The sequence below is a fragment of the Paraburkholderia sp. NPDC080076 genome (genome assembly GCF_050281145.1).
Lineage (GTDB): Bacteria > Pseudomonadota > Gammaproteobacteria > Burkholderiales > Burkholderiaceae > Paraburkholderia.
Map to the genome: position 1 here is coordinate 285,113 of NZ_JBNNWQ010000003.1, position 56,921 is coordinate 342,033.

Below are 56,921 nucleotides of genomic sequence, written 5' to 3' on the forward strand. Positions count from 1 at the left end.
AGGTCGGGACGTTCGATCACATCACCGCTTTCTACCGACTCCTTCAGCGTTGCAATCGCGTTCTTCATGCCCTGAATGGCCGCCGCCGTCAGCAAGCGCGGATAGACCACCACGGCCACGCCCAACTCCTGCAATCGTCGCGCGGAAATCAAGGGCGTGGTGGAGCGCTGGCGAATGCCGAATCCCATGTTGACGCAAACCGGCTTGGAGACATTCTTGACGACCGTCGTAATATGATCCGTGGCCAGCAGCGCGTCGGCGAACAGCAGGTCCGCGCCGGCTTCGGCGTACATATTCAACCGCTTGATGACTTCGTCGATGCCATGCGTGGCGAGCGAGTCGGTCCGCGACATGATGAGGAGCTCCGGATCGAGCCGCGCTTCCGCTGCGGCGCGGATTTTTTCCGCGCCTTCCTCGGCGGAGATCACCTGCTTGCCTTTCATGTGGCCGCAGCGTTTCGGCCAGACCTGATCTTCGATCATCACGCCGGCGAGGCCCGCGCCGTCGAATGCGCGAACCGTGAAATGCACGTTGACCGCGTTGCCGTAGCCGGTGTCGGCGTCGGCAATCAGCGGCTGCTCGCAACAGGAGGCGAGCGCGCGCGTGACGCGCAGGTTTTCCTCGAGTCCCATGATGCCCTGATCGGCCCAGCCAAGACTGGCTTCACTCACGCCGGCGCCGGTCACAAAGCCCGCGGCGAATCCGGATGCGCCGAGCAGTCTCGTGCTGTAACCATCGAACACGCCCGGCATCACCAGGATTTCAGGGGCGGCAATCAATTCACGCAGCTTGCTTCTCTTGCTCATCGTTTCCTCCAGGCAATACGAACCGGCAATGGCTGCTCACGCTGCGCGTCACTTCGTAATGAAAAGCTCTTTGCGCCAGCGGTCCTTGTGAATACCGATCACATCTATCTGATCGACGTAGTACAGAATCTTGCCTTCGAGCGTGGCGGGGAATTTCGGCGCCTGAGGCGAATGCGTCAGCAGCACGTGCACGATTTCATCGGGAATGCCGTTGCGCAAGGCCAGATGCGCGGCCCAGAAGGCGTGCGGATACTGTTTGCCGATATCGGTGGCGACGACCTTGCCTTCCGCGTCCGGTGCGAATTCGACCACTTTGCTCGCGTCCTGCAGCACGGCCGCCGCGATCAGATAATCGCGATTCACCTTGATGCCGTGGTGGCGTTCGAACAGATCGGCGACCGACATCGCCATCTCCAGCACGCACTGGTTATGGGGCAGAGTCGGATAAGGAATTTCAGTCGATGTCGGAACCTCCGCGATCCGCTTCCAGGGGCTCATCTCCCACAGCGTCTCCCATGTGGCAATGACGGCCTTGCGCAGCGTCGCGTCGCTAATGTCGGCGACCTGGGGAAACATCGCCACGACATCGATCGGTTCTTTCGATTGACTCATTGTGTGCTCCATTGCGTCCTCTTCTGTTTGACACCTATCTGCCGTACGATACGGCGCCTCGGCTTGCTCGAGCAGGAACCGTGCTATCGGAATTGCCTCGCGCTGCGCAGCAGCATGCGTGACCGATGCACTGGGTGAACGCGGGGTCGGTCGCGGCATGATTGACCGGGCGTTGCGAGAGACGCTGCAGTTCTTGCCGGCGCGATGAAGTGACTGTCACGCAATGCCGATGTAAGGCTGTGGCGCGCGTGACGTGCGAGGGGTCTCCGTTTAGTGGTTCGCCGTCTTGCGTCTGAGGCGGCTGCGTTGTGTTGCAACCAATATAGAGCAAGCGCCCGCAACGCGGAAATACCAAAACGATGACACGGACATAGCCCAATCCTATGGTTCGCTCACGCTACTGCGGCAGCGAGAGACCATATTGATCGTGCTGCTCGATAAGCTTTGTAAACAGTGCTTTGATCGCCAGTTCCACAATGCGGATGCCGTGTGTGACCGGGCGATGAACCGCGGTCGCGAGCACGAGCCGCGTGTGCAATTGCGGCCTCGCGAGCGCCCGCGCGTGCAGCGTGGCCGCAGCCAGTTCACCGAGCACGGCGGGTTTCGCGAGTACCGTGCAGGCGAGGCCGGCGACCACCATTTCCTTGAGCAGTTCGAGCGTGTCGACTTCGTACTGCACGTCGAGCGTCACGCCTTCCTTGCCGGCCGCGTATTCGAGCGTGCGGCGCAGACCGTGGTTGCGCGTCGGCAAAACCAGCGGTATTTGCGCAACGCCCGCGAGCGTCGTCTCGTCGGGTATCGCGAAGTTCGTGGCGGCAGCCGGCGTGACGAGGAACAACTCCGCGGCCGCCAAAGGATCGACCGCGACGGTGGACGAGCGGCGGGCGTCGTGCAGAATCGCCATGTCGAGGCGGCCGTCGATCAGCCACTCGTGCACATAGCCGCTATAGCCCGATACCACGTTCACCTGCAGGTTGCGATGCGTTTTGCGCAAACCAGCGATCAAGCGCATGCCGATCAGATTGCACACGGTCGGCGTCAAGCCGACGGTAACGAGTCCATGCGGCGAGTCGCGTTCCGACTGGAGATCCGCTGGAATCGCAGCCAACTGGCGCACGAGCGGACTCGCGCGTTCGATCAGTGCGAGGCCCTCCGGCGTCAGCGAAATGCCGCGGCCGTGGCGGTAGAGTAGACGCAGTCCGCATTCCTCTTCGAGCTTCTGGATCTGCCGGCCCAACGCAGGTTGCGCGATGCCCAGCACAGTGGCGGCTTTCGAAAAACTGCCGAATGCGGACACCTGCATCAGCAATTCGAGTCGTCTCAGATCCATTCTGACGCTCCTGCTTTTTTGCGGCATAGCTGCTATGCCCGATAAACCGATTGTGAGGCGCGCACAAAGTTTTGATAATAGGCCACTACCCGGGCATTCGGCGGCATTGCCCGCGAGCATGTCGCAGTGCACTGCCGTGTCAGGAACACACAGAAGGAGTCGCACGATGAGTTCAAGCAGATCATCCCCCATTCCCGCGACATTGATACCGGGCGACGGCATCGGCCCGGAAATCACCGCTGCCACAGTCAAGGTACTCGACGCATTAGGCGCGCCCTTTGCGTGGGACATTCAGCACGCGGGCATGGCCGCAATTGAACGTGGCGGCGAACCATTGCCGGAGACGACGCTCGACAGCATTCGCCGCACGAGGCTCGCGTTGAAAGGGCCGTTGACCACACCCGTAGGCGGAGGATTTCGCTCCGTCAATGTGCGGCTGCGCGAGGCGTTTTCGCTCTACGCCAATCTCCGGCCGGTGCGCACCATCGTGCCGGGGCGCTATGACGATATCGATATCGTGTTGGTGCGCGAGAACATCGGGGGGCTTTATGTGGCGCACGAACATTTCATTCCGATAGGTGACGATCCGCATGGCGTCGCCGTTCTGACGGGAATGAACACGCGCGAAGGTTGCCGGCGCATCGCGCAATACGCGTTCGATTACGCGGTCGAGCATGGACGCAAAAAAATCACCGTGGTTCACAAGGCGAACGTGCTGAAGGCGCTGACCGGTCTTTTCCTCGAGACGGCGCGAGAGGTTGCGCGCGATTACGAGGGCAGGGTGGCCGTCGACGATCGCATCGTCGACGCCTGTGCGATGCAGCTCGTGTTGAATCCGTGGCAGTTCGACATGCTGCTGTGCACGAATCTGTTCGGCGATATTCTCTCGGACGAACTCGCGGGACTAGTCGGCGGACTCGGCCTCGCGCCCGGCGCGAATATCGGCGCCGACGCCGCCATTTTCGAAGCCGTGCACGGCTCGGCGCCGGATATCGCCGGGCGCGGCATTGCCAATCCTGTCTCGCAGATGCTGGCCGCGGGCCTGATGCTCGAACACGTCGGCGCGGGCAATCTCGCGCAGCGCCTCAATCAGGCGATCAGACAGACGCTCAACGACGACAACGTGCGCACGCCCGATCTGGGCGGGCATGCATCGACGGCGGTATTCACGGACGCACTGATTGCACGGCTCGGCTGAGTGGGCCGCGAGGATATCGCTGCCGCTTCCATTGCGAAGGGCGTTGCCGCCCGGCGCAGGAACCGGCAGCGATCGGCGCGTCAATGCTTCACTTCGAGATCTTCCAGACTGATGTTGGTCGTATCCACGGCGACGATCGCGGCAACGAGCGCACAGGCAAACCACGCCGCGGCGCCGATGCCGATCAACCAGCTATGCCCCGCACCGATCCCCAGCAGGAACGACGCGACGAGCGGCGCAAAAAAACCGCCCAACCGGCTGAGCGCGAAGCTGATGCCGGCGCCGCGCGCCCGGATGCCCGTCGGATAGATTTCAGCCTCATACGTATGCAGCAACGGGCCGTTGATGAAGATCATGGCCTCGGTGAGAAAGCCGAACAGCACGATCATGTAGGTCGAGTCGGCCAGCAGAAAACACAGGCCGAAGATCATATTCAGCACATACGCGAACGCCATGCCCCATTTGCGCTGGATCTTGTCCGTAATGTAGACGGAGACCAGACAGCCGACCGGGTACGCGATCTGGATGACGGCGGTGTAGGTCAGCGCGTGCACGATCGAATAGCCGCGCGAGTAAAGGAAGAACGGCACGAACGTGGCAAAGCCGTACGCACCGAATCCCTGCAGCAGTTCGATTCCCCACGCACTCATGGTTCTGCGGAGATAGGCGCGCGACAGCAGCAGGCTGATCGGCGATACGCCGCTCTCGATTTCGTATTCCGTTTTCGGCGGGGGCGGCAGCATCACGAGGTTCTTTTCGCGCATGACGCGGCGCTCGATTTTATCCATCACGTCGTCGGCTTCGTTGCGCCGGCCCATGCGTTCCAGCCAGCGCGGCGACTCGGGCAAGCCCATGCGCAGCAGAAGCGATGAAAAGCCGCCGAGCGCCGCGAGCAGCAATGCGATGCGAAATCCTGGTAGCGGCAAGTCATTCAGCGGCACGAGCAGCATCGAGGCGAAACCGCCCACCGTGCCGCCGAGAAAGCCGATCGTCAGCGCGAAGCTCGACATTTTGCCGCGCGCTCGCGCGGGCGACAGTTCCTGCACGTAGGTCGTCGACAACGGCAATTCCGCGCCGGTGCCGATGCCCGCAATAAACAGCGCGATCAGCAATACCGTGGCATTCGGTGAGAACGCGGCGAGCAGCGCGCCGGTCGCGAGAATGCAGAGATCGAGCGTGAAGGCGCCGCGCCGGCCGATCTTGTCGGCCACCGTGCTCAAGCCGACCGCGCCCACGAACGTGCCGAAAAAAAGCGCCAGCGGCAATTCGGTGGCGAGATGCGGTTGCCCGAGGTAAGCGAAGAAATGCGCGGAAATGGGCCCAACTGAAAATAGCATGTACGAATCCCAGAACGTGCCAAGCGAAATCAGTAGAATCGATAAGCGCAGGTAGTTCGATTCGGGAAGGCGCTCGATTCGCGCGGCGATGGGAATGCGCAGGTTGGTTGTCATGGTGCATCCTTGTGTCCGTTGGGACTGCGCACGTTCATTGCGCGCGGGCGTCACGCGCAAACGTGGGAGAAAGCGGCTGGGGTCGGCGGCTCGGATCGCGTGCGGAGTGAGTTTCATCAGAACTTGTGGCGAAAGCCGAGCGACACGACGGTCTGGTTATTGCTGTTCGACGCGGTGACCTGATTGATCGCCGCGACCGCCGGCTTGCCGGTCGAGTCTACCCCTGAGGCGTGCTGATAAACGCCGACCAGATACACATCGGTTCGCTTCGAAAGAAAGTAGTCCACGCCGAGCGTGCCCTGGTGGTACTTGGCCGCATCTGCACCGTTCACCGAACTGCCGCGCGTGTAGTCGTATTCGAGCCCGACCAGCAGACTGGCCAGCACCTGGTACTTGAAACTGAGTTCGACGTTATTGAATGTCACTTCACCGCCGAGGTGGCGTGGATTCGGGCCGCTTTGCGCGGTATTGCCGAGGCCCATGAATTTGGTGTTCGAATAGGTCGCGCCGAGCGTGGCGGCGCCGATCGTGTAATTGCCGCCGGCGCCGATCACCTGATAGGTATTCGCCGACGCGTAACCGCTGTACACAGGGCTCGTGATCGCATTGGCCGCCGGCGTGGCCGTGCCCGTCGTGCTGTTGCCGAAGAAACTGACGTTCGGATTTCGCACGTTGAGATACGCGGCGCCGAGCGCGAGCGGTCCGTTCGTATAGCCGGCGCCGAGCGACCACACCTGATTCTGCGTGACGTTGCCCGCCACGCCGCCCAGACTGTACAAACCGCCGAACGTGATGCCGTCGTAGTTCGCGCTCGCGTATTTGACCGAGTTGTTGGTGCGCTGGCTATTGTCGAAGTTATCGAGGTCGCCGGGGTGCGAACCGATCGTGCCGCCCCACTGGTCGCCCACCGTCAGCGGTCCGATATAGTCGACCACCGAATCATATTGACGTCCCAGCGTGACGGAGCCGAAGCGCGTGGACGCCAACCCGACGTAGGCCTGCCGGCCGAACATCAGGCCGCCCTGGCCCAGTTTGCCGGTGCCGAGATCGAAGCCGTTCTCCAACCTGAAGATGGCGCTCAGGCCGCCGCCGAGATCTTCCGAGCCACGAAACCCCCAACGGCTGCCACCCTGCGCGGCCGTGGTCAGGTTGTACAGGTGCTTGCCTCCTGCGTTGCTGTTGAATTCGGGCCCTTCGTCGATCATTCCGTACAGCGTGAGGCTCGACTGGGCGAAAGCGGATGGCGCGGTTGCGGCAATGATTGCCAGCAGTCCCGCCGTGGACATCATCTTCATGTTGTCTCCTTGCGTGTCTCTAGTTGTAGGGTGATAACCGCAATCAGGGCTCCTGGTTGAGCGCCATCGACGGCACGCTCGAAAGTGGCTGAACGGATTCGATGCTCGACATGACTTCGATGAAATAGGGCCGCTGTGCCGCGAGGCCGCATTTGACGGCTGCGTCGATTTCGTCTGAAGCCGTGACGCGCTCGGCGTCGATGCCGAACGCGCCGGCAATCAGGGTGAAATCCGGATTGGTCAGCGTCGTGCCGATATGCCGTCCCGGATAAGTGCGATCCTGGTGAACGCGGATAGATCCGTAGCAATTGTTGTTGGAGAGAATGAAGAGGATCGGCAAGCGGCGCGCCACTGCGGCAATCATCTCGTTGCCGGTCATGGCGAAGCCGCCGTCGCCGACGAGGCAGATCGTTTTTTGCGCCGGCAAGCGGAGCTGCGTCGCAATGGCGGCCGGCGTGCCGTAACCCATTGCGCCGGACAGCGGTGACATCAGGCGTTGCGGATAGCGAAAAGGAAAATGGCGGTACACGGGCGCGGCGAACGTGCCGGCATCGACGCAGATCACGGCATCCACGGGGGCATGCTCCGCCAGTGAGCGAACGACGTCGACGAATCGCACGCCAGCGCCAGTGTCGCCGTTGCTGTCGCCGGGTTCGACGGTGCGGTGCGGCCATTCGGCGATGCCCGTGGCGATGCCTCGCAAGCGCATAGACCATCGTTGCGAACGCGCTGGTGAACGATGCACACCAACGAGCGCATCGGCAAGCGCCACGGGATCGCACACGATACCGATATCCGGCGCCACATGCAGGCCGACGGCGTGGCCGTCCGCGTGGCAATGCACGAATGTCTGCGCCGCGCGCGGCGGCTTCGGGAAGCGATAACCCTGTGTCGTGATATCGCCGAGCCGCGTGCCGAGTGCGAGCACGAAGTCGCTCGACTCGAAGGCTTCGATCTGCTCCGCCGGATTGGCCAATCCCAGATCGCCCGCATACAGCGGATGCCGGTTGGGGAAAATGTCCTGGCGCCGAAACGACACCGCGACGGGAACGTCGTACGTTTGCGCGAACCTCAGCAGCGACTCGCGCCCGCGCGGCGCCTCGAACGCGCCACCGGCGATGATGAGCGGCCGCTGCGCCTGTTCGAGCAGACGGGCGATACGTTCGAGCGTTGCGTCGGAGGGGATTGTCGCTACGGCAGGCGGCACCTGCCATGCATCCGACTCGACCTGCTGCTGTTGAATATCTTCGGGTACGACCAACACGACGGCGCCGGGCGTGTCGGCCATTGCAATACGCAGCGCCTTGAACGCGGCGGCCGCCAATTGTTCGGGCTCGGTGACTTCCACGACCCATTTGGCGATCGACCCGTACATCCTTTGATAGTCGATCTCCTGAAATGCTTCCTTGCGCAAATCCGCTTTGGGGATCTGTCCGACGATCAACAGCAGAGGAATGCCGTCCTGTTGCGCGGTATGCAAGGCAATCGACGCGTTGCTCGCGCCGGGTCCACGGCTGACCATGACGACGCCGGGACGGCGCGTCAGGCGTCCGTCCGCGCATGCCATGAAACCGGCGCCCGCTTCGTGGCGGCATGTCACCACGTCGATCTGCGGAAAGTCCGCGAGCGCATCGAGAATCCCCAGATAACTTTCACCGGGCACGAGAAAAACGCGATCGATTCCGTTTGCGGCGAGCACGGAAAGCAGGGCGTGGGATGAAGTCGTTGCGGTTGCAGGATTCATGAGCCGTAAATAGAAGTGGGCGAAAGGGGAGTCGACGGGTCCATTGTTGTTTTGATCGCCGTGCAGCATCAATCGGATCGCCGGCATATCAGCTATGCCGCTATCGATGCTTTCTCTCTCGCGAAGAACGGTCTGCATTTCCTGTCGGGCGCCAGCGTGTCGGCGCGCTTGTGTGATGCCAATTGAAAGACTGTAGAAGAAGTGCGGTTTGCGTGGAAATACCAATTGAATGAGTCCATCATAGGCATAACCTCTGACCGTTAAACTCAGGATCACGAATCATGGATACCCGTCAGCTTCGGTACTTCGTTGCGATCGTCGATTGCGGCAGCATGGGCAAGGCCGCCGAGAAGCTGTATGTCGCGCAGCCTTCGCTGAGCCAGCAGATGAGCCGCCTCGAGGAGGAACTCGAAACGAAGCTGTTGATCAGAAGCCGGCAAGGCGTGGCGCCGACCGCCGCGGGCCAGTCGCTCTATCGTCATAGCCGGCTGGTATTGCGGCAAATGGAAGAACTCAAGCAGGAAGTGCGGGAAGGCGGAAATGCCGAGAGCGGTACCGTCGCCGTGGGTTTTCCGACCACCATGGCGTCGATTCTCGCCATGCCGCTATTCGCGCGCATTCAGGAGCGCTTTCCTCGCATCCGTTTGCAGTTCTTTGAAAGCATGAGTGGCTTTATCAGCGAACTACTCGCGAACGAACGCATCGATCTGGCCATTCTGTTTCGCGATGCGGACACGCTGGGCGTGACCGCGCTGCCGGTTCTCGAAGAACAGCTGTACGTATTCGGCGAGCCGGGCGGAGCAGTGGGCGCGCTTGCACAAACCTGCACCCTCGCGCAACTCAGCGGCGTGAAACTCGTCGCGCCCGGCATCTCGAACGGTTTGCGCCTGTTGCTCGAACGGGTGTTCGCGCGCGAGAACGTCGAGCTGAATATCGTCGCCGATATCGACTCGCTTCCCACGCTCATCTCCGTTGCGCAATCGGGCGCAGCGTGCACGATCCTGCCGGTGTCGGCATTGGCGCAACGCGATCCGGCAAGGCGCCCGCGCGTGCGCAGAATTGTCGACCCCGCGTTGAAGCGTCCGGCGAGCGTCTGCTGGTCCAGCGCGACGCCGATGAACTCCGCGACTTCCGTGGTGTGTCAGACCATCGTCGATCTGATTCACGAACTGTCCGCGCAGGGCGAGTGGTCCGGCATCACGCTGCTCGACCCCGCCATGAATCATGCACGCGTCACCTCGCATCGCAGCGAAGAGGCGAATGTGTTTCGCCGGTTCGCTCATATGCGGTGAACGCCTCGCGCGACGGCCTTCCATGAAGCCGCGCGTGCAAACTCCTATCACTTATCTTCAGGACGCCGGCGACTTCGCGTGCTTATGATCCGCGCTCAAGTCCACGCCCGCGAGAATTTCCCGCTCGACATCTTCGAGCGTTTTGCGGCGTGTTTCCGGACCGACCGCGAGCACCAGCAGGCACAACAGCAGCAGCACGCTTGCCAGCATCACGAACACGGCGAACGAGCCAAAGCCATTCAGCACGAACAACACGAAATACGGCATGATCGCGGCCGACACTCGTCCAACTGCGGTGGACGCGCCAAAGCCCGTGCCACGGATATCGGTCGGAAAGAGTTCGGGCAGGTAGACTGCGAGCACCGTATTCGCGGTGATCTGCACGAATAGCACTTCGAGAAAGCCAGTGGTGACGAGCAGCCAGGCCGGCGCATCGAGTGCGAACGCATAGCCGATGCCGACCGCGGCGGCCAGAAACGACGCCGTCGCCACCACGGTCCGGCGCCCCAGCCGGTCGACGAGAAAAATCGGAATCAGCATGCCGATCGGCGCGCCCATTGCCATCACCGCGGAGTAGGTGAGCGAGTGCACGATCGACTGGCCACGATGCAGCAGCAGCGTCGGCACCCAGCCGATGAAACCGTACTGGCTCGCGAGGATCAGCGACACGATCGCAAAACAGAACAGCGTGCGCCCGAGCCGATGGCGGCCGAACAGCGCGGTCCACGGCAACTCGTTGCGCTCCGGCAGGAAGCTCGCCGGCGCGACGCGCGGCGCGTGCGCGTCGCCGGTATTTTCGAGCCACAGGGCGTCGAGCACCTCATGCATTTCCGCGGTGCGGCCCTGACGTTCGAGCCAGCGCGGCGATTCCGGCAGCGCCCGGCGCAGATACCAGACGATCAGTGCCGGCACCGCGCCCACCACGAACATTGCGCGCCAGCCGACAGCCGGCAGAAACCATGCGCCGACGAATGCCGACAGTGGCTGCGCGCAATTCACCAGCAGCCCGAGCGTCACGCCCCAGCGTCCGCGGCAATGCGCGGGCGTCATCTCGGCCATGATCGCGTAGCCCACCACCAACTCGCCGCCCAGTCCGATCCCGGCGATGAAGCGCAGGATCACGACCAGCGTGAACGAGGGCGCCGCCGCGGTCGCGAGCGTCGCGAGGCTGAACAGCAGCAGATTGAACTGGTAGAGCGATTTGCGTCCGAAGCGATCGGCGAGCGTGCCGCTCATGACCGAGCCGATCGCGAGCCCGAAGAAGGTGGCGAAGATGAATTGCGCGACGCCGCCGGTGCCGGTGAAGTTCGTGTGCACCATCGAAGCCACCACGCCCGATTGCATGAACAACTCGAACGCATCAATCAGCATGCCCGCGCCGAGCAGCCAGAACATCCGGCGGTGCGCCGCGCCGACAGGCATCCGTTCGATAGTTGCCTCTGCGATCGACATGGTGTCTTCCTCCAGAATTACGCGTCTCGTTCCCGAGTGTTTGAGGCTCCTCGCGGACCTACACTGGCCGGGTGCCGCGCAACTGGACGCGATGCATCAGGCGCCGCTGGCCGGGATAATCGTCGAGCGCGAGATGCTGGCAACAGCGGTTGTCCCAGAACGCAATCGAACCGGGAGCCCAGCGGAAGCGGCAGGTGAATTCGGGTCGCGTCGAGTGTTCGAACAGGAAACGCAGCAACGGTGCGCTTTCGGCCACCGTCATATCCTCAAAACGTTCCGTATGCAGCGAATTGACGAACAGCGCTTTCTTGCCGGTCTCGGGGTGCGTCCTGATGACCGGATGCACCGCGGACAGCGTCGTATGGCTGCCGTAACCCTGGCCCTGCGCGAGTACGTCTTCGGCTTCGAGCGACGCGAGAATGTGGCCGTTCGCATGCACGGCGCGCAGACCGGCCAGCATGGTCTTCATGCCGTCGGAGAGGGTGTCGTACGCCATGTACTGATTGGCGAACAACGTGTCGCCGCCAACTGGTGGCAGGATCCGCGCGGCAAGCACCGAACCGAGCGGCGGAATCTCCAGGTGCGTGGTGTCGGAATGCCATTCCCAGCCGAACACGAGCGCGTCTTCCGGCTTCTTGTCGATGATCAGCAGTTCGGGCAGCGAGCCCGGATGCTGCCGGTGTGGCGGCAATACCGCAAGCTCACCGAAATAACGGGCAAAGTGAGCAAGATCGTTATCCGATGCATCTTGCTCGCGGAAAAAAATCACGAGGTACTCATGAAACGCGCGCCGGATCTGTGCGACAGTTGAAGGATCCAGTTCGCCGGACAGATTGACGCCGAACACTTCGGCGCCCAGGGAACCGGCCAGCGGTCTGACGATGATACTCGATGCCATGCGAGTCTCCTCCGCGATACACGTGACGAGCGCCTGTCAGCACGGCCGAGGCGCAGTCTCCCACGCCCGGCGCCGCCCGTTCAGAAAATTTCTTGCGTTCATATATGTCAACGTCTATGCTTATCCATGAACTCAGAATAGGCGATGTGCAAACGCTGCGCAAGCGCGTTTGCCTTCCGTCCATGCGTGAATTCGGGTTTTCCTTAGGCTTTTTCGGGGGCGCAATGACGGTCGCGAACGATTCGGATGTCAAAAGCGCACGGCGCGTAGTCGAGATTTTTCAATTGTTCGCGGAGCTCAAGCAGGCGGTGCCGCTCGCGTTGATCAGCAAGCGTCTGGAGTTCCCCAAGTCGAGCTGCCTCGCGCTGCTCAAGACGCTCGAATCGAACGGCTACCTGTATCGCGTGCACGATTCGGCGGACTACTATCCCACGCGCCGTATCTTCGACGAGGCGCGCGTCATCATCGACAACGATCCGCTGCTCTCGCACGTGCGGCCGGTATTGCAGGAGCTCTGCAACGAAACCGGCGAGACGGTGTTCCTCGCCACGCGAACCGGCCATCAGTCGCACTACCTCGAAGTCGTGCAGTCGGGTCAAACGCTGCGCTACGCGGCAACGGTCGGAGAAAAGCGGCCGCTGCATATCGGCGCCGCCGGGCAGGCGCTGCTCGGCGCGATGAACGACGACGCGCGCAACGCGTTGATCGAGGAACTCGAGTTCGAGCAATACGCGCCGAATACCGTGACCAGCAAGACGCGCTACAAGCGTCTGATCGAGCAGGGCAAGGAGCGCGGCTGGTTCGTGTCGATCGGCGGATATCAGTCGGAGATCGCCTCGATCGGGCATTACGTGTGGATCAATGGCGAGGCGTATGCGATCGTCGTCGGCGCGCCGACGCAGCGGGTCAAGGGCAACGAGATATCCATCGGCCGGGCGGTCGCCAAGTACTGCAAGAAGATTTCGAGCCGGACGTAGCGGCCTGCAAGATCCGTCGAGCGCGCGGTAGGGGCACTTGCGGCGCAGGGTTCAGCCTCCGCGAAGCACGGCCCACAGGTCGCTGCTTTGCAGTTCATCGAGCGCGAGCACCGCATCGCGAACCTGTTCGGCGCGCGCGTGACTGACGGCCCAACACGCGTTCTCGAAGTACTTTGCGACGATCGCCTCATTGGAGAGCGCGCGCTCGCCGGCGCCTTTGTTGATGCGGTAATAGCGGCGATGTTGCCGGCCGTCGTCCGTATCGACGATCATGCCGCCCGAGTAGTAGGCGGGGAACGCGCTATCGGGGTCCGCGACGCATTCCACTCGCGCGGACAGCGCGAGGATGCGCTCATCGGCGAGCGTATCGGGTTCCAGTTCAGCCAGTCCGAAGCGTCCACGCACGAGCGAAGCCGCCGCCACATACTGCGCGCTGAACTTCGCTTCATAGTTCGTGGTGGGCCGCCTTTTCGCCTCGAGCGGCTCGGTAACGATCGGCATGACTGGTTCGGGCAGCAGGGCCCGGATGCGGCTGATCCGGCTCAAATCGATCTCGCCGCTGTGCGCCAGATCGGCGCCGGCCTCCGCGATCGAATGCAGAAAATGGCATACAGGGTAGGGTTTGATCGCCATTTGCTCCGTTTCCCAGATTTCGCCGAGACCCGCGCTCGCCATGACGTAATCGACTTCGCCCGCGTGTTGCTGCAGGTGCGAATCGAAAAGCCCGTAACGCCCTTCATACGGGCGCGACGGCGCAACAAAACCGGCCTGTGCAAGCCGTGCCGCCGTGATGCCGCCAACGCAGCCCCAGCCCGGATGCAAGCGCTTGGACCACGTGCCTTCTTCGAGAAACACTTGCACGCCCGAAGCGGTGCTCGCGGCAATGCCTTGCGCCGCGGCCAGTTGCGCGGTATCCAGTCCATAGAGGCGGCCGGCGATCAACGCGGCCGAGAAGTGCGACAGCACACCGGTCGGGTGATAGCCGGCATGATGAAAGCCGCCTTTCGCCGCCGCGCCCAGACGCGTGGCGACTTCCATACCCACCAGATACGCGGCGAGCGCAGCGCGCCCGCTGGCGCCGGTTTCGTTGCCGACACACAGCGCCGCCGGCGCGCAGAAGGCGGTTGCATGCACGATGCCTTTCATATGCGTGTCGTCGTAATCGAGTCCATGCATCAGCGCCGCGTTGAGCAGCACCGCATTGCGCACGGTATGCGTTTCGCTGCTGCCGATCACCGGACTGACTCCGCTTTCGCCGAGCGCCCTGATGCCGCGCAGCATCACGTCGGCGAATTCGTTGCGATGGGACGCGAACGCAATGCCGAGCGCGTCGAGGATCAGATGCTTGGCGCGCGTGCGTACGTGGCGCGGCACTTCGTCGAGGTTTAGCGAGTGAGCAAACGCTGCGAACGTTTGCGAAAGCGTGCGGTTGCCGGCGGGTGTGCTTGCCATCGTGAGCTCCATCGCATGTCGAAATTCGAGGCCTGAAATCGCGGGCCAACAGGATTCACGTTATAGATCGACCTGCGTGACAAGCAAGCTGTTTCGCGAAAAAACACCGTGCACATCCGCGATAACCCGGATCTTCGTCCACGCTTAAATCGACGTTCAGCATATCGAAATTCCGTATGCGGCGATTATCGGCGATGCTCGGTAAAGCCCGCGACGCAGCGCGTCCGTGAGCGGCACGGGAAATACCATAAGACGATTGGAGACACACATGCTACGAGCCCCGCTGCGAACCTGGATCGGCGTCTTGGCGGTGCTGCTTGCACTCTTGCCAATGGTCTCGCGCACGGCCTTCGCGAGCGATCCCGCGCTGATCGAGCAGGCGAAGAAAGAGGGCGGCCTCGTGGTCTACGGATGCGACCCGCCGCAAACGCCGGTGTATCTCGACGCATTCAAGAAGCGCTATCCGGAGATCAAGGTCAGTTCTTACGTCGCGGGCTGCTGGCAGATTTACAACCGCCATATCGCCGAGCGCAATGCGGGCAAGCAGGCCGCGGACGCGTTTTTCTCGCTGGAAGACGTCTTCACGCGGATGCAGAACGAGCAACTGCTCGACCCGTATCACTCGCCGGAGTTGAAGAACTTTCCCGCCGATGCCGTGCCCGCCGGAAAGGACTTCGAACGTGTGAAGACGTTGATCCTCGGCGTCGGTGCAAACAAACAGTATCTGAACGGCATGCAACCGCCGCAAGACTGGATGGATTTCGCCAACCCGAAGAAGGAGTGGCAAAACCAGATCACGTTTTACGACCCGCGTACGTCGTCGGCGGCTTTCTCGTTGCTTGCGACGCTGTACCAGAACTTCGGCGAACAGCGCACCGTGGCGATCTACCAGGGGCTCATCAAGTCTGGGGCTGAACTGACACCGACCACGCCTGCCGGCTTGTCGAAGATGCTGTCCGGCGAAAAGCCGCTGATGTTCTACGTGGTCAACAACCACTATAGCGGTGCGGTCGCCAAGGGCGCGCCGCTCGAATTCATCGTGCCGAAATCCGGCACCGTGTCGACGCCGTTTTCGGTCGCGGCGCTCAAGGGCGCGCCGCATCCCGCGGCGGCGAAGCTGTTCGTCGACTTCATGATGAGCGACGCGCAGACGATCATCCAGAAAGCGAACGAGTACGCATTGCGCAACGGCTCGGCGCCGCCGCAGGGCATGCCGAAGCTCGCGACGGTGAAGGTGCTGCCGCTCGACATCGACGCCGCGCTCAGGCAGCAGGCGCAGTTGATCGAGCTCTGGCAGAAAGCAACCGGAATCAGGTGAGGCCACGCATGTCGATCATCATTCGCCGCCTGCAAAAATCCTATGGCGCGCAACCGGTGCTGAAGTCGGTCAGCGAGAGTTTCGCCGAGGCGCAGATTTCGGTGCTGCTCGGCGCGAGCGGTTGCGGCAAGACCACGACGTTGCGCTGTATCGCGGGACTGGAGCGGCCTTCGGATGGCGAAATCGTGATCGCCGGACGTACCGTGTATCAGGCTACGCCCGCGCTCTGGGTGCCGCCCGAACGCCGTCATGTGTCGATGGTATTCCAGTCGTACGCAATCTGGCCGCATATGAGCGTAATCGAAAACGTCGGCCTGCCGCTGCGGGCGGCAGGAGTGAGCGGCGCCAAGGCACGCGACGCGGTGATGGCGACGCTGCGGCTCGTCGGCCTCGACACGTTCGCCGAGCGCAGCGCGACGCAGTTATCAGGCGGTCAGCAGCAGCGCGTGGCGCTCGCGCGCGCCATCGTGTCCGAGGCGCCCGTCATTCTGATGGACGAGCCGCTCAGCAATCTCGACGCGAAACTGCGCGTGGAGATGCGCATCGAAATCCGTGAATTGCAGCGGCGTCTCGGTCGCACCATTCTGTTCGTCACGCATGATCAGGAAGAAGCGATGTCGATAGCGGACACCGTCTACCTGTATCACGCCGGCACGGTGATCCAGAAGGGCGCGCCGAAGGATCTCTACGATCGTCCCGCCACGCGTCATGCAGCGGAGTTTCTGGGGCGGGCGAACATCATCGCGGACTACGAATGGCAAATGGGCGCGAACGGCGCGGTGTTCGCGATGCCGGGCGGCCTGACGTTGCCCGCCGCGCTCGCGCAACCGCCGCGGCCCGGCGAGCTGTTGTGCATTCGTCCGGAGAAATGGCGCGTGCGTCAGGCTGGCACACCCGGCTCGATCGCCGGGCGCGTCGCCGAGGCGAGTTTCGTCGGCAATCGCACCGAGTACCGGATCGATACCGCGTTCGGCCAGATGAGCGTCGTGCAGCTCGACGCCGGTCCACGCCGGCCGGGCGACGCGGTCAGTATCGAAGTGGCGGCGGACGATATACGCGTGATAGGAGCGTGACCTTGGCCGACCTGCCTCTTTCGGAGCGTCACGCCGTGCAGCGTCACCGGTTCATGCAGCAGTTGCCGGCGATCATGGCGATCGTGCTGATCTGCTGCGCCGTCGCCGTCCTCGTGATCGCGCCGCTGTGCGCCGTGCTATATCGCGCCGTATTCGACGCGGACGCGGGCACGCCGTCGGTGACGGGCCGTTACTTCGCCGAAGTGCTGGGCAAGCGGATTTACTGGGACGCGTTGGGCAACACGCTGTTCGTGTCGGGCGGCGCTGCGATGATCGCCACGCTGCTCGGCGTATCGTTCGCGTGGATTTTCGAGCGCACCGATACGTGGATGCGTGGCGTATTGCAATGGATCAGCCAGTTGCCGATCTTCATTCCGCCGTTCGTCGGCGCGGTCGCGTGGGCGCTGCTCGCCGCGCCCCGCAGCGGCATCATGAACCGGCTCCTCGCGGTGCTCGGTTTGCCGGGCGTGCTGGACGTCTACAGCCGCTGGGGCATGCTGATCGTGATCGGCCTGTATCTCGCGCCGTACGTGATGATGATCGTCGCGGCGGCACTGCGCAGCATGGACCCGAGCCTCGAGGAAGCGGCGCAGGTGTGCGGCCTCACGCCCTTGCAGACCATGCGCCGCATCACCATTCCGCTACTCACGCCGGCCGTGCTGTCCGGCGCTGTCCTTGCATTCACGATAGCGATCGGCCTGTTCGGCACGCCGGTGGTACTCGGCTGGTCGCGACAGATTCTCATGCTGACCTCGCGCATCTGGATCGGCTCGCAGGAAGTGCCGCCCAACTATGGCGTGATGGCCGTCCTGTCGATCTATCTGCTTGCGTTGTCGAGCTTCACGACGTGGCTGCAACGCGTGCTGATCGGCAAGCGGGTCTATACGACCATCAGCGGCAAGGGGTTCCGGCCGCGGCTCGTCGAACTCGGCGCATGGCGCTGGGCCACCGGCGCGCTTGCGGCGCTCTATGTCGTGTCCACGATCCTCGCACCGATCGCAATCCTGATCGCCGCGGCGCTGTCGCGCTACACCTGGTCCGGCGAGTACTCGTTCACCACGGCGATCGGCTATCTGCAATCGGACGACGTGTGGTTCACGCTGCAAAACAGCGTGCTCATCTCGGTGGTTTCCGCGACCACGGCGACGCTCGCGGGCATCGTGATCGCGTGGATCGTCGTGCGCACCCGGCTGCGCGGCAAGGGCCTGCTCGAATACGTGATCCTGCTGCCCATTTCGATGCCGGGCATCGCGTTCGGCGTCGGCATGCTGCTGTTCTGGATCAACGTGCCGCTCTCTGTCTACGGCACCACGCTGATCATCGTCTTTGCGTTCGTCGGCCGGTTTACCGCCTATGCGGTGCGGTCGGTGTCGGCCAGCCTGATCCAGGTGCATCCCGAGCTCGAAGAGAGCGCACGCGTGTGCGGCTACGGACCGTTGCGCACGTTCACGCACATCACGTTGCCGCTCATTCGCGCCAGCGTGATCGCAGCGTGGCTGCTGCTCTTCAGCTTCTTCATGACCGAGCTCTCGATGGTCGTGATTCTCTACACCGCGGCGGACCGCACGTTCTCCGTGCTCGCATTCGAAGCGTGGAATGTCGGCGATTTCTCGCGGCTCGCGAGTTACTCGCTGTTGCAGATGGCGGTCGGGATCGTCTTCATGGCGATTTTGAAGACCTGCTTTCGCAGCTGGAGCGCGCCGCGTTCCATGCAACCGGTCACACCGAACTGAAGCAGACGGCCGTCTGCGTAATCTGCCCGTTGCCGGGCGTCTGGAGGAGCAGGGTATGAAACCGAAGAACATGCTGATGGACACGATGAAGTCGGGCCGCACCGCACTCGGCGTGTGGGCGAACGATCCCGAAACCGCGGAACTGTGCGCGCATCTCGGCTTCGACTGGATCATGATCGACATGATGTTTACCGGCATGGACTTCCATGACGTGCAGAACATGATCCGCACCTGCGAGGCGGCCGGCATTACGCCGGTCGTGCGCATGCAGACGAATCCGTGGCATGGCTACGATGCGCGCATTGGCGTCGATCTGTCGCGCTTGCAAGGCCTCGGCGCGGAATACGTGCTGATCTCGCATTCGGGCCTGCAGGAAATCGACGAAGCGCTCGAAATTGCGCGCGACTGGCACCGGCGCGCGCTCTGGATTCATCCGTTCAATAATCGCGAATGGGAGCAGCGCACCGACGAGATGGCGCAGGCCACGTACATCATTCCGCACGTGGAGAGCCAGGGCGGCATCGACGACTTCGACAAGGTACTCGATCATCCCGATCTGAAGATGTTCTTCTTCGCGATGACCGATCTGTCGAAAGTGCTGGGCGGCAATGCGAAGAAACCGGACTTCAATAGCCCGGATCTGTGGAAGCTGGTGGACCGCGGTGTGAAGAAAGCGCAACAGCGCGGCATCATGGTCGGCGCTAATACGAGCTACGCCTATACGTTGGAGGAAATGCGCCAGCGGGTCAAACGGCTGCACGACGCCGGTATGAACTTCATCATGATTCAGGGCGCGCAGTTTCTGTTTCAGGTCGCGATGATGGAGTTTTTGCCGAACGTGCGCAAAGACCTGGGCTTGGTCTGAATGCGCGGTTGCGAACATCGCCATGATGATGCGGCACGCCGGAGGAGGTAACATAAGCCACGCGCGAGGTCACGTGCGAAGCGTGACACCCGTGCCCCGGTTTGCCGCTGAGGAGACAATCCACGTTATGGCGACGCATTTCGATCTGACCGACATGCAGTTGATGGTGAACATCGGCGAATCATTGAGTCTCACGCGGGCGGCCGAGAAATCGCACCTGTCTGCGCCCGCGGCCAGCATGCGGATCAAGAACCTCGAAGACTATTTCCGCACACCTTTGCTGTACCGCACCAATCAGGGCGTGACGCTCACGCGTTCCGGCGAGGAACTGATGCGGCATGCGCGCATTCTGATCGCGCAGGTCGAACAGTTGCACGGCGACATGCAGGAATTCGCGCGAGGCGTCAAAGGGCGGCTGCGCGTGCTCGGCAATACCACGGCGATGATGGAGGTGATGCCGAACATCCTGAGCCGTTTTCTCGCCTCGCATCCGGATGTCGACCTCGAACTGCGCGAGAGCGGCAGTCAGGCGATTGCAAGGGCGGTCGCCGACGGCGCCGCCGATCTCGGCATTGTCGCGGGCTGTCCGCCTGCGGAAAACCTGCGCTATCTGCCTTGCCGCGACGACCGTCTGGTGCTGATCGTGCCGAGCGGTCACGTGCTCGAGGGACGTGACGCGGTGGCGTTCGCCGAGACGCTCGCGTTCGATTACGTCGGTTTGTCGGAATGGAGTGCGATTCACGCGTTCCTCGTGCGGGCGGCTGCCGAGGCCGGGCGGCCGTTCCGCTTTCGCGCGGAGATGGGCAATTTCGATGCGGTGTGCCGGATGATCGAGGCGACCGTCGGCATCGGCGTGATTCCCGACTCCGTTGCGCGCAGGCTCGTGCCGACCATGCGCATCACCGCGATCGCGTTGACCGATAGTTGGGCGTTGCGCCGGCTGCATGTCTGCGTGCGCGACTTCGACGCGCTGCCGCTGTTCGCCCGTGAACTGGTCGATATGTTCGCGGCCGAGGCGCATACCGGAAAAGATCACGCGCTGACGGCCGGCACGGCGACGCCTTAGCGAACCTCGAAGATAGCCTCCACCTCCACGGACGCCGCGGCGGGCAGAGTGGCGACGCCGACCGCCGTCCGTGCATGCCGGCCGCGCTCGCCGAACACCTCGAAGAAAAGATCGGACGCCCCGTTGATCACTTTCGGCACGTCCGGATAACCCGGCGTCGCGTACACGAAGCCACCGACGCGGTGGCAACAGAGCACGCGGTCCAGGTCGCCGTCCAGCGCGAGCTGCAACGCCGCCAACAGGTTCAGCGCGCAGATCTGCGCGGCTTGCTGTCCGGCTTGAAGGTCATGGACCTCGCCGACCGGACCACTGAATCGCACTTCGCCTTCCCATTCGCAGATTTGTCCGGAGAGGAAGATCAACTGGCCCGAGCGTGAAAACGGTTTGAACGCGCCGCGCGGCGCGGGCACGTTCGGCAAGGCGAGGCCAAGGGCGTTCAGACGGGCGAGGGCCGTACCAGGGGAAGCATTCGATGTGGGCGTGGTCATGGCGGTGTTGAAGGTTTCCATTGAGGTGAAAGCCGGCGGGCGTTCGGAGCTAGTCAGGCGTTGGTCGATGCGAAGCGATCCGGTAGGCAAATCATGACACGACCGGGCGCTGGTGAGAAACGTGTGAAGCATGCTCGACGCTTCCATGCGAGCTAACGGCAACGATATACACCCGCGCGGGCGTATGATTTCGCAACCTCTGCCAAACAGGAGCCGCGCCATGCAACCGCGTGTCCATCTTCTCTTCATTACCATATTGGCCGGTGCATTGAGTGCCTGCGCGCAGACCGGCCCCGTCGAATTCTCCGCCTCGGGCGCCGACGCGCCGATGCTCAATCAGGCAAGCGATATGGACTTCGGTCCGATGGACAGGACGATCGCGCAATGCAAAATGGTGTCGCGCAACGCGGGCCCGGGTCAATGCACGAAGGTTCGCGCTTACGAATCGTGCATGAAGAGCAAAGGCTACATTACCGTGCTCGGGCCGGAAAACCCGCAAGGCTGCGGCGACCCGGAATGGGAGAAGGATGTGCGGAAGTGGCTTCAGTGAGGAGTTCATTGCGCAAGCCCTGTCAGCACGCATGAAATCCCGGCGTGAGAGAACGACATGAGTCGCCAGCGCCGCCGCTTTTCTGGCGAGCGACGACTCGGCCTTCATGTCGGGCGCGAATCTGGTCGTTGACGGAGGATGGACGGCGCGTTGAATCACACGGGTGATCGAAATGGCGCGACCGGCCAACCGGAGCGTGTGCGGATCAGCAACGATCTGGGCCCCGAAGCAGATGCCGAAGCGCACACGCGCCAAGGCTAACTAACTCGCGCAAAGCGCCACGATCTCCGCCGCCGACGCCTCCTCACGCGCCAGGGTTCGCCGGTCCATCCACTCGAAGGGGCCCGACGCGAGTGCTTTGCCGCTGACCACCACGCGCTGCCGGCATGCGATCAACTCGGCGTCGGCGAGCTTTTTTCCGGCTTGTGCCAGCCGATCGTCGACCAGCACGCTCAATCCTTTTGCTTGCAGTTCGCGTTGCAGCGCCTGGGCGGCCTCCTGCCGTTCCTGACGCTCCCAGTCGATGACGGTGAGCACGACGTCGAAGGTGTTGAACGACTCGCTGCCCCAAAAGCCGCGCTCGTCGCGCTGCCGGCTGAGCAGCAGCATGGCGAGGCGCGAGACGCCCACGCCGAAGCAGCCCATTCTGACGAATTCGCCTTTGGCGTTCACCAGTCCCATAGCCTTGGAGTAACGGTCGCCCAGGTCGAAAATGTGCGCACATTCGAGTGATTTCTTGCCGTCGGTCTCGTCCTCGCCGAGTTCGCTGAGGACATGAAACTCCTCCGAGCTTTGGCCGCCGATTTCCCCGTTATCGCTGGACTTGACGATGGCGGCGAGCCCCAGTCGCCTGAAGATGCGCTGGTAGGCTTCGCGAACAGCCTCATATGCTGCGCGCGCACCGTCTTCCGTGGCATTGAAGGCGTAGCCGTCTTTCATGATGAACTCCTTGGCGCGTGCGAGGCCGCCGCGCGTCCTCAGTTCGTCGCGGTATTTGTTGCCGAACTGATAGAGGCCCAGACTCATGTCCGTCCTGTTGTAGTGCGTCTTGACCATGTTGGTGGCCAATTCCTCGCATGTGGCGCCGAGGCAAAAGAGCCGGCCGGAGCGGCTCGTGAGCCGCATCAGCTCGTCGCCATACACGTCCAGTCGCCCGGTTTGCCGCCACAGATCGGCGTCCTGCAACAGGCTCATCTGAATTTCGCAAAAGCCGGCGCGCTCCATCTCCTCGCGCACGACGCTCTCGACGCGCCGCTGCGCTCTCAGGCCGAGCGACATCCAGGAGTAAAGTCCCGCGGCGTCCTGATGGACGAGGCATGCCTTGCGGGCGAGATCGGTCAGTTCCAGCCGGGTGTTGTCCTGCTCGAAGAAACTGTTGGCGAAAAATTGCTGTGAGAATTTCATGATGTGCTCCGGATTCAGAATTCAGCGTAAAAACAGGCCTGAAATGAAAAAACGCCCGCAAGGGGCGTCCGGATCATCGATTCTCACGCGAGGCGCAGGCGCTTAGCCTCCCTGTCGCGCATATTGAGTTCTCGAGCAGACTCCGGCCGCCATAGCGGGCACCGGAGGTCGTTGCGGGAGAATGCTCAAAAAGTCCATGATGTTTTGCTGCTCGTGCTGTACTCGTTTCTATTCAATAGCGGGGGATGCTGCGCCGACATGATCGAGACGGATCGCGGGTTCGCTTCCTCGTCTTTCATTAGTTGCTACTCTGCACGAAACGCGGCGTGGCTGCAACCCCGCCTCGCCATTGTCCGGGGCATAGGGGCACTGCGTGTACTGTTACTCAGGTTCGCCAAGTGTGCGTCTCAATGCCGTGAAGAACAGTTCCGACTGCGCCCGCTCGCTTTGCACCTGATTTGCCACGCGAGCCGCAAGGGCAGGGTTCACCGGCTTCAGGGCCCGCCCCGTGGAAAGCGCCAACACCTGGCTTTGGCAAGCCCGCTCCAGATAGTAAAGATCATCGTACGCGTAGTCGATGCGCTCGCCGCACACCACCACGCCGTGGTTGCCGAGGAATACGATGTCGCTGCCATTCATTGCATGCGCGATCCGTTCGCCTTCTCCGGCGTCCAGTGCCAGGCCGTTGTACTCGCGGTCCAGCGCGATGCGGCCGTGAAAGCGCATTGCGTTTTGCGACAGTGTGGTATCGAGGCCGCAGTCCTCGGTCAGCGTCAACGCCGTCGCGTAGGGCATATGCGTATGCAGCACGCAATGCTTGCCCGCGATGTTATGGACCGCCGCGTGGATGAACATGGCGGTGGGCTCGACCTCGTGCCGGCCGGCGACGCGATTGCCGAGACCGTCCACGATGACGATGTCGTCCGCCGTGATTTCGCTCCACATCAGGCCGCGCGGATTCAGCAGGAAGAGGCCGCGGTTGCCCGGCAGTGCGATACTGAAGTGATTGCATATCCCTTCGCCGAGACCGTGATGCGCGGCGGCACGGAGTGCCAGCGCAAGATTCTGCCGCAGGGCGACGACTTCCGGGGCGTGAAAGATGGCGTCTTCAACAACCGGGGTAGCTTTCATGGCGGTGTCCGCGTTCGTAATGATGTGGAGGAGGCGGCCCTTATCGCCCGACTCTCGACAAACATTGACGAGCTTATCAGCGGCTTCAGGCGAGAGGTAGTGCGAGCCTCGCTATTTCCGCGAAGTATCGCGCACCGGTTAGCAAAATATCATCATTGAAGTCATAGGTTGAATTATGCAACGGCACGCCGCCCGTCTTGCCCGTATCCCCGTTGCCGATGAAAGCAAAGTTGCCCGGCACGACCTGCAGGAAGGCGCCGAAGTCCTCGGAGATCATCATGGGCTGCACGTTGGCTTCGACGTTTTCAGCGCCGACGATATGACGGGCCGCCGAGACCGCAAGCTCCACATAATCCCCCGAGTTCACGGTCGGTGCAAATTCGTGCGTGTATTCGAACGAGCACTGCGCCCCGTGCGCGTGGCAGATCCCTTCGCTGATTTCTCGCATGCGGGTGGCGAGCATGTGCTGCACCTCCGGCGCGTAGCTGCGCGTGTCGCCTTTGATCGTCACATTCGACGGGATGACGTTGCGAATGCCGTCCGTGATGAACTCGGTGCAGGAAATCACCGCCTGTAAGCCCGGATCCAGGTTGCGCGAAACGATGGTCTGAAGCGCCAGCACGATTTGCGACGCGATCACGATGGGATCCACGCCCATGTGCGGCCGCGCCGCGTGCGTGCCGCGCGCCTTGATATGGATGACGAAGTTATCCTCGCTCGCCATGATTCCGCCAGCTCGGGTCGCGAATGTGCCGGCCCGCTGGCCCGGCATATTGTGCGCACCGAAAATTGCGTCGACAGGGAAGCGCTCGAAGAGTCCGTCGCTCATCATCGCTTTTGCGCCGCGGCCGTGTTCCTCCGCCGGCTGGAAGATAAACCGCACCGTACCGTTGAAGTCTCGCCGCTCGCAAAGCAGGCGCGCCGCGCCGAGGATCATGGACATATGGCCGTCGTGACCGCACGCGTGCATCTTGCCGTGCGTACACGACGCGTGCGAACGGTCAGGCGCGTTTTCGAGGATATTGAGCGCATCCATATCGGCACGCAGTCCGATCACGCCTTTTCCCGGCCCAACGGTGAGATTGGCGACGAGTCCGGTACCGCCGATTCCACGGTGAACCTCGAGGCCGAGCGTTTGCAGAATGTTCGCCACGTAATCGGCGGTCGCGACTTCCTCGAAGCCGGTTTCCGGATGCTGGTGCAGATGCTGACGCCAGCTTTTCAACTGCGATTGCAGGGACGTTTCCATGGTTTCAGATCCTGTTCGAATTCAATGCATGCCGACGCGTCATGCCATATCCGCCGATGAGTGAGCGAGATGGCCGAGCCAATCGGCCTGGCGCTCCAGCACCGACGCAGCGGTTTCGCCCACGCATTGCGCGTAGACGGAGGGCGCGGTCGCACCTTCCGTGCTGATGACGAGCACGCGCGAATCCGCATTCAGTCCGACTGTTCGCGCCAGGTTCGCGTCGCTCATTAAAGCGGTCAGGCCTGCGAAACCCGCAGCGCCCGACTCGCCAACCACTAGCGGCACATCGCGCGCGGAGCCGGCGGCCAATGCGCGCATGGCAGTGATCGCGTCGTCGTCCTGGATGGTCATGAAGTGATCGATGCAAGGCTGCAGGATTTTCCACGCGAGCGGCGATGTCTCGCCGCAAGCCAGCCCGGCCATAACAGAATCGATCGCTCCGCTAGCTCTCGTCGCGCGGCCCTCGAGCGCGCTTTGATACAGGCAATCGGCCTGTTGCGGCTCGACCACCACGAAGTGCGGCCGATCCGCGCCATAGGTCTCCCACAGAAAGCTCGCGATACCCGCGGCAAGGCCGCCCACGCCGCCTTGCAGAAAGACGTGGGTGAATGCCGGGACGTGCTGATCGCTGGCGCTTTGCTCGATGATTTCGGCGACCACGGTTCCGTATCCCTGCATCACGTCGCGAGGAATGTCCTCATAGCCTTCGTACGAGGTATCCGACACGACATGCCAGCCGTTTGCAGCAGCAAGGCGGGCTGCCTCTTCGACCGACTCGTCGTAGTTGCCCGCGATGCGGATGATCTTCGCGCCGTACGCGGCGATCGCCTGCTCGCGTTCGACGCTCACATTGGCATGCAGCACGATCACGCATTCACAGCCGACCGTTTGCGCGGCCGCCGCCAACGCCTTGCCGTGGTTACCGTCTGTTGCGCTGATCACCGTCAGATGGGTGAGCATGTCCTTGCAGCGTCCCTCGATCACGGCAACTGCGTCGAGGTCGTGCATCGGCCAAAGGCGCAGGATCAGCCGGACCAGTGCGATGGGTGCGCCCAGCGCCTTGAAGCTGCCGAGTGGGGAACGCACGGACTCGTCTTTCACGCACAGCTTCGCGACGCCGAGTCGCGCCGCGGCATCGGGTAAATCCCGGAGCGGCGTTGCCTTTGGATTGAGGTGATCCCAATGTGACAGCCATGCACGGCTTTGCTGGGCCGCCGCAACGTTCAGGATCTGCGTCAGGTCATTGGGGTAGCAGGTACGCGACGCATGCTTGTTGGCGATGAGCATTGCAATTCCACTCCGGAAAGACGGTTGTACAAAGTGATTTCAGTCAGGAAAAGGGCGGGACGCCGTCCTCGACATGTCACCTTCCACCAGAATAATATTGCTTGACTCGCATCGATATGACGCAAAATGCAGGCTGTTTATGAAAAAAAATCTCATTTAACCGGGTTGAAGCACGACTATGGCCACGACTCTCGATACCTTCGACAGAAAGCTGCTGCGCGAAGTACAGGAAGACGCGCAGATCCCGCAGAACGAGCTTGGGTCACGCGTCAGTCTGTCCACTGCCGCCGTGAACCGGCGCCTGCGCCGTCTTGCCGACGAGGGTGTGATCGAACGGTATGCCGCAATCGTTTCGCCGGAGAAGGTAGGTTCGCCTCTCACGATCATCACGTCCATCGAGGTCGAGAGCGAACAGATCGACCTGTTGGACGCGATGAAGCGGACGTTCTCACAGTGTCCGCAAGTTCAGCAGTGCTATTACGTCGCTGGCGAGTGGGACTTCGTGCTCGTCATGACGGTGCGGCATATGGAGCAATACAACGAGTTGACCCGGCAACTCTTCTTCGCGAATAACAACGTCAAGCGCTTCAAGACGCTGGTCAGCATGAGCCGCGTCAAGGTCGGCTTGACGGTGCCGGTCGATCTCGACGAATAGCCCGCTCGCTATCTGACGACGCTGCGATCGTGCCAGTCGCCTTGCCCGAACTGGCGAACGGTGATCGCGCCATTGCGGATGTCGCCATTCGCATCGAACTGGATGGGGCCGGTCACGCCATCTATTTTCAAAGTCTGGAGCCTGGCGAGGTAGACCTTCGGGTCGGTGGAGTCGGCTGCCTGCATCGCGCCCGCCATGGCCATCACGGCGTCGTATGCATACGGCGCGTAGAGCTGCACAGGCGTGCCGAAGCGCTGCTGGAAGCGTTTGAAGAAGGCGTCGCCCTGCGGCATCTTCGCAGGCGGCACGCCTGCGAGCGTGCAGTACATGTTGTCCGTCATGGCCGATCCGGCCAGCTTGATGAACTGCGGCGTGCACGCTTCATCGCCTGCAACCAGTTTCGCCTTCAGGCCGAGTTTCTGCGCCTGTTGCGCGAACGAGGCTGCCTGCGTATCGCCACCCGTGAACACGATGCCGGTCGGAACATGACTCTTGATCGTGGTCAGCACGGCCATCCAGTTGGTCGTTTTGTCCGTTCCGTATTCTCGAACCACGACGGTGCCACCCGCCGCCTTGACGGCCTTTTCGACCTCGTCGGCGAGGCCCTGGCCGTATGCCGTGCGGTCATCGACGATGGCGACCCTGGACGCCTTCAGATCCTTGACGAGGTAGGTGCCGATAACCGTTCCCTGTCTGACGTCATTGGCAACCATGCGAAACACCGACTTGTAGCCTTGCGCCGTCAGCTTCGGGTTGGTCGCGGACTCCGTGATCATCGGAATACCGGCGTCGGAATAGATCCTGGATGCGGGAATGGACGTGCCGGAATTCGCATGTCCCACGACGCCCGCCACCTTGTCATCGATGAGTTTTTGCGCCACGGTCACTGCCGTCTTGGGATCGGCGGCGTCATCCTGGGAGTCGAGCGCGAACGTCACGGTCTGTCCGCCGATACGCAGTTTCTTGCTGTTCAGATCCTCGATTGCGAGCCTGACGCCGTTCTCGTCATCTTTGCCGATGTGCGAGAGTTCGCCGGTCAGCGGCGACACCTGGCCGATTTTCACGGTGACGTCCGCGCGAGCCGACAACGGCGACGTCGCTAGTGCCAGAGCAAACATGGCGGTGGTGCACTTCAGTGTTTTCACGATCGGATACTCGCAGAAATGGAGACGGGGCTGATGCATCGGAGGCACGACTCGGGGCCTTTTGCTTGTCGCGCAGGCTGATGGAAATCGTACGGTGCCCGCGTGGTAGCCAAAATCGCGTGAGGTGCCGCTCGTGAAATTGCTGATCGAAAACAGCCTGCGGATCGATAATTTTTCTCGGCGGTGTTGGCACACCGGCGAAGCGTCGGGTCGACGTGACAACGGCCGTTCGCTATTTCCGACGAAAGGAGCGCTTCCGCTTAAGCCACTCAATAGGTGTAAGAGGCGATCACGCGTTTAATCGTTTCCAACGACTCCCGGAGCGTGGTCAATTCAACAGAACCAAGCGCCACGCGAATCGCATGCGGTACATGTTCCGAAGTCGAGAAAGGCTCGGCAGTCGAGACTGAAATTCCCTCGCGCACGAGCGCCATCGCAACCACGTCCGCGCGAACCTCTTCTGCGAGAGGAAGCCAGAGGAAGTAGGACACGGGATGACAAACGCGTCGCAGTCCGGCGAGGACCTCGGCGGCCATCGATTGCCGGAGCCTCGCATCATCGCGCTTCTCTATCTCCAGACGTGCGACGGTGCCATCTTCCAGCCAGCCGCAGGCAATGGCGGTCATCACCGCGGCCGTGTTCCAGGTGGTGGCCCGGATCGCACGCTCGATCGGCGCGACCCAGCGATCGGGCGCGGCGACGAAACCGACTCGCAGGCCGGTGGCGATGCTTTTCGACAGCCCCGAGACGTACACCGTCGTCTCAGGTGCGAGCGCTGCCAACGGGGGTGGCGGGTCTTGCGCGAGGAAGGCATACGCGGCGTCCTCGATGATGAGCAATCCGTGCTTTCGGGCAAGCGCCACCAACTCGTGCCGACAATGCGCGTCCATGACCCAGCCTAGCGGGTTATGGAGTGTCGGCATCGTGTAGATGGCACGCACTTTTCTGCTTCGACACAAGCGTTCGAGCGCGTTCAGGTCGGGGCCCTGGTCGGAAACCGGAATCGGCGCCAGTTCGAGCCGGATCGTTTCGGCTAGCACCTTGAACCCCGGATAGGTCAACGCGTCGACCGCGACCACATCGCCGGGCTTCAGGAGCGCTAGAACGGTTGCTGTCAAACCATGCTGCGCGCCGTTCACGATCACGACCTGATCGCCTTTGACAGCGAGCCCCCGACACGCCAGGTGACGCGCGACGATCTCCCGTTCATGCGTCCGGCCGCCGTGCGGCTGATAGCGCAATAGCGCATCCAGGTCGCCGGAGGACGCGAGTTGGCGCAGGGCGCTTCTGAGAAGTTCGGCCTGACCGGGGAGGGACGGATTGTTGAAATTGAGGTCCGTCAAACCCGCGTCGCCGGCATGCTGGTCGACGCCCAGGCGCGGAGGCAGGGATATTTCTCGCACGAAGGTGCCGCGGCCGGTTTCGCCGCTGACCAATCCCATCGCCCCGAGTTCGGCATAGACCCGCGACGCGGTGACCAGCGCAAGTCCCTCCTTGGCGGCGAGCTGCCGGTGAGTCGGCAAGCGCGTGCCGGGCGCGAGGCGTCCCGTCCGAATCTCGGTCGCCATTCTGTCGACCAGCAATTTGTACCGCGAGGTGGGCATGCGCAAATGTATCCATGACAATTATTTGATTGTATTGATTCTCGGCCATACGATGTCACATCGCAACTCTGTTTGCGCCGTCGCGGGACCTGCCGGCTTTAGTGGCGCGGCCTCATGAAGCGGCCGCCAACAGTCAGCGCCCCTTGGGCTCATGGACGACAACATCATGCACATCGCCATCCTTACCTTCGAAGGCTTCAACGAACTCGACTCGCTTATCGCGCTCGGCGTCCTCAATCGCGTCAAGAAGCCAGGCTGGCGGGTGTCGATCGCTTGTCCCACCGCGCGGGTCAAGTCGATGAATGGCGTGGTCATCGAAGCCCAGGCTTCACTGCAAGAGGCCTGTACTGCCGATGCGGTGATCGTGGGCAGCGGCAGACAGACGCGTGAAGTCGTCGCCGATAGTGCGTTGATGGCGCAGTTGCAACTCGACCCGTCAAAACAGCTGCTGGCCGCGCAGTGTTCCGGCACGCTTGTTCTCGCCAGGTTGGGCCTGCTCGATGGCGTGCCGGCATGTACCGATCTCACCACCAGGCCGTGGGTTCAGGAAGCGGGTATCGACGTGTTGAATCAGCCCATTTTCGCCAGCGGCAACGTGGCGACCGCCGGAGGCTGTCTGGCTTCGGCTTATCTCGCTGCCTGGATCATCGCCCGTCTGGAGGGGATCGACGCGGCGCAGAGCGCACTGCATTACGTCGCTCCCGTTGGAGAGAAAGAGGCCTACGTGTCCCGCGCGATGGGCAATATCATGCCGTTCCTGGAGGCGAAGCTGACGACGGTGTAAGCGAACAAACTAAAATTGCCAGCGCGGCCTATTGACTATTCCTCTTAGAAAATCGGTCATTTGAGTGAGGTCGCCTGGCACACCGCGGCGGCCCGATCCTCCGCAATACGACCGGCTTCGATCGGTCGAAACCGCAGTCGCTACCACGGCAAAAACTGAAGGCATCGCCGATGCCTTCAACCCACGCTAAACGTCATTCCCAGTCAAGCGCTTTCTGCGTTCTCTCCTTTTCCCCGCCGCTTCAACTGCGCAAAAACCAACACTTACCCGGCGATAACGTTTGCGCCGATTCAATCCGTCCGCGTCAGTGAGTTTGGCTATTTACAAAACGGGAGGCTACCCAAATACTCCCGCCACAACTTGAAAGTCGAGTGTCAACGAGAAGTCATGCCAGTCCGTTTAACACGGACGTCAGCCGTCATCGGCTGACGCAACTTCACATTCGCTTCCCCCCATGAACACTGCGTTTGCCCTAAGGTCGCAGCGGTCCGGGGTAAATATTACCAACGATTACAAACCGGGTCGTCGTACACAGGAAGGGTCCGGGGAGACTGTCAGCGCATGAAAGCATTAAGTGTTCTCCATAGTGAGTCGTCACGGGGATGGGGAGGCCAGGAGGTTCGCACGCTCAAGGAAATGATCGCGTTGCGAGCGCTGGGTCATAACGTCGAACTCGTTTGTCCGGAAGACGCGTGCCTTGGGATTCGCGCGCACGCTGAAGGCTTTCAGGTGCATTACGCGCGCATGCGGGCGGGCGCGGATCTGCGCTCCATGCTCACGATCCGGTCGCTGCTCGAGCGTCGTCGCTTCAATGTGCTGAATACGCACAGCGGCCATGACAGCCTCGTCGCCGGCATGGCGGGGCGGCTCGCGCGGACGCCGTTCATCGTGCGCACGCGGCATCTGGCGTTGCCGATCACATCGCTTGCCACGTACAACTGGATTCCTCATCGCGTCGTCGCGGTCAGCCATCATGTGCGGAAGTACCTGATCTCCGCGGGCGTGCAGGAACACCGCGTCGAGACGATTTACGACGGCATCCTGAAGCCGGAAGCGGGGACCTGCTCCACGTTGCGCGATGAACTCGGACTGGACGCCGACACGGTCGTCGCCGGCATGGTGGCGATCGTCCGCGAGAAGAAAGGCCACGAAGACCTGATCGCGGCCGTCAGGCCGATGCTGGCCGAGCGTCCCAATCTGCATGTCGTGATGGCGGGCGACGGCGTGTGGTTCGAGAAGATCAAGACGATTGTCGATGACATGGGCTTGTCCCAGCGTATCCATCTGCTCGGCTTTCGCACGGACATTACCAACGTGCTGCGCGGCTGCGATCTGTTCGTTTTGCCGACGCATCAGGAAGCGCTCGGACAATCGTTTATCGAAGCGATGGCGGTGGGTTTGCCCGTGATCGGCACGCGCGTCGACGGCGTGCCCGAGTTGATCGACGACGGCGTGAATGGCCTGCTCGTGCCGGCGCACGACATCGATGCGTTGAGGAGCGCACTGGCGCGTCTGATCGACGATGCGCCGCTGCGCGAGCGCCTGGGACTGGCCGCGCGTCTGAAGACCGATAACCGCTTCACGGTGGACGCCATGGCGAACGAGACCATCGACTGCTATATGCGCGGCATCTACGCCCGGCGCGCTTACTACGGCGAACGGCGGGCGGCGGCATGACGAAGTTCGCACGCGCGGTGCCCGTGCTGATGTATCACCACATCAGCACCTCGCCAGGCATGATCACGGTGTCGCCGGAACACTTTGCCGCGCAAATGGCGTATCTGGCCGAGGCGGGTTACACGACCGTCGGCAGCGCGCAACTGTCTGCCTATCTGGCGGGCGAGCCCTTGCCGAAAAAGTCCGTCGTGCTGACTTTCGACGACGGCTACCTCGACAACTGGGTGCATGCGCACCCGGTCCTACAGGCACATGGATTGACCGCGTTGTGCTTTCTGGTGACGAGCTGGATCGGCGAAGGACCGGTGCGTGCGCACGCGCGTTCGGGCGGCGCGCTGCCTGCATTGCTCAATCACCGCGATGGCGAGGTGGCGATCGAAAGCGGTGAAGCCGATCGCGTCATTCTTCGGTGGTCGGAGATCGACGCGATGCGTGAAGCCGGCACGTTCGAGTTTCACAGTCATACGCATAGCCATGTGCGGTGGGATCGAGTCTCCGCCAACGCAGAGGAGAAGTGCGCCGGGCTGACACGCGATCTCGCCAGCGCGCGCGCCATGCTGGAGCAAAGACTGGGCGCCGTATCGGATCATCTGTGCTGGCCGCAGGGATACCACGACGACGACTATCGGCGCATTGCGGCTCAGGCCGGCTTCCGTCACTTTTACACGTGCGAGGCGGGTTCGAACTATCCGGGACGTCATGACGGCGCGACTCGCTCGATCACTCGTTTGGAAGTGCGTGACCGGCCGGCTTCGTGGCTCGCCTCGCGGTTATGGGTGCATACGCGGCCCGCGATCAGCCGGGCGTATTTGAGGATCAAACGGTAGTACGGCGGCCCCTGATTTTTCGCCGGCGCAACCTTCCCACCTCTGCGCCGTTGCTATGGCGCCCACAGCCGGGCCGCTTCATCACAACTGCGACTCGATCGGCAACAAACCGAGGAACCAGATGCCGACACGCTTCATGCTGGACACGCCGGGTTCGTCGAGTTCGCTGACCTTGCCATCCGGCGCGGTGTCGATCCATACGATCCGGCTCGTGCCATTCGCATCCGTGCGGGTTTCGAGCCGCCACGCGATCTGATCGAGCTTCGGCTCGACTCCATCCGCGACTTGTGCGGCGAGTGGGGCGCTTTCGCAGTACACGCCGATTTCCGTGTTGAGCGTGATCGAACGAGGATCGAGATTCATCGAGCCGATGAAGATGCTGGTTCTGTCGAACACATAGGTCTTCGCATGCAGCGAGGCCTTTGAAGAACCCAGAATCGATTTCTTTTTCTGGCCGGCGTCTTCGCCGGCGTTCCTGTCGACAACGGGCTTCAATTCATACAGATGCACGCCGGCGTCGAGCAGATCCTTGCGATAACGTTGATATCCCGCGTGAACCACCGCGACGTCGGTCGCGGCGAGCGAGTTCGTCAGCACGGTCACGCGCACGCCGCGCCGCGTTTGCGCGCGCATCCATTCCACGCCCTTTTTGCCGGGGACGAAGTACGGCGAGATGATCAGCACTTCTTTCGCGGGCTCGATACTCAACGCATTGAATTGCGACAGCAGATGTCCCTGTGGATCGTCGGGCGAGCGTGTGATTTTCGCGGGATCGTCGTACAGGAGGGTCGCCTTGCCCCAGGAGAAGTCGGTGTCGCGCGCGTTCAGCGTTTCGCCAAGGCGTGCCTTGACCTGCGTGACGTACGGCGAATCGCGCTCGGAGGCGATGAACGCCGTGAGCTTGGCACGATAAGCCGGCAGCGAGTCCGGCTCGGCGGGATGTCCGGTCAGGCTGGCGATCGGATAGGCGGCATCCGAGTTCCAGAATTCGTCGAAAGCATTGGAGACCTTGTGGACGACGGGCCCGAAAGTCAGCACGTCGAGGTCGCCAAAGTCGACCTCGCTGGATGCGCCGAAGTACTCGTCGCCGATATTGCGGCCGCCGAGAATGGCGGCCTGATTGTCCGCGATCAATGCCTTGTTGTGCATGCGCCGATTGATCCGTCTGAACTCGAGCGCCATGCCCAGCTTCTTGAAGGACCGATTGGCGATCGGATTGAAGAGCCGTATTTCGATGTTGGGGTGCGAGCTGAGCGCGAGCAGAACCTTGTCGTCGCCGGCCGTGCCCAGATCGTCCAGCAGAACGCGAACCCTGACGCCGCGATCGGCGGCTTTGAGCACCGCGCCGGCCAGATGACGGCCCGTCAGATCGTCGTGCCAGATGTAGTACTGCAGGTCGAGCGTGCGCTCGGCGGCCTCAGTCAGCACGATGCGGGCGAGCAGGGCATCGACGCCGTTGGACAGCAGATGGAACGCGCTGTTGTCGGGATGCTTGCGCTCCTGCGGGATGAAGGCGACGGCGAGCCGCGTGCCGTCCGTATCCGTCAATGCGTGCGTCGCGGTACGGCCGGTCTGCGGCGGCAGGCTCGCGCAGCCGGACAGCAGCGTGATCAGCAAGACTGCAACGAGACCGCGGAACGTCGCCATGGTTGTGCCCTTCGAACGTGCGTGTCCGTAAGATAGCGGCAAGCGTGAGGCGCGTCGAGTGCGGCGTCAGTTGCGCCGCCATCCGGAACGCGTCCATCCCGGGTTGCATCCGGCTTCGCGCCGTTCAGACGGGTCGCCGCGACAAATGAATGCCCCCCAGCATGCAGCGGACCGAGCCCCCGGCCATTTCGATGGTGGGCACGCGCAATGGCAGCAGTCGGGCAGAGCGTTCGATCAGCGCCTTCTGCCTGGCCGTCAGGCATGACGCGGCCCGCTCCGAAAGCGCGAGCACGCGTCCGCCGCTGCCGGATAGTTCAAGCGCGTTCGCGGCAAAGTTGCCGATCTGCGAGGCGTCGAGATCGATCACGACGCGTCCGCTTTCCATCAGACGCGCCCTCACTTCGGCGCGCCGACGTTCATCGGCGATCAGGTCGAGCCCGATCAACGCGAACTCTGTTGCGACGCTCATCATGACGTTGGTGTGATAGACCGCAAGACCTGCCGAGTCGACCGCGTCGAAGCATACCGGCTCGAAGTTGAAGTTCGTGCAGAACCGTTCGAGCGCCACCGGATCCGCGCGGCGCGAGCGCACGGCATACGCGATGCGCGCGATGTGGTCCAGCACCATGGCTCCCGTGCCCTCGAGAAACACGTCGTCGTATTCGAGTCCCGAATAGTCGATGACGTCCTGCACGCGATACTGTGCCTTGAACATCTCGATCACATCGCTTCTGCGCTCACGCCGGCGGTTGACGCAGTGCATCGGATACAACGCGACGTGCCCGCCAGGATGCGTCGAGAACCAGTTGTTCGGGAACACGGAATCGGGCGTGCCCCGTGTTCCGTGGTCCTCGAAGAGATGAACGCGCACGCCCGCGGCTTCCAACGCCGCCGCAGCGGCCGTCACTTCGTCATAGGCGGCGGCCGCTAGCGATCCTGCTTCATTGGGATCTGGGAAGCCGCCGGTGCGCTGAAACGCGTTGTCGCTTGCCGTCTCGGGGTTGGGATAAAAACAGTGCGGGCGGATCACGACGACAGCGGACGGCGCCTGAATCGACAGAAGGCTCATGGATAGGGATCGCGGAAGTAAGAGAACGTGCGCGTCGATAGCGGGCTGCGCGTCAGACCGGCGCCAATACGTGGTCGGCACTCGCCCGCTCGATGGCGGCCAGTGCGAGTTCGCCGAACAGGTCCTTCGGATCCGCGGCAGGCGGAATCAGCGCGACTTCGATTCCGACTTTGTGTGTCCGCGCGAGCTCATGCAAAAAGCGCAGTGCCGAATAGTCTTCGAGCGCGAAGCCGACGGAGTCGAATACGGTGACCTGCTGTGCATTTTCGCGTCCGGCGATTTCGCCACGCAACACGCGCCACAGTTCGACCACGGGCGAGTCGGCGGCCAATTGCTGAATCTCGCCTTCAATGCGGGTCTGCGGCTCGTACTCCACGATCACGCGGCTCATGTTCAGCACATCCGCATGCAGTTCGGTCTTGCCCGGACAGTCGCCGCCCACTGCGTTCAGATGCATGCCCGGTTCGATCATGTCCGGCGTGATGATCGTCGCGTAGGCCTTGTCGGCGGTCACGGTTGTGACGATATCGGCGCCGCGCACGGCCTGCGCAACCGACGTCGCGCGGACGATGCGCAATTGCGGCCACGCCGCGAGATTGCGAATGAGTTTGTCCGTGGCGCGGTTGTCGACGTCGAACACGCGAAGCTCGTCGATGCCCACAAGTGTATGGAACGCAATGGCCTGAAACTCGCTTTGCGCGCCATTGCCGATCAAGGCCATGCGTCGCGAATCGGGCCGAGCCAGTGCTTTCGCCGCCAGCGCGGAAGTCGCCGCGGTACGCAGCGCCGTGGTCAAGGTGAGTTCGGAAAGAAACAGCGGGTAACCGGTATCCACCGAGGCCAGTGCGCCAAACGCCATGACGGTTTGCATGCCGCGCTCGGCATTGATGGGATGACCGTTCACATACTTGAAGGCAAACAGCTCAGCGTCGGCCACAGGCATCAACTCGATGACGCCGAGTCGCGAATGGCAGGCGACGCGCGGCGACTTGTCGAACTCGCTCCAGCGCAGATAGTCGGCACGGATGATCTGGGCAAGTTCGTCGAGAAAGCGCGGTACGCCGATATCGGCGACGAGCCGGTACGTTGCGGGTACGTCGAGGAAGCGGGTCATGGTGATGTCTCCGTTGTTGTTGCAGGCTCCGAAGCGGAGCGACAGCGAAATTATTCCGTGCCTCCGCGCCAACAAAAAGACAACAAACATTGCAGTTTGGTGCTCCGAAGTGTCAAGATGCACACTCCGAATGCGCGTTTTGTACTGTCCGCACTTCTATCTGACCCAGGTTTGCTCGACGCCAGCCTGAACGGAACCGGCCGGAAACCGGTGTAGGCACAAAAATGATCGATCTCGACGACATCGACAGGCAGTTGATTGCCTTACTGCGCGATGACGCGCGCATGTCCGTTGTGACACTGGCGAAGCACTTGCGGGTCGCTCGCGCCACGGTGCAGAACCGGCTGACGCGGCTGGAAAAGAGCGGCGTGATCGTGGGCTATACCGTGCGCCTGAAACCCGCGGCGGAGGCGCACCGGATCCGGGCGTTGATGTCGATCGCGGTTGAAGGCAACCGCGCGGCCGATGTGCTCAAAGTGCTTCGTGGCCACCCCAACGTCGCGACGATCCACAGCACCAATGGGCGTTGGGACCTGATCGCGGAGCTGCGGGCGGATTCACTGGAAAACTTCGATCGGGTGCTTGGCGCGATCCGTCTGATCGACGGCATCGCCAGCACTGAAACGAGTATTCTGCTGTCGACTCACAAGATATAAGGGCGTTTTATTGCGGCCACTCAATTCCGTGAGCCCGCACGTCCGCCAAGGGAAAGCCGCTCACATCCGCACCATGACCGACCTCTTTGCCACTCAACCTCGCGCGCCGCTCGCCGAGCAGCTCCGGCCCGAATCGCTCGGCGATGTCGTCGGGCAGTCTCATCTGCTGGGCCCGGGTAAGCCGCTGCGGCTCGCACTCGACTCCCAACGACTGCACTCGTTCATTCTGTGGGGGCCGCCCGGCGTCGGCAAGACGACGATTGCGCGGCTTGCCGCGCGGGCTTTCGACTACGAGTTCATCGCCGAGTCGGCCGTCGCCGCCGGCGTCAAGGAACTGAGGGAGGCCGCCGCGCGTGCCCAGCAGATGCTCGACCACCGGGGCCGCTCGACCGTCCTGTTCCTCGATGAAATTCACCGGCTCAACAAGAGTCAGCAAGACGCCTTGCTGCCGCACGTGGAAACGGGCCGGCTGACGCTCATCGGCGCGACCACGGAGAATCCCAGCTTCGAGGTCAACAGCGCGCTGCTGTCGCGGGCGCAGGTGTACGTGCTCAAGCCGCTATCCGACGAGGAATTGCGGCAGCTCTTCCGGCGAGCGCAGGCGGTGTTGGGCGAACTCGAGTTCGAGCCATCCGCGCTCGATGCCGTGATCGGCTTTGCGGACGGCGACGGCCGCAAGTTTCTGAACCTCGTCGAGCAGCTCGCCAATGCCGCTACCGCAGCCGGGCTCACACGCATCGACGCGAGCTTCGTCAGCACCGCGTCCGCGACCACGACGCGGCGTTTCGACAAAGGGGGCGAGGAGTTCTACGACCAGATTTCCGCGCTGATCAAATCCGCCCGCGGCTCCGATCCGGATGCGGCGTTGTACTGGATGGCGCGAATGATCGACGGCGGTGTCGACGTGCGCTATCTCGCGCGCCGCATCATCATCCTGGCGAGCGAGGAGGTGGGTAATGCGGATCCGCGAGCGTTGCAGGTCGCAGTGAACGCGGCCGAGGCCTATGAACGGCTCGGTTCGCCCGAAGGCGAACTGGCGCTCGCCCAAGCCCTCGTGTATATCGCCGTCGCGCCGAAGTCGAATGCGCTCAGCATGGCGTGGCATCAGGCGCTGTCATTCGTGCGTAGCGACCGCACGCGGGCGGTGCCGCTGCATCTTCGGAATGCGCCGACGCAACTCATGAAGGATCTCGGCTACAAAAAGGGCTACCGCTACGCGCATGACGAACCGGATGCGTACGCGGCGGGCGAACATTACTTTCCCGAAGACGTCGCCGAACAACGCTGGTATCAGCCGGTGCCGCGCGGACTGGAATCAAAAATCGGCGACAAGCTCGCTCATCTGCGCGAACTCGACGCGCAGGCGCGCGGCAAACTGAAGCGGTAGGCGCTGTCGATCTGATCGACAGCGCGGGTCAGGGTGGCGATATCTTTTTGCTGCGCCCGCTGCCGGTTTTCTGCTCGCGGGGCACGCCTTTGTCCTCAGTTCAACGCAACCGCCGCCGCGGCGCTCACCGGCGAGCCTTCTATCGCCACCGACTGCGTGCCGTCCGGGCCAACGGGCACGTCGCCGACGAGTGTCGTGCGATACAGTTGCCGGTCGAAGTCGAGATCGAAAATATCCGTGGGCGCGAGGTGGGCCGTCGCCCGGTTGTCCCAGAACGCGATGCTGCCCGCCTCCCATTTGAAGCGCACGGTGAACTCCGGCCGCGTCACATGTTCCCAGAGCAGTTCGAGCAACACCTGGCTTTCACGCGGGCTCACGCCGACGATCGACTTCAGGAAGCTCGGGCTGACATAGAGCGCCCGCTCGCCCGTTTCCGGATGAACTCTGACAAGCGGATGTTCGGTGACGAGCGTGCGTTGCTCGACGGCTTTGTTGAACGCCTCCGTGCCGCTCGCGCCGGCCGGCGGCGTGAAACGGTGCAACCCGCGCAGACCATCGACGAACGCGCGCAGCGGTGCGGACAGCTTCTGATAGGCGGCCACCAGGTTGGTCCACTGTGTGTCGCCGCCGTAAGGCGGAATCGTCACGCCACGCAGGATCGACGCCCAGGGCGGATTGAGCGCGGCCGTCACGTCCGTATGCCAGCCGGTCCACGGGCGTTGCAGCGTTTGCCCCTCGAAACGCGTCGCTTTGCGGTACTTCGAAATCGAGTAGATCTCCGGATGACCGTCCACGTGGCCGAACACCGGATGCCCCAAGGTCAGTTCGCCGAACTGCGCCGAGAACGCGACGTGCTGCTCGTGCGTGAGAAACTGCTCGCGAAAGAAGACGACGCGCCACTTCAGAAGCGCCGCGCGAATCTCCGCGATCTGGCGCGCATCCAGCTTTTGCGTAAGATCGACACCATGAATTTCCGCGCCGATATGCGCGGAAAGCGGCGTGACCTGAATCGACTGTACGTCCTGCACTGCGGCTGCACTCATGAAAAGCTCCTGATGTCCTGATGAAGAGAACGTGTCCGGCGGCGCGAAAACCGCCGCTTGATCAGCTTGCCAGGGCGGCGACTTGCTGCGTCGCTGACGCATGGCGATTCACGGGGCGCGGCAGCCCGAGGTTGTCGCGCAGCGTGCTGCCCTCGTATTCCGTGCGGAACAGTCCACGCCGTTGCAGCTCCGGCACGACCTGGTCGGCGAATTCCGTCAACCCGCCCGGCAACCACGGCGACATGATGTTGAACCCATCGGCGCCTTCTTCTTCGAACCACTGTTGCAACTGGTCCGCAATGCTCGTCGGCGTGCCGACCACCTGCTGATGGCCGCGCGCGCCCGCGATGCGCAGATACAGATCGCGAATCGTCAGGTTCTCGCGCCGCGCGAGATCGAACAGCAGCCGTTGACGGCTCTTGCCGCCATTGGTTTCCGGCAATTCGGGCAGCGGCCCGTCGACGGGATACTGGGAAAGGTCCACGCCGCCCGACATGTTCGACAGCAGCGAGAGGCCGACGGTCGGATGAATCAGGTCCTGCAGCTTGGCGAATTTCTCCTCGGCTTCCTCCTGCGTGCGGCCGACAATCGGGAAAATGCCCGGCATGATCTTCAGATGATCCGGCGCGCGCCCATACTTCGCCAGGCGCCCTTTGACGTCGCGATAGAACGACTGCGCTTCGTCGAGCGTCTGATGCGCGACGAAGATCACCTCCGCGGTCTGCGCGGCGAGCTCGCGCCCGGCCTCGGACGCGCCGGCCTGCACGACGACCGGCCAGCCTTGCGGCGAACGCGCGACGTTCAGCGGCCCGCGTACCTTGAAATGCTTGCCCGCATGGCCGAGCACGTGCAGCTTGTCCGGGTCGAAGTAGACGCCGCTCTCCTTGTCGCGGATAAACGCATCGTCTTCCCAGCTATCCCACAGCCCTGCCACCACGTCGTAGAACTCGCGAGCGCGCTCGTAGCGGACCGTGTGATCCGGATGCCGATCGAAACTGAAATTGAGCGCCTCGGACTCCGTGCTCGACGTGACGAGATTCCAACCCGAGCGGCCGCCGCTCAGATGATCGAGCGATGCGAATTTGCGCGCGAGGTTGTACGGTTCGTTGAATGTCGTGGAGACCGTCGCGATCAGGCCGACGTGTTTCGTGACAACCGAGAGTGCCGAAAGCAAGGTCAGCGGTTCGAAATGATCGGCGCGCGCGGTGCGGGATAGGGAAGGCAGATTCGTGTCGCGTACGCTCACGCTGTCGGCGAAAAAAATCGCGTCGAATTTGGCGCGCTCGGCGATCTGCGCGAGTTCCGCGTAGTGCGCGAAGTCGAGTCCACCCGTCGCATGCGCATCGGGGTGGCGCCATGCGGCAATGTGATGGCCCGTCTCCATCAGGAAGGCCCCCAGTTTGATCTGCCGCTTCCGCTGTGTTTCGCCGCTCATCGTCTGCTCCATGAAGGTTTGTTGTTTGGGGAGAATGCGTGCGTCACCATGCAAGCCGCCATTCCGTGATCGGCGGGCTTGCTACTGGAACGCGCGTGCCTCCGTTCGGCCTGTCATCATCGCGGTCCTCTTGCGGTTCGCGTCGCGTACCATCCTGCTCGGCGAAGTCGGCCAGCACTTCGTCGCGCAAACGGATGAAGCGTGGATCGTTGCGCTCGCGTGGCCGCGGCAATGCGACGTCGACGATCCGCTTGATGCGGCCCGGCCGCGGCGCCATCGTGACGACGCGCTCGCCGAGGTAAAGCGCTTCGTCGACATCGTGCGTGACGAGGATCATCGTGATGCGCTCGTGTTCCCAGATGCGCTGCAACTCGTTCTGCAAACGGCCGCGCGTGAGCGCGTCGAGTGCGCCGAACGGCTCGTCGAGCAGCAGCACGCGCGGACGATTGACGAGGCCGCGCGCGATCGCCACGCGCTGCGCCATGCCGCCCGACAATTGATGCGGGTAAGCATTTTCAAAACCCTTGAGTCCGACCAGCGCGATATGTTCCGCCACGGCTTCGCGTTTCTCGCGTGCGGAAAGCGGCGCGTTACGCAGCGCGGCGAGAATGTTTTGCGACGCCGTGAGCCACGGAAAGAGCCGATGGTCCTGGAACACGATGCCGCGTTCGAGCGACGTATCGCGGACCTTGTCGCCGGCGACGACGATGTCGCCGCTATAGTCGGTGTCGAGTCCCGCGATCAGCCGCAGCAAGGTGGATTTGCCGCAGCCGCTCGAGCCGAGCACGCTGACGAACTCGCCCGCGCGCACGCGCAGGCTGATGTCGTCGAGCACCGCGAGCGGCGCGCCGCCTTGCTGCGCGTAGCGCTTGCTGACGTGAAAAATGTCGATGCTGTCGGAGAGCGTGGAAGCAGTCATGGGCGGTCCGGTGTGTGAGAGTTCAGGTGCGGGTTCAGCGCGTGGCCGACTGGAACCGGCGCGCAAAGATCGCCCGCTCGACGGCCCGCGCCAGCGCATTCAACGCCCAGCCCGTCACCCCGACCACGATCACGCCGAACAGCACCAGGTCCATACGGAATTGCTCGCTGCCGTCGATCAAGGTGTTGCCGATGCCGCTGCCGGCCACCAGCAGATACTCGGCGCCGAGCGTGGCGAGCCACGAATAGATCAGCGCGAGGTAGATGCCGGTAAAGATCGACGGCAGCGCGGCCGGCAGAATCACGGCGCGGATGAGTTGCCATCGCGAGTAGCGGAAAGCGCGCGCGACTTCGATATAGGCGCGCGGCACGGCGTGGATGCCGTCGCAGGTATGCGCGGTGACGGGCAGGAGCGCGGCGAGCGAGAGGAACACGACTTTCGCGGCATCGCCGAGACCGAACCACACGGAGATCAACGGGATCCATGCAAACAGCGAGATCTGTTTGAAGGTGTCGAAGCTCGGTCCGACCATGCGTGTGGCGAGCCGCGAAAAGCCGAGCGCGCCGCCGAGCAGCAAACCGCCCAGCGTGCCGATCACGAAGCCGCTCGCTTCGCGCGCGAGCGATGCCGAGAGCGCCTTCAGCAGCGCGCCGCTCTCGATCTGCTGCCATGCGGTGGCGAGGACTTGCGCGGGACTCACGAGCAATCCGCTTTTGACCACGTGCGCTTCCGAGACGGCCCACCAGATCACGATTGCGATGACGGGCAAGACGGCGCCGCGCCAGTCGACGCGTGTCAGCAGCGGGCGGCGCGGTTGGGCGGCGCGCCGGAAGGAAGCGGACGCGCCGCAATCGCAGGACGCGTCGGCGGACTGTTGCGACTGACTGGAACGCTTGAAGAGGGCGAGACTCATCGTAGTTACCTCACGTGTAGCGTCATGGATGCGATTGATGCGATCACTCGCGAAACGCCGACGGCTGTCCGCGCCGCAAACGCGCTTCGAGCGCATCGAGCGCACGGTTCACCGCATAGCCAATCGCGCCGACCACGACCACCGACGCCATCACCAGATCGAGCTGAAAAAGTTGCCGCCCGTAGACGATCAGATAGCCGAGCCCTTCGGAAGACGCCACCAGTTCGACGACCACCAGCGCGAGCCAGGCTTTGGTGAACGCGAGCCGCACGCCCGTGGCGAGCGTCGGTACAGCCGCGGGCAGCACGAGATAGACAATCCGCTGCCAGCCGCTGTATTCGAATACGCGCGCGACTTCATCGAGCGCGGCGGGTGTCTGGCGGAATCCCTGCAGCGTGCTCAACGTGACCGGCACGAGTGCCGCATGCGCGATCAGGATGTATTTGAGCGGCTCGCCCACGCCCACGAGCAACAGCAGGAACGGCAGCCAGCCGAGCACCGGAATCTGCACCAGCGCATTGAAGCTCGGCAGCACGTAAGCCTCGAGCGTGCGCGACAACCCCAGCGCCGCGCCGAGCGCGAAGCCGAGCAGCGTGCCAGCGCCGAAACCGAGCAGCACGCGTTGCAGGCTGACCAGCGTATTGCGCGCGAGGTCGCCGCTCTTCGCCAGTTCGAGCAGCGTCTCGAACACGCGCTCGGGCGGCGGCAGAATCTGCGGCGCGATCCAGCCGCGTTCGCAACCCACGGCCCACAGCGCGAACAGCAGCGCGGGCAAGACCCATGGCGCGAGCCGCCACGCGAGCGCGCGCAGGCGCGGCTCGCGAAACAGCGGAACGTGAGGCGCGTGCGGCGTGGTGGACGACGCGAGCCGTTCGCGTTCGACCTGGATTGCGGTGTCGCTCATCGTGATCGCTCCGGTGGATTAGCTGAGCGGTTTGCCCGTAGCGTCGTAACGCGTCCAGTAGTGGTCGAGCTTTTGCGTGCGCAGCGCATTGTCGAGATATTTCGTTTCGAACCAGCCATCGACCTCGACCGGCTGGCGGATCAGTTTGAGGTTCAGCGCATCCGTCGCGACGGCTTTGTAGCGACCCACGATGAACGGATCGATCAACGGTGAGTTGCGATCCTTCAGCTTCTGATTGGCGAACTCGGCCTGCCACGACGAATAGGGCACACCGCTTTTGGCCCATAGCTTGAAGAGGGCATCGCGGTTCGCTTCGTCGGAGGACCATTGCGCGCCTTGCACGAACACGTTGACGACACGCTGCACGATGTCCGGATGCGCATGATCGAAGTCGTCGACCACAAGCAGGTGCGACTGCCGCGTGAATTGCGGACCGTCGTTCTGCGATTCGTAGACCACCTTCGCAAGGCCCTGATCGCGCAGCTTGTAGACGTGGTAATCGTTGACCGATGCGTCGATGCCCTTGGAGGCGAGCGCCGCGAGCGAACTTGCAGTGTCCAGATTGATCACGCGCAGATCGCGCTCGTTCAACTGATTCGCGGCGAGCGCGTTGTCGGCGACGAGCTGCAGATTGGTGCCGCGGAAGATCGACACGCGCCGGCCTTTCAGGTCCTTGATCGAACGCACATCCGAATCGGCCGGCACCGCGACCTTGATGCCGGTGCGCACGCCCGAGGCGAGCAGCAAGTGCGTTTTCAGGCCATTGGCGCGGGCGAGCACCGCCGGGAGATCGCCCTGGAAAGCGAAGTCGAGTGATTTGTCGGCGATCGCTTCATTGACCGCCGGGCCCGCGCCCTTGAAGAACAGCCACTCGACCTTGATGCCGTCGGCGGCGAATTCCTTTTCGAGCGACTGCTGCAATTGCACGGTCGCCGCCGGCGAGCCGCCGAAGGAGGGCGGATCGCCCGTGCCTTGCTGCGCGACGCCGATGCGGATCACCGCGGGCTTGTCGGCATAGGCGTGAGCCGCGGCAAGCGAGAGGGTCGCCACGGCGACGAAAGACTTCAGCAGACGGAAATAGCGCATGCGCAAATACCAATCGAGGAGTGGGAGCGGGCGTAAAAGCTCGGGTTGGCGGATAACCGGCGCGCCGGCCGCCGGAACTACACGTTAGATTCGCGTGTGCTCGAATCCAACCAATCATTGCAGATAAGAAAATCTGCAGAAGTGCGAACCGTGCGGTGAGCAGCGCCACTGCGTGGCGCGCCATGAAGCCAGCGCGGAAATCCCGATTTGCATAGTTGAATTCGTCGTTTTGCCGGCGTGAATCGCATGGCTACCATGCAACGCTTCAGCCATTCATGCGAAGCCCGGATCATGTCCACTGTTGCTTTTCCGTCGACCGCCGTCGACACTCAAACGCCCGCCGACAGCGCGGTGCGGCCCGCTGTCATCCGTAGCGCGCAAGACGTTTCGCGCATCGTCAACGCCGGCGCCGCGAAGGGCAGCAATGCGCGCATCGTGATTGCCATCGCGCTCGGCGGTGTCTTTCTGGATGCTTACGATCTGACCTCGCTTGCTTATGGGATCAAGGACATCGCGCGTCAGTTCTCGCTGTCGCCGGTGCAGGTGGGTTTCGTTTCATCGGCCATTACCTTCGGCGCGATTCTCGGCGCGCTGTTCGGCGGTTATCTGACGGATCGCATCGGCCGCTATCGTGTGTTCATGGCCGACATGCTGTTCTTCGTGGTCGCCGCGATCGCGGCCGGTCTCGCGCCGAATGCGTGGGTGCTCGGCGGCGCGCGGTTTCTGATGGGTTTCGGCGTCGGTCTCGATCTGCCGGTGGCGATGGCGTTTCTCGCGGAGTTCTCGCGCGTGGCGGGCAAGGGCAACAAGGCGGCCAGCGTCGCCGCGTGGTGCCCGGCGTGGTATGCGGCCACGAGTACCTGCTATCTGCTGATCCTCGGCCTCTACGCGATTTTGCCCGAGCATCAGCTTGGCTGGCTGTGGCGTCTGACGCTGGCCTTCGGCGCCGTGCCCGCCATCGCGATCATTCTCGTGCGCAGCCGTTATATCAGCGAATCGCCGGTGTGGGCCGCGAATCAGGGCAATCTCGACGAAGCCGCCCGCATCCTGAAACGCTCGTATGGCGTGGATGCTGTGGTCGAGAAAAGCGACACGCCGGTTAAAACGCCGCGTGCCGCTTCATGGCGCAACTACGGTGTGCTCTTCAACGCAACGTATCGCCGCCGCACGATTCTCGCCGCGGTGATCGGCAGTGCTTCCTCGTTCGGCTACAACGCGATCATCTTCGGCTTGCCGGTGATCATCACCAGCTTCTTCCAGCAGGGGCCGCTCACGACGATCATCGCCGCGCTGGCGCTGAATCTGGCGTTCGCATTCGTCGGCGGCCTGATCGGCGTGCGCACCGCGCCGACGGTCGGCGCATGGAAAATGACGGTGCTCGGACACGCGCTGCAGTTCGCCTCGCTGATCGGCCTCGCGCTGATCGGCAAACCGGGCAGCGGCGCGCTCGTCGTGGTGGCGATCCTGCTGCTCGGCGGCTATCTGTTCGGGCAAGGTTTCGGACCGGGCTCTCATTCGATGACGTATGCGTCGCTGAGCTATCCCACCTCATTGCGCGGGATCGGCGTGGGTTTCAATCAGACGCTGGTGCGCTCCGCCTCGACGGTTTCGCTGTTTCTCTTTCCGGTGCTGGCCGCCGCGCTCGGCACGAAGGTGTTCTGGCTGATCGCGATCGCGCCGCTGAGTTCGCTGCTCACGTTGCTGGTGATTCGGTGGGAGCCGTCGGGCTATGACATCGACGGCGAGGATTACGCGGAGCCAGCCGTGACGGGAACGCGATAATGCCTGCGCGTATCGCTCAACCGGATACGCCGCCGTCGCGCGGTCGCCGTCGCGTGCTCGGCCGTTTGGCACTCGGCAGCCTCGTTGCTTCGCAAGCCGCGGCAGCGAGCGAATTGCTCAAGCCGCTCGAGGTCGCGCCGTCGAGCCGCGTGCCCGGCGCGCCCATACTCGAGCATCCGTACGGCGTGCCGTCGCCGCATGAGGCGGATGTCGTGCGGCGCAGCGCACGCGCATGGCCGCTGCCCGGCGCGGCTTCGTCGATGACCCCGCTCGCCGATTTGCACGGCACGCTCACGCCCAACGGTCTCGTCTACGAACGTCATCACGGCGGCGTGCCCGATATCGATCCCGATCAGCACAGGCTGGCGATTCACGGACTCGTGCGGACGCCGAAACTGTTCGCGATGGACGACCTGCTGCGCCTGCCATCGGAATCGCGGATTCATTTTCTCGAATGTTCCGGGAATACCGGCAATGAATGGAACGGGCCCAGCGGCATGCCCGTGCAACTCACACACGGTCTGCTGTCGTGTTGCGAATGGACCGGCGTGCGCCTTTCCACCTTGCTGGAAGAGGTCGGCGGTGTATCGGTGTCCGGCAACGGAACACAGGGCGGCTGGTTACTCGCGGAAGGCGCCGACGCCTCTGCAATGACCCGCAGTTTGCCGCTCGAACGGATACTCGATCGCGCGCTCGTGGTGTATGCGCAAAACGGCGAACGCTTGCGTCCGGAGAATGGTTATCCGTTGCGTCTGATCGTCCCCGGCTTCGAGGGCAATACCAACGTCAAGTGGCTGCGTCGGCTGAAGGTGGTCGACGCACCGCTGCAAACGCGCGAGGAAACCTCGAAGTACACCAGCCTGCTCGCGAACGGCATCGCGCGTCAGTTCGCGTTCGAGATGGACGCGAAGTCGGTGATCACGCGGCCGTCACCGGGGCATCGGCTCACCACGCACGGTTATTACCCGATCACCGGTCTGGCCTGGTCCGGGCGCGGCACGGTCCGCAAGGTCGAGGTCTCGACCGATGGCGGGACGACGTGGCGCGCCGCGCGTCTCGTCGGCGCGATCCATGATCGCGCGTTGACGCGCTTCGAGGCGGACTGGCGGTGGGACGGCGGCGCCGCCGCGATTCTGTCGCGCGCCACGGATTCGACCGGTTATGTGCAGCCGACGCGCGCCGAACTCGTCGCCGCGCGCGGGCTGAATTCGCAGTACCACTACAACGCGATTCAGCAGTGGCGCGTGGACGCAAGCGGCGAGGTGCGGAATGCGTGAGAGGCTTTCGCGATACACGCTTGCGCGTGCGGCGCTGGCCGTGCTGCTGGCCCTGACGGCGCTGACGTCGTGTTCATCGGTGACGCCGGGCGCGCGCAGCGCTGATGCGAGTCACGACATCGGCACGCCGCTTACCGGGCAAGACCTCGCCGCATGGAACATCGACATCGCGCCGAATGGCCGCGGCCTGCCGGCGGGCAGCGGCGACGTCGCCACGGGCGCGCACATCTTTGCCGAGAAATGCGCGGCCTGTCACGGCGCGCAGGGCCAAGGCGGTCTCGGCGATCAGCTCATAGGCGGGCAGGGCACGTTGACGAGCGCAAAGCCGAAGCGCACGGTGGGCAGCTATTGGCCGTACGCGACCACGCTGTTCGACTATATCCGCCGCGCGATGCCCTACAACGCGCCCGAATCGCTTTCCGCCGACGAGGTGTACGCGGTGAGCGCATTCCTGCTCAACCAGAACGGCATCGTGCCGGCGAATACGCGGCTCGACGCGGCGTCGCTGCCGCGCGTGGTCATGCCTAATCGCGATGGTTTCGTCGCCGATCCACGTCCTGGGCGACTTTAAAGGCTCGGTGTATGGATGCATCCAGAGGCGATCAACTGCCCGGAACGCGTTAAAGCATCGGGTTTATCACTCCAGCAGATAACAGTATCGGATTTGCTTCGTTGTCGGCGCGCGCCCGCGCCGGTAAATTCGTCTGACTGCGCCCTAGCCGGCGTTTCCGAACAGATTCGACGAAGAGTTTCCTGTGACGACTGCCTTTGCACCTACCGCCGCCAGCGAGACTGGCCGCGTTCATCAAGCCCAGCCCATCGAAATTCGCGCTTTCGACGGCCCCGTCGGTGCGGAAGTGCTGGGCCTCGATCTCGGCCAGCCGCTGAGCGACGACGATTTCCGCCGCATTCACCGCGCGCATCTGGATCGTCACGTGCTGGTGTTTCGCGACCAACGCATCACACCGGATCAGCAGATCGCCTTCAGCCGCCGCTTCGGTCCGCTGCAGATTCATGTGCTGCATCAGTTCCAGCTGATTGGCTATCCGGAGGTGCTGGTCGTCTCGAACATCGTCGAGAACGGCCAGCCGATCGGTCTCGGCGATGCCGGTCACTACTGGCATTCCGACCTGTCGTACAAGGAGAAGCCGAGCCTCGGCTCGCTGCTGCACGCGCAGGAACTGCCGGCAGAAGGCGGCGACACGCTGTTCGCCAACATGCATCTGGCGTACGAGACGCTGCCCGCGCATTTGCGCGCCGCGGTGGAAGGGCGTTCGGCGGAGCACACGTATCTCGCGAAATACGCCGAGCTGCAAAAGCGCAGCCCGTGGCGCCCGAATCTCTCCGCCGAGCAGATCGCGCAGGTGAAGCCGGTCGTGCATCCGATCGTGCGCACGCATCCGGAGACCGGACGCAAGGCGCTCTTTGTCGGCGAGCATTTCACGACCCGCGTGATCGGCTTGCCCGAAGACGAGAGCAAGCAGTTGCTCGACGAAATATTCGCGCATAGCGTGCGCCCCGAGCATCTGTACCGCCATCAGTGGGCCGAACACGACATGGTGTTCTGGGACAACCGCTCATTGATGCATCTCGCGGCCGGCACGCCGGATCATCTGCGCCGCAAACTGTATCGCACGACGATTGAAGGCGACGTGCCGTTCTGACGGCGACGTGGCCCGCTTGGACCACTGCTTTTACCAAAACTACACGCTCACACGCTGACCGGAGTTCCGATGCTCGCCATGTTTCGCCCGACCGCCGCGCGGTCGTCTTTCGCTCGCCGTTTGACCGCGACGCTGCTGACTCTGTCGACGGCTGCGGCCGGTCTCGGCGCAGCCATGCCCGCGCATGCCGAAGGGCAGATTCGCGTGGCCGAGCAGTTCGGCATCGTCTATCTGCTGCTGAACGTGGCGCGCGATCAGCAGTTCGTCGAGAAGGAAGGGCGTAAGCAGGGGCTCGATATCAAGGTCGACTGGGTGAAGCTCTCGGGCGGGGCCGCCGTCAACGACGCGCTGCTCTCCGGCGCGGTGGATATCGCCGGCGCGGGCGTGGGCCCGTTGCTCACGATCTGGGATCGTACGCATGGCAAGCAGAACGTGAAGGGCGTGGCGTCGCTCGGTAATCTGCCGTATTACCTCATCAGCAACAATCCCGACGTCAAGACGATTGCCGACTTCAGCGAGAAGGACCGCATCGCGGTGCCGGCCGTCAACGTGTCGGTGCAATCGCGCGTGCTGCAATATGCGGCGGCGAAACGTTGGGGCGACAAGGATTACAACCGCCTCGACAAGTTCACGCAGGCTTTGCCGCATCCCGACGCGGCCGCGGCGATCATCGCGGGCGGCACGGAAATCACCGGACACTTCGGCAATCCGCCGTTTCAGGAGCAGGAACTGGCGGGCAATCCGAAGGCGCACATCGTGCTGAATTCATACGACGTGCTGGGCGGCCCGAGTTCGGCGACCGTCCTGTACGCAACGGAAAAATTCCGCGACAACAATCCGAAGACGTACCGCGCATTCGTCGACGCGCTCGCCGACGCGGCGCGCTTCATCACGGCGAATCCCGACGCCGCGGCCGATATCTATATCCGCACGAATCAGTCGAAGATCGACCGCAATCTGCTGCTGAAAGTCATCAAGGATCCGCAAGTGCAGTTCAAGGTCGCACCGCAGAACACGTTCGGACTCGCGCAATTCATGCATCGCGTCGGCGTGATCAGGAACGAACCGAAGTCCTGGAAGGATTACTTCTTCGACGACCCGGCGACCGCCACTGGAAGCTGAACATGAGTGCATACGCGAGCATCGCTGGATATCTATCGGCCCGAGTGGTCGGCTTACAGGGAGCGATCTGATGGTGGCCAATCCTACTGTGCTGTTTCCGAACCGCGCTGAAGCAACCGCGCCGGCGACCAGCGAAAAATTGCTTGCGGTCGAAAACGTCAACCTCGAATACCGCACGCGTGAGCGGATCGTGCGCGCGACCCATGACGTGAGTTTCGACGTCTACGGCGGCGACCGTTTCGTGCTGCTGGGACCGTCCGGTTGCGGCAAATCGACCCTGCTCAAGGCGGTGGCCGGCTTTATCGAGCCGACATCCGGCAGCATCTCGCTCGACGGTCAGACTATCCGAGGCCCCGGCGCCGATCGCATTGTCGTGTTTCAGGAATTCGACCAGTTGCCGCCGTGGAAGACCGTACTGCAGAACGTGGCCTTTCCGCTGCGCGTCGCGAAGAAGCTCTCGCGCGCGGAGGCCAACGAGCGGGCGCTGCATTATCTGGAGAAGGTCGGGCTTGCGTCATTTGCCAATGCTTATCCGCATACGTTGTCGGGCGGCATGAAGCAGCGCGTTGCGATTGCTCGCGCGTTGGCGATGCAGCCGCGCGTGCTGCTGATGGACGAACCCTTCGCCGCGCTCGATGCGCTGACTCGCCGCAAGATGCAGGAAGAGCTATTGCGTCTGTGGGAAGAGGTGAACTTCACACTGCTGTTCGTCACGCATTCGATCGAAGAAGCGCTGGTGGTGGGCAACCGCATTCTGCTGTTGTCGCCGCATCCGGGCCGCGTGCGTGCGGAGCTCAACAGCCATCAATTTTCGCAGGACAGTTTCGGGCGTAGCGATTTTCAGCGCAGCGTCGCGCGTATTCATCACCTGTTGTTCGAAGAGACGGAGGCCGTGCAATGAGTTCTCCCGCCACCTTGCTGCCGCCGGTTCGCGAGGAGTACGAGCGTCCGCTCGAACCGCTCGGCGAGCTCGTGCTCGAAGCCCCGCTGCCGCTCGGCAAGCGCCTCTTCGCACAGAGCTGGTTGCGCAAGACGCTGATTGCGCTGGTGTTGATCGGTATCTGGGAAATCGCCGCGCGCGCGATCGACAACGATCTGCTGCTGCCGACGTTCGGCGCGACGTTCAGTGCGTTCGTACAAGGCGTGTGGTCGGGCGAACTGCTGCAAAAAACGGCGGTGTCGATGTCCGTGCTGCTGCGCGGCTATCTGCTGGGCGCGGCGCTCGCCTTCGTGCTGACGTCGCTCGCCGTGTCGACCCGTCTGGGCCGCGATGTCCTGTCGATGCTGACCGCGATGTTCAACCCGCTGCCGTCCATCGCGCTGTTGCCGCTCGCGTTGCTCTGGTTCGGCCTCGGTACCGGAAGCCTGTTGTTCGTGCTGGTCCATTCGGTGCTTTGGCCGCTGGCGCTGAACACCTATTCCGGTTTTCAGTCGGTGCCGGCGACGCTGCGCATGACCGGCCGCAACTACGGGCTCACTGGCATGCGCCATGTGCTGCTGATTCTGGTGCCGGCGGCATTGCCGGCGATTCTGGCGGGCTTGCGGGTAGGTTGGGCGTTTGCCTGGCGTACGCTGATTGCGGCCGAACTCGTGTTCGGCGCGAGTTCCGGCAGCGGCGGTCTCGGCTGGTACATCTTCCAGAATCGCAACGAACTGTACACCGACCGCGTTTTCGCGGGCCTCGCCGCGGTGATCGTGATCGGCTTGCTGATCGAGCATCTGGTGTTCGATACACTCGAACGCGTGACCGTACGGCGCTGGGGCGTGCAGCACTGACGGCCGCAATCATGGCGCCATCTGCGCGCGCCGCAAGAACTGAACGGTTGCGCAACGATCCTGTCGAACTATCTGGTGCTGGCGACTACTTTAATGTAGAAGGCGCCAAAGTATGACGAAAGGTGCGCTGCACAAAACCTGACGAAACTCCCGGTTGCTGTCGCTGCCGCCGTGAACTACAAATCTAAGGGTGCGCCACGGTTCGCCACCATCGGGCCGTGCTTCTCATTGACACACGATGTTTCGTAACAAGGCAAGCGGCCCGTCCGTGACGGTGAATACGCAAAAGCCCTGGCCCCGAATCAGATAAACAAGGAGACTCCCGCCATGGGTATGCGCCCAGATCCCACGTTCCATGCATCACCGAAACTCGCGATGGATGCGCCCGCGGAGGAGTACGCCTACACCGTGCTTCTCAGCCCCGATTTCTCGCAGCCCGACGCGCTCGCCGTCATCGACGTGAAGCCCGGTTCGCCCACTTACAGCCAGGTGGTTCACACCGTGCCGGTGCCGTACAAGGGGGACGAATTCCATCATTTCGGCTGGAATGCCTGTTCGTCGTCGCTCTCGCCACTGACCGGCCACGCATTCCTCGAGCGACGCTATCTGATCATTCCGGGCATGCGTTCTTCACGCATTTACATCGTCGACACCCATCCGCATCCGACCCAGGCGAAGATTCACAAGATCATCGAGCCCGAGGAGATTTTCCGCAGAACGGGCTACTCGCGCCCGCACACGGTTCACTGCGGGCCGGAAGGGATTTACGTCAGCACGCTCGGCGGCGCAGGGAAAGATGGCACCGACGGGCCGCCGGGCATCTTCATCATGGACTGCGAAACGTTCGAGGTGCTCGGCCGCTGGGAGATCGACCGCGGGATGCAGGAGAAGCACTACGATTTCTGGTGGAACCTGCCGCGCGACTATATGGTGTCGAGCGAATGGGCGTTGCCGCCGCAATTCGAGAACGGCATCGTCCCCGAGGATCTGCTGTCGAACCAATACGGACACCGCATCCACTTCTGGGACTTGCGGGGCCGGCGCAACGTGCAGACGCTCGACCTCGGCGCGAACCATCAGATGGCGCTGGAAGTGCGGCCCGCGCACGATCCGAGCCGGGAGTACGGGTTCATCGGCGTCGTGGTCGATACGACGAACCTGGAAGGGTCGATCTGGACGTGGTGGCGCGAAGGGGGCGAGTTTCACATCGAGAAGACCGCCACCATTCCGCCCGAACCCGCCGCCACCGAACAGTTGCCGCCGCTGCTGCAGGGTTTCGGCGCGGTGCCGCCGCTCGTCACCGACATCGATCTCTCCATCGACGACAAATTCCTCTACGTCGCCTGTTGGGGCACCGGCGAGATGCGCCAGTACGACGTGACGGAGCCGCGCAAGCCGAAGCTCACGGGATCGGTTCACATCGGCGGGATCGTGCGGCGCACGCCGCATCCGAACGGCAAGACCTTCGCGGGTGGTCCGCAGATGGTGGAGATCAGCCGCGACGGCAAGCGGGTCTACTGGACCAACTCGCTCTATTCGACCTGGGACAACCAGTTCTATCCGGACGGCGTGCCGGGTGCGCAGGTCATGGCGCGGGCCGAACCCGACGGGGGGCTCGCGTTGGCCGACGACTATTGGGTGTCGTTTCCAGACGGATACCGGGCCCACCAGATCCGGCTCGAAGGCGGAGACTGCTCGACCGATTCGTTCTGTTACCCGTCGGTGGGCGTTTGATCGGGGGAGGCTGGTCGCAGACCGGCCTGTGGTTGGCCATTCTGGCGAGCGGTCTCTATCACGGGATCAACCCGGCGATGGGATGGCCGCTCGCCGTATCGAGCGGCTTGATGGAGCGGCGCACGCGGGCGCTGTTCAGCGCGCTCGTCTATCTTGCGGTTGGACACGTGCTGGCGGTGTTATTGGTGATGCTGCCGTTCGCCATGCTGACCATCCTGCTTGCCTGGCAGCGCGAGATCCAGATCGGCGCCAGCGTGCTCGTGATCGGCTTCGGCGTTGTCCTGCTGATCCGGCGACGCCATCCGCGTGTCCTCGTACGGATTCCGCCGTCACGGCTCGCGCTGTGGTCGTTCGCCGTTGCCATTGCGCACGGTGCGGGACTGATGCTCGTACCGATCTACCTCGGACTGTGCAGCGCTTACGACATGGATCGAGGACATCGGGCCGCGCAGACCCTGATCGAAGCGAATCTGGGGATGGCGCTGCTTGTCTCGGGTGTGCATGCGTGCGCGATGATGGTTGCCGGTGGGCTTCTGGCCTGGCTGGTCTACCGCTACCTGGGGTTGAAGTTCGTGTCGCGGAGCTGGTTCAATCTGGATGCGGTCTGGGCGTTGAGTCTTGTCCTGGTTGGCGCGCTCTCGTTGGCGCTTAATGCCGCGGTGGTCAGCGGCGAGGCGTGATCGGGCACGTGTGCGTTTCGCGAGGCCGGCTCTTGCCGCCGGTTGCCGCCGTGCATTCGCGTGCGGCGGCAGCCGGCGGGACATCATTGATATTGCCGCAGCGGTCTGAACGCCGCGCGAAGCTCCTCGGTGAAGAGTTGCGGCTGTTCCCATGCAGCGAAGTGACCGCCCTTGTTCACCTCATGGAAATAAGTGAGCTTGGGATAGGCGCGCTCGGTCCAGCTTCGCGGCGCCCGATAGATTTCGCCGGGAAAAACCGTGACGGCAACCGGAACCGATATCTCAGCGGTACGCTGTTCCACCGCATTGAAGTTGTTATTGTTGTTCTCCCAGTAAAGCCGCGCCGATGAGGTCGACGTGTTCGTGACCCAGTACAGCGTAATGTCGTCGAGCATCTCGTCCTTGGTGAGCGAGCGCTCGGGATCGCCGCCGCTATAGGTCCACGCCGCGAATTTGTCGTACATCCAGGCGGCCTGGCCCGCGGGCGAATCAGCCAGGCCGTAGCCCTCGGTTTGCGGGCGCGTGACCATCATGGCGGCATACCCGCCACCCTTTTTGTACAAGTTGGCGAGCGATTGGTACGCCGCCTTCTCCCCATTCGACAGCCCGGCCGGCGCCGGCTCGCCGCTGTTGAGCGCCTTCGCGACATCCGGCGGCACCGTCGCGGGCATGTTGACGTGAATGCCAAGCAGGCCAGCGGGAGCCTGACGCCCCATCGCATCCGCGATCACGGAACCCCAGTCGCCGCCTTGAGACACGTACTGCTTGTAGCCGAGGCGCTTCATCAGGACGTCCCACGCTCGCGCGATGTGATCGGGACCCCAGCCGACGCCCGTGGGTTTGCCGGAAAAGCCGTAGCCCGGCATTGAGGGAATGACGACATCGAAGGCGTCCTCCGCACGGCCGCCGTGAGCGGTTGGATCGGTCAGCGGACCGATGGCCTTTTCGATCTCTAGCGGCGAGCCCGGCCAGCCGTGGGTGATGATCAACGGAAGCGCGTGCGGATTGCGCGATTTCACGTGGATGAACTGGATGTCCACGCCGTCGATCGTGGTCACGAACATCGGCAAGGCATTCAGCCTGGCCTCCGCCTTGCGCCAGTCGTAGTTCGTCCCCCAGTGCTGCACCAGCGCCTGAATTCTGGCTTCCTGCACGCCTTGCGATTGATCGGCAACCGTCTCCCTGTCGGGCCACCGCGTCGCCGCAATGCGGTGGCGGAGGTCGACGAGCGTGTCGTCCGGGACATGGATGTGGAACGGGCGGATCGAGTCGTCTTCAGCTGCGACGTGCGGGCTCGCGGAAGGCTGATCCGCGGCCGAAGCCGGCTCGGTGAAGCTGAAGGCCGCGGCC

50 protein-coding genes and 1 pseudogene (2 of these 51 running past the window's edge) are annotated in these 56,921 nt (G+C 62.9%); 25 read left to right on the forward strand and 26 right to left on the reverse strand.

The window, feature by feature from the left end; all coding sequences use genetic code 11:
* The 3 genes from ACQKRQ_RS13550 to ACQKRQ_RS13560 all read right to left on the reverse strand — a co-directional run.
* A protein-coding gene (locus ACQKRQ_RS13550; protein WP_342960538.1) for an isocitrate lyase/PEP mutase family protein crosses the window boundary here: on the reverse strand, nt 1-806 show its 5' portion. 130 nt of this gene lie to the left of the window's left edge; 806 of the gene's 936 nt are visible here — the first part of the coding sequence; the start codon lies at nt 804-806; its stop codon lies off the left edge, out of view.
* A gap of 48 nt (nt 807-854) precedes the next feature.
* A complete protein-coding gene (locus ACQKRQ_RS13555; RefSeq protein WP_132374412.1) occupies nt 855-1,418 on the reverse strand; it encodes a hypothetical protein in 564 nt (187 codons plus the stop codon).
* Between the two features lie 397 nt (nt 1,419-1,815).
* Nucleotides 1,816-2,748 (reverse strand): LysR family transcriptional regulator, encoded by a 933-nt coding sequence (locus ACQKRQ_RS13560; RefSeq protein WP_427477493.1) that lies wholly within the window; start codon nt 2,746-2,748, stop codon nt 1,816-1,818.
* 166 nt (nt 2,749-2,914) lie between these two features.
* Between ACQKRQ_RS13560 and ACQKRQ_RS13565 the strand changes: the two genes are divergently transcribed.
* Nucleotides 2,915-3,946 (forward strand): isocitrate/isopropylmalate dehydrogenase family protein, encoded by a 1,032-nt coding sequence (locus ACQKRQ_RS13565; protein ID WP_427477495.1) that lies wholly within the window; start codon nt 2,915-2,917, stop codon nt 3,944-3,946.
* 80 nt (nt 3,947-4,026) lie between these two features.
* Here ACQKRQ_RS13565 and ACQKRQ_RS13570 read toward each other — a convergent pair whose 3' ends face one another.
* From ACQKRQ_RS13570 to ACQKRQ_RS13580, 3 genes are all read right to left on the reverse strand, one after another.
* A complete protein-coding gene (locus tag ACQKRQ_RS13570) occupies nt 4,027-5,397 on the reverse strand; it encodes an MFS transporter (protein ID WP_408311226.1) in 1,371 nt (456 codons plus the stop codon).
* A gap of 116 nt (nt 5,398-5,513) precedes the next feature.
* A complete protein-coding gene (locus tag ACQKRQ_RS13575; RefSeq protein ID WP_427478323.1) occupies nt 5,514-6,686 on the reverse strand; it encodes a porin in 1,173 nt (390 codons plus the stop codon).
* A gap of 49 nt (nt 6,687-6,735) precedes the next feature.
* The gene (locus tag ACQKRQ_RS13580; protein ID WP_427477498.1) at nt 6,736-8,574 is read right to left on the reverse strand and encodes a thiamine pyrophosphate-dependent enzyme; all 1,839 of its coding nucleotides are present in this window, start codon (nt 8,572-8,574) and stop codon (nt 6,736-6,738) included.
* Between the two features lie 143 nt (nt 8,575-8,717).
* Between ACQKRQ_RS13580 and ACQKRQ_RS13585 the strand changes: the two genes are divergently transcribed.
* Nucleotides 8,718-9,728 carry a LysR substrate-binding domain-containing protein gene (locus ACQKRQ_RS13585; RefSeq protein WP_408176660.1) on the forward strand — a complete coding sequence of 337 codons (1,011 nt, stop codon included), beginning with the start codon at nt 8,718-8,720 and terminating at the stop codon, nt 9,726-9,728.
* A gap of 57 nt (nt 9,729-9,785) precedes the next feature.
* On the opposite strand, the gene ACQKRQ_RS13590 is transcribed toward ACQKRQ_RS13585, so the two are convergent.
* Together ACQKRQ_RS13590 and ACQKRQ_RS13595 are read right to left on the reverse strand one after the other, a co-directional pair.
* Nucleotides 9,786-11,180: an MFS transporter gene (locus ACQKRQ_RS13590; RefSeq protein ID WP_132374418.1), complete on the reverse strand. Its 1,395-nt coding sequence runs from the start codon at nt 11,178-11,180 to the stop codon at nt 9,786-9,788.
* Between the two features lie 58 nt (nt 11,181-11,238).
* Nucleotides 11,239-12,078 carry a TauD/TfdA dioxygenase family protein gene (locus tag ACQKRQ_RS13595; protein WP_132374419.1) on the reverse strand — a complete coding sequence of 280 codons (840 nt, stop codon included), beginning with the start codon at nt 12,076-12,078 and terminating at the stop codon, nt 11,239-11,241.
* A 224-nt stretch (nt 12,079-12,302) separates the two neighbouring features.
* On the opposite strand from ACQKRQ_RS13595, the gene ACQKRQ_RS13600 reads away from it, so the two are divergent.
* On the forward strand, nt 12,303-13,055 hold the full coding sequence (locus ACQKRQ_RS13600; RefSeq protein WP_427477500.1) for an IclR family transcriptional regulator: 753 nt from the start codon (nt 12,303-12,305) through the stop codon (nt 13,053-13,055).
* Between the two features lie 51 nt (nt 13,056-13,106).
* Here ACQKRQ_RS13600 and ACQKRQ_RS13605 read toward each other — a convergent pair whose 3' ends face one another.
* A complete protein-coding gene (locus ACQKRQ_RS13605; protein ID WP_427477502.1) occupies nt 13,107-14,507 on the reverse strand; it encodes an MmgE/PrpD family protein in 1,401 nt (466 codons plus the stop codon).
* A 268-nt stretch (nt 14,508-14,775) separates the two neighbouring features.
* Here ACQKRQ_RS13605 and ACQKRQ_RS13610 point away from each other — a divergent pair, with 268 nt between their 5' ends.
* From ACQKRQ_RS13610 to ACQKRQ_RS13630, 5 genes are all read left to right on the forward strand, one after another.
* The gene (locus tag ACQKRQ_RS13610; RefSeq protein WP_427477504.1) at nt 14,776-15,825 is read left to right on the forward strand and encodes an ABC transporter substrate-binding protein; all 1,050 of its coding nucleotides are present in this window, start codon (nt 14,776-14,778) and stop codon (nt 15,823-15,825) included.
* An 8-nt stretch (nt 15,826-15,833) separates the two neighbouring features.
* The gene (locus tag ACQKRQ_RS13615; protein ID WP_427477506.1) at nt 15,834-16,898 is read left to right on the forward strand and encodes an ABC transporter ATP-binding protein; all 1,065 of its coding nucleotides are present in this window, start codon (nt 15,834-15,836) and stop codon (nt 16,896-16,898) included.
* A gap of 2 nt (nt 16,899-16,900) precedes the next feature.
* Nucleotides 16,901-18,631 carry an ABC transporter permease gene (locus ACQKRQ_RS13620; RefSeq protein ID WP_427477508.1) on the forward strand — a complete coding sequence of 577 codons (1,731 nt, stop codon included), beginning with the start codon at nt 16,901-16,903 and terminating at the stop codon, nt 18,629-18,631.
* A 55-nt stretch (nt 18,632-18,686) separates the two neighbouring features.
* A complete protein-coding gene (locus ACQKRQ_RS13625) occupies nt 18,687-19,496 on the forward strand; it encodes an aldolase/citrate lyase family protein (RefSeq protein WP_132374425.1) in 810 nt (269 codons plus the stop codon).
* Between the two features lie 127 nt (nt 19,497-19,623).
* On the forward strand, nt 19,624-20,562 hold the full coding sequence (locus tag ACQKRQ_RS13630; protein WP_427477510.1) for a LysR substrate-binding domain-containing protein: 939 nt from the start codon (nt 19,624-19,626) through the stop codon (nt 20,560-20,562).
* Here ACQKRQ_RS13630 and ACQKRQ_RS13635 read toward each other — a convergent pair.
* Nucleotides 20,559-21,071, reverse strand: a complete 513-nt coding sequence (locus ACQKRQ_RS13635; RefSeq protein ID WP_427477512.1) for a RidA family protein — start codon at nt 21,069-21,071, stop codon at nt 20,559-20,561. The genes ACQKRQ_RS13630 and ACQKRQ_RS13635 overlap by 4 nt on opposite strands.
* A gap of 199 nt (nt 21,072-21,270) precedes the next feature.
* Between ACQKRQ_RS13635 and ACQKRQ_RS13640 the strand changes: the two genes are divergently transcribed.
* Both ACQKRQ_RS13640 and ACQKRQ_RS13645 read left to right on the forward strand, forming a co-directional pair.
* Nucleotides 21,271-21,600 carry a hypothetical protein gene (locus ACQKRQ_RS13640; RefSeq protein WP_427477513.1) on the forward strand — a complete coding sequence of 110 codons (330 nt, stop codon included), beginning with the start codon at nt 21,271-21,273 and terminating at the stop codon, nt 21,598-21,600.
* Between the two features lie 73 nt (nt 21,601-21,673).
* A pseudogene (locus tag ACQKRQ_RS13645) lies at nt 21,674-21,754 on the forward strand (SDR family oxidoreductase); the annotation flags it as partial.
* A 107-nt stretch (nt 21,755-21,861) separates the two neighbouring features.
* Here the strand turns inward: ACQKRQ_RS13645 and ACQKRQ_RS13650 are convergent.
* From ACQKRQ_RS13650 to ACQKRQ_RS13665, 4 genes are all read right to left on the reverse strand, one after another.
* Entirely contained in the window at nt 21,862-23,004 is a 1,143-nt protein-coding gene (locus ACQKRQ_RS13650) for an aminoacyl--tRNA ligase-related protein (RefSeq protein ID WP_427477515.1), read from the reverse strand.
* A 381-nt stretch (nt 23,005-23,385) separates the two neighbouring features.
* Complete coding sequence (locus tag ACQKRQ_RS13655) at nt 23,386-24,135, reverse strand: aldolase (protein WP_427477517.1); 750 nt, start codon at nt 24,133-24,135, stop codon at nt 23,386-23,388.
* A gap of 85 nt (nt 24,136-24,220) precedes the next feature.
* Nucleotides 24,221-25,384: a M20 aminoacylase family protein gene (locus tag ACQKRQ_RS13660; protein ID WP_408176677.1), complete on the reverse strand. Its 1,164-nt coding sequence runs from the start codon at nt 25,382-25,384 to the stop codon at nt 24,221-24,223.
* Between the two features lie 39 nt (nt 25,385-25,423).
* A complete protein-coding gene (locus tag ACQKRQ_RS13665) occupies nt 25,424-26,671 on the reverse strand; it encodes a diaminopropionate ammonia-lyase (protein ID WP_427477519.1) in 1,248 nt (415 codons plus the stop codon).
* 178 nt (nt 26,672-26,849) lie between these two features.
* On the opposite strand from ACQKRQ_RS13665, the gene ACQKRQ_RS13670 reads away from it, so the two are divergent.
* Nucleotides 26,850-27,326, forward strand: coding sequence for an Lrp/AsnC family transcriptional regulator (locus ACQKRQ_RS13670; protein ID WP_132374432.1), 477 nt, complete (start codon nt 26,850-26,852; stop codon nt 27,324-27,326).
* Between the two features lie 8 nt (nt 27,327-27,334).
* Here ACQKRQ_RS13670 and ACQKRQ_RS13675 read toward each other — a convergent pair whose 3' ends face one another.
* Both ACQKRQ_RS13675 and ACQKRQ_RS13680 read right to left on the reverse strand, forming a co-directional pair.
* Nucleotides 27,335-28,444: a branched-chain amino acid ABC transporter substrate-binding protein gene (locus ACQKRQ_RS13675; protein WP_427478325.1), complete on the reverse strand. Its 1,110-nt coding sequence runs from the start codon at nt 28,442-28,444 to the stop codon at nt 27,335-27,337.
* Between the two features lie 296 nt (nt 28,445-28,740).
* On the reverse strand, nt 28,741-30,075 hold the full coding sequence (locus ACQKRQ_RS13680) for a PLP-dependent aminotransferase family protein (RefSeq protein ID WP_427477521.1): 1,335 nt from the start codon (nt 30,073-30,075) through the stop codon (nt 28,741-28,743).
* Nucleotides 30,076-30,241: 166 nt separating this feature from the next.
* Here ACQKRQ_RS13680 and ACQKRQ_RS13685 point away from each other — a divergent pair, with 166 nt between their 5' ends.
* From ACQKRQ_RS13685 to ACQKRQ_RS13695, 3 genes are all read left to right on the forward strand, one after another.
* Nucleotides 30,242-30,859: a DJ-1/PfpI family protein gene (locus ACQKRQ_RS13685; RefSeq protein ID WP_427478327.1), complete on the forward strand. Its 618-nt coding sequence runs from the start codon at nt 30,242-30,244 to the stop codon at nt 30,857-30,859.
* 561 nt (nt 30,860-31,420) lie between these two features.
* Nucleotides 31,421-32,536, forward strand: coding sequence for a glycosyltransferase family 4 protein (locus ACQKRQ_RS13690; protein ID WP_427477523.1), 1,116 nt, complete (start codon nt 31,421-31,423; stop codon nt 32,534-32,536).
* Complete coding sequence (locus ACQKRQ_RS13695; protein ID WP_427477525.1) at nt 32,533-33,363, forward strand: polysaccharide deacetylase family protein; 831 nt, start codon at nt 32,533-32,535, stop codon at nt 33,361-33,363. The genes ACQKRQ_RS13690 and ACQKRQ_RS13695 overlap by 4 nt, the downstream gene beginning before the upstream one ends.
* An 81-nt stretch (nt 33,364-33,444) precedes the next feature.
* Here ACQKRQ_RS13695 and ACQKRQ_RS13700 read toward each other — a convergent pair whose 3' ends face one another.
* The 3 genes from ACQKRQ_RS13700 to ACQKRQ_RS13710 all read right to left on the reverse strand — a co-directional run bounded on the left by ACQKRQ_RS13700 (nt 33,445) and on the right by ACQKRQ_RS13710 (nt 37,193).
* On the reverse strand, nt 33,445-35,010 hold the full coding sequence (locus ACQKRQ_RS13700; protein ID WP_427477526.1) for a phospholipase D family protein: 1,566 nt from the start codon (nt 35,008-35,010) through the stop codon (nt 33,445-33,447).
* A gap of 124 nt (nt 35,011-35,134) precedes the next feature.
* Nucleotides 35,135-36,079: a citrulline utilization hydrolase CtlX gene (gene ctlX, locus ACQKRQ_RS13705; protein WP_132374437.1), complete on the reverse strand. Its 945-nt coding sequence runs from the start codon at nt 36,077-36,079 to the stop codon at nt 35,135-35,137.
* 52 nt (nt 36,080-36,131) lie between these two features.
* Entirely contained in the window at nt 36,132-37,193 is a 1,062-nt protein-coding gene (locus ACQKRQ_RS13710) for an ornithine cyclodeaminase (protein WP_427477528.1), read from the reverse strand.
* 224 nt (nt 37,194-37,417) lie between these two features.
* Between ACQKRQ_RS13710 and ACQKRQ_RS13715 the strand changes: the two genes are divergently transcribed.
* A complete protein-coding gene (locus ACQKRQ_RS13715; protein WP_132374439.1) occupies nt 37,418-37,849 on the forward strand; it encodes an Lrp/AsnC family transcriptional regulator in 432 nt (143 codons plus the stop codon).
* A 73-nt stretch (nt 37,850-37,922) separates the two neighbouring features.
* Nucleotides 37,923-39,236, forward strand: coding sequence for a replication-associated recombination protein A (locus ACQKRQ_RS13720; protein WP_427477530.1), 1,314 nt, complete (start codon nt 37,923-37,925; stop codon nt 39,234-39,236).
* A gap of 95 nt (nt 39,237-39,331) precedes the next feature.
* On the opposite strand, the gene ACQKRQ_RS13725 is transcribed toward ACQKRQ_RS13720, so the two are convergent.
* The 6 genes from ACQKRQ_RS13725 to ACQKRQ_RS13750 form a co-directional block, all read right to left on the reverse strand.
* Nucleotides 39,332-40,279 (reverse strand): TauD/TfdA dioxygenase family protein, encoded by a 948-nt coding sequence (locus ACQKRQ_RS13725; protein WP_427477532.1) that lies wholly within the window; start codon nt 40,277-40,279, stop codon nt 39,332-39,334.
* A 61-nt stretch (nt 40,280-40,340) separates the two neighbouring features.
* Complete coding sequence (locus ACQKRQ_RS13730) at nt 40,341-41,714, reverse strand: LLM class flavin-dependent oxidoreductase (protein ID WP_427477534.1); 1,374 nt, start codon at nt 41,712-41,714, stop codon at nt 40,341-40,343.
* 43 nt (nt 41,715-41,757) lie between these two features.
* Nucleotides 41,758-42,633 carry an ABC transporter ATP-binding protein gene (locus ACQKRQ_RS13735; RefSeq protein ID WP_427477536.1) on the reverse strand — a complete coding sequence of 292 codons (876 nt, stop codon included), beginning with the start codon at nt 42,631-42,633 and terminating at the stop codon, nt 41,758-41,760.
* 34 nt (nt 42,634-42,667) lie between these two features.
* Nucleotides 42,668-43,546, reverse strand: coding sequence for an ABC transporter permease (locus ACQKRQ_RS13740; RefSeq protein WP_427477538.1), 879 nt, complete (start codon nt 43,544-43,546; stop codon nt 42,668-42,670).
* A 43-nt stretch (nt 43,547-43,589) separates the two neighbouring features.
* Complete coding sequence (locus ACQKRQ_RS13745) at nt 43,590-44,450, reverse strand: ABC transporter permease (RefSeq protein WP_427477540.1); 861 nt, start codon at nt 44,448-44,450, stop codon at nt 43,590-43,592.
* An 18-nt stretch (nt 44,451-44,468) separates the two neighbouring features.
* On the reverse strand, nt 44,469-45,536 hold the full coding sequence (locus ACQKRQ_RS13750; RefSeq protein WP_427477542.1) for an ABC transporter substrate-binding protein: 1,068 nt from the start codon (nt 45,534-45,536) through the stop codon (nt 44,469-44,471).
* 291 nt (nt 45,537-45,827) lie between these two features.
* Between ACQKRQ_RS13750 and ACQKRQ_RS13755 the strand changes: the two genes are divergently transcribed.
* The 9 genes from ACQKRQ_RS13755 to ACQKRQ_RS13795 all read left to right on the forward strand — a co-directional run bounded on the left by ACQKRQ_RS13755 (nt 45,828) and on the right by ACQKRQ_RS13795 (nt 55,571).
* On the forward strand, nt 45,828-47,318 hold the full coding sequence (locus ACQKRQ_RS13755) for an MFS transporter (protein WP_427477544.1): 1,491 nt from the start codon (nt 45,828-45,830) through the stop codon (nt 47,316-47,318).
* Entirely contained in the window at nt 47,318-48,595 is a 1,278-nt protein-coding gene (gene soxC, locus ACQKRQ_RS13760; protein WP_427477546.1) for a sulfite dehydrogenase, read from the forward strand. The genes ACQKRQ_RS13755 and soxC overlap by 1 nt, the downstream gene beginning before the upstream one ends.
* On the forward strand, nt 48,588-49,166 hold the full coding sequence (locus ACQKRQ_RS13765; RefSeq protein ID WP_427477548.1) for a c-type cytochrome: 579 nt from the start codon (nt 48,588-48,590) through the stop codon (nt 49,164-49,166). Before soxC ends, ACQKRQ_RS13765 begins: the two co-directional genes overlap by 8 nt.
* 184 nt (nt 49,167-49,350) lie before the next feature.
* The gene (locus ACQKRQ_RS13770; protein ID WP_427477550.1) at nt 49,351-50,259 is read left to right on the forward strand and encodes a TauD/TfdA dioxygenase family protein; all 909 of its coding nucleotides are present in this window, start codon (nt 49,351-49,353) and stop codon (nt 50,257-50,259) included.
* Nucleotides 50,260-50,328: 69 nt separating this feature from the next.
* The gene (locus ACQKRQ_RS13775; protein ID WP_132374451.1) at nt 50,329-51,381 is read left to right on the forward strand and encodes an ABC transporter substrate-binding protein; all 1,053 of its coding nucleotides are present in this window, start codon (nt 50,329-50,331) and stop codon (nt 51,379-51,381) included.
* A gap of 70 nt (nt 51,382-51,451) precedes the next feature.
* Nucleotides 51,452-52,282 carry an ABC transporter ATP-binding protein gene (locus ACQKRQ_RS13780; protein WP_427477552.1) on the forward strand — a complete coding sequence of 277 codons (831 nt, stop codon included), beginning with the start codon at nt 51,452-51,454 and terminating at the stop codon, nt 52,280-52,282.
* Nucleotides 52,279-53,157: an ABC transporter permease gene (locus ACQKRQ_RS13785; protein WP_408176700.1), complete on the forward strand. Its 879-nt coding sequence runs from the start codon at nt 52,279-52,281 to the stop codon at nt 53,155-53,157. The genes ACQKRQ_RS13780 and ACQKRQ_RS13785 overlap by 4 nt, the downstream gene beginning before the upstream one ends.
* A 327-nt stretch (nt 53,158-53,484) precedes the next feature.
* On the forward strand, nt 53,485-54,891 hold the full coding sequence (locus tag ACQKRQ_RS13790) for a selenium-binding protein SBP56-related protein (RefSeq protein ID WP_427477555.1): 1,407 nt from the start codon (nt 53,485-53,487) through the stop codon (nt 54,889-54,891).
* Entirely contained in the window at nt 54,888-55,571 is a 684-nt protein-coding gene (locus ACQKRQ_RS13795) for a hypothetical protein (RefSeq protein WP_427477557.1), read from the forward strand. The genes ACQKRQ_RS13790 and ACQKRQ_RS13795 overlap by 4 nt, the downstream gene beginning before the upstream one ends.
* Nucleotides 55,572-55,654: 83 nt before the next feature.
* Here ACQKRQ_RS13795 and ACQKRQ_RS13800 read toward each other — a convergent pair whose 3' ends face one another.
* Nucleotides 55,655-56,921, reverse strand: the 3' portion of a protein-coding gene (locus tag ACQKRQ_RS13800) for an epoxide hydrolase family protein (protein WP_427477559.1). The gene runs 74 nt beyond the window's last position; the window shows 1,267 of its 1,341 coding nt (coding positions 75-1,341); its start codon lies off the right edge, out of view; the stop codon is at nt 55,655-55,657.

Bases quoted from the DNA above. Each gene is read 5' to 3' on its own strand.
- ACQKRQ_RS13555 (WP_132374412.1), bottom strand. From the start codon at position 1,418: ATGAGTCAATCGAAAGAACCGATCGATGTCGTGGCGATGTTTCCCCAG.
- ACQKRQ_RS13560 (WP_427477493.1), bottom strand. From the start codon at position 2,748: ATGGATCTGAGACGACTCGAATTGCTGATGCAGGTGTCCGCATTCGGC.
- ACQKRQ_RS13565 (WP_427477495.1), top strand. From the start codon at position 2,915: ATGAGTTCAAGCAGATCATCCCCCATTCCCGCGACATTGATACCGGGC.
- ACQKRQ_RS13570 (WP_408311226.1), bottom strand. From the start codon at position 5,397: ATGACAACCAACCTGCGCATTCCCATCGCCGCGCGAATCGAGCGCCTT.
- ACQKRQ_RS13575 (WP_427478323.1), bottom strand. From the start codon at position 6,686: ATGATGTCCACGGCGGGACTGCTGGCAATCATTGCCGCAACCGCGCCA.
- ACQKRQ_RS13580 (WP_427477498.1), bottom strand. From the start codon at position 8,574: ATGCAGACCGTTCTTCGCGAGAGAGAAAGCATCGATAGCGGCATAGCT.
- ACQKRQ_RS13585 (WP_408176660.1), top strand. From the start codon at position 8,718: ATGGATACCCGTCAGCTTCGGTACTTCGTTGCGATCGTCGATTGCGGC.
- ACQKRQ_RS13590 (WP_132374418.1), bottom strand. From the start codon at position 11,180: ATGTCGATCGCAGAGGCAACTATCGAACGGATGCCTGTCGGCGCGGCG.
- ACQKRQ_RS13595 (WP_132374419.1), bottom strand. From the start codon at position 12,078: ATGGCATCGAGTATCATCGTCAGACCGCTGGCCGGTTCCCTGGGCGCC.
- ACQKRQ_RS13600 (WP_427477500.1), top strand. From the start codon at position 12,303: ATGACGGTCGCGAACGATTCGGATGTCAAAAGCGCACGGCGCGTAGTC.
- ACQKRQ_RS13605 (WP_427477502.1), bottom strand. From the start codon at position 14,507: ATGGCAAGCACACCCGCCGGCAACCGCACGCTTTCGCAAACGTTCGCA.
- ACQKRQ_RS13610 (WP_427477504.1), top strand. From the start codon at position 14,776: ATGCTACGAGCCCCGCTGCGAACCTGGATCGGCGTCTTGGCGGTGCTG.
- ACQKRQ_RS13615 (WP_427477506.1), top strand. From the start codon at position 15,834: ATGTCGATCATCATTCGCCGCCTGCAAAAATCCTATGGCGCGCAACCG.
- ACQKRQ_RS13625 (WP_132374425.1), top strand. From the start codon at position 18,687: ATGAAACCGAAGAACATGCTGATGGACACGATGAAGTCGGGCCGCACC.
- ACQKRQ_RS13630 (WP_427477510.1), top strand. From the start codon at position 19,624: ATGGCGACGCATTTCGATCTGACCGACATGCAGTTGATGGTGAACATC.
- ACQKRQ_RS13635 (WP_427477512.1), bottom strand. From the start codon at position 21,071: ATGGAAACCTTCAACACCGCCATGACCACGCCCACATCGAATGCTTCC.
- ACQKRQ_RS13640 (WP_427477513.1), top strand. From the start codon at position 21,271: ATGCAACCGCGTGTCCATCTTCTCTTCATTACCATATTGGCCGGTGCA.
- ACQKRQ_RS13650 (WP_427477515.1), bottom strand. From the start codon at position 23,004: ATGAAATTCTCACAGCAATTTTTCGCCAACAGTTTCTTCGAGCAGGAC.
- ACQKRQ_RS13655 (WP_427477517.1), bottom strand. From the start codon at position 24,135: ATGAAAGCTACCCCGGTTGTTGAAGACGCCATCTTTCACGCCCCGGAA.
- ACQKRQ_RS13660 (WP_408176677.1), bottom strand. From the start codon at position 25,384: ATGGAAACGTCCCTGCAATCGCAGTTGAAAAGCTGGCGTCAGCATCTG.
- ACQKRQ_RS13665 (WP_427477519.1), bottom strand. From the start codon at position 26,671: ATGCTCATCGCCAACAAGCATGCGTCGCGTACCTGCTACCCCAATGAC.
- ACQKRQ_RS13670 (WP_132374432.1), top strand. From the start codon at position 26,850: ATGGCCACGACTCTCGATACCTTCGACAGAAAGCTGCTGCGCGAAGTA.
- ACQKRQ_RS13675 (WP_427478325.1), bottom strand. From the start codon at position 28,444: ATGTTTGCTCTGGCACTAGCGACGTCGCCGTTGTCGGCTCGCGCGGAC.
- ACQKRQ_RS13680 (WP_427477521.1), bottom strand. From the start codon at position 30,075: ATGCCCACCTCGCGGTACAAATTGCTGGTCGACAGAATGGCGACCGAG.
- ACQKRQ_RS13685 (WP_427478327.1), top strand. From the start codon at position 30,242: ATGCACATCGCCATCCTTACCTTCGAAGGCTTCAACGAACTCGACTCG.
- ACQKRQ_RS13690 (WP_427477523.1), top strand. From the start codon at position 31,421: ATGAAAGCATTAAGTGTTCTCCATAGTGAGTCGTCACGGGGATGGGGA.
- ACQKRQ_RS13695 (WP_427477525.1), top strand. From the start codon at position 32,533: ATGACGAAGTTCGCACGCGCGGTGCCCGTGCTGATGTATCACCACATC.
- ACQKRQ_RS13700 (WP_427477526.1), bottom strand. From the start codon at position 35,010: ATGGCGACGTTCCGCGGTCTCGTTGCAGTCTTGCTGATCACGCTGCTG.
- ctlX (WP_132374437.1), bottom strand. From the start codon at position 36,079: ATGAGCCTTCTGTCGATTCAGGCGCCGTCCGCTGTCGTCGTGATCCGC.
- ACQKRQ_RS13710 (WP_427477528.1), bottom strand. From the start codon at position 37,193: ATGACCCGCTTCCTCGACGTACCCGCAACGTACCGGCTCGTCGCCGAT.
- ACQKRQ_RS13715 (WP_132374439.1), top strand. From the start codon at position 37,418: ATGATCGATCTCGACGACATCGACAGGCAGTTGATTGCCTTACTGCGC.
- ACQKRQ_RS13720 (WP_427477530.1), top strand. From the start codon at position 37,923: ATGACCGACCTCTTTGCCACTCAACCTCGCGCGCCGCTCGCCGAGCAG.
- ACQKRQ_RS13725 (WP_427477532.1), bottom strand. From the start codon at position 40,279: ATGAGTGCAGCCGCAGTGCAGGACGTACAGTCGATTCAGGTCACGCCG.
- ACQKRQ_RS13730 (WP_427477534.1), bottom strand. From the start codon at position 41,714: ATGAGCGGCGAAACACAGCGGAAGCGGCAGATCAAACTGGGGGCCTTC.
- ACQKRQ_RS13735 (WP_427477536.1), bottom strand. From the start codon at position 42,633: ATGACTGCTTCCACGCTCTCCGACAGCATCGACATTTTTCACGTCAGC.
- ACQKRQ_RS13740 (WP_427477538.1), bottom strand. From the start codon at position 43,546: ATGAGTCTCGCCCTCTTCAAGCGTTCCAGTCAGTCGCAACAGTCCGCC.
- ACQKRQ_RS13745 (WP_427477540.1), bottom strand. From the start codon at position 44,450: ATGAGCGACACCGCAATCCAGGTCGAACGCGAACGGCTCGCGTCGTCC.
- ACQKRQ_RS13750 (WP_427477542.1), bottom strand. From the start codon at position 45,536: ATGCGCTATTTCCGTCTGCTGAAGTCTTTCGTCGCCGTGGCGACCCTC.
- ACQKRQ_RS13755 (WP_427477544.1), top strand. From the start codon at position 45,828: ATGTCCACTGTTGCTTTTCCGTCGACCGCCGTCGACACTCAAACGCCC.
- soxC (WP_427477546.1), top strand. From the start codon at position 47,318: ATGCCTGCGCGTATCGCTCAACCGGATACGCCGCCGTCGCGCGGTCGC.
- ACQKRQ_RS13765 (WP_427477548.1), top strand. From the start codon at position 48,588: ATGCGTGAGAGGCTTTCGCGATACACGCTTGCGCGTGCGGCGCTGGCC.
- ACQKRQ_RS13775 (WP_132374451.1), top strand. From the start codon at position 50,329: ATGCTCGCCATGTTTCGCCCGACCGCCGCGCGGTCGTCTTTCGCTCGC.
- ACQKRQ_RS13780 (WP_427477552.1), top strand. From the start codon at position 51,452: ATGGTGGCCAATCCTACTGTGCTGTTTCCGAACCGCGCTGAAGCAACC.
- ACQKRQ_RS13785 (WP_408176700.1), top strand. From the start codon at position 52,279: ATGAGTTCTCCCGCCACCTTGCTGCCGCCGGTTCGCGAGGAGTACGAG.
- ACQKRQ_RS13790 (WP_427477555.1), top strand. From the start codon at position 53,485: ATGGGTATGCGCCCAGATCCCACGTTCCATGCATCACCGAAACTCGCG.